The 48,405-nt window shown below is 41.0% G+C and carries 43 protein-coding genes and 1 tRNA gene (1 of these 44 running past the window's edge); 25 read left to right on the forward strand and 19 right to left on the reverse strand.

Annotated elements, in window-relative coordinates:
- Positions 1-380, reverse strand: partial view of a diguanylate cyclase gene (locus L1068_RS08750; protein ID WP_237129947.1) — the start only. The gene continues 853 nt to the left of window position 1, outside the view; the window shows 380 of its 1,233 coding nt (coding positions 1-380); it begins with the start codon at positions 378-380; its stop codon lies beyond the left edge, outside the window.
- Positions 381-501: 121 nt separating this feature from the next.
- Positions 502-1,281 (reverse strand): DUF2189 domain-containing protein, encoded by a 780-nt coding sequence (locus L1068_RS08755; protein WP_010561821.1) that lies wholly within the window; start codon positions 1,279-1,281, stop codon positions 502-504.
- Between the two features lie 321 nt (positions 1,282-1,602).
- Here L1068_RS08755 and L1068_RS08760 point away from each other — a divergent pair, with 321 nt between their 5' ends.
- The 5 genes from L1068_RS08760 (at position 1,603) to serA (ending at position 6,290) form a co-directional block, all read left to right on the forward strand.
- A complete protein-coding gene (locus tag L1068_RS08760; protein ID WP_237129948.1) occupies positions 1,603-3,102 on the forward strand; it encodes a carboxypeptidase in 1,500 nt (499 codons plus the stop codon).
- 96 nt (positions 3,103-3,198) lie between these two features.
- Positions 3,199-3,723 carry a hypothetical protein gene (locus tag L1068_RS08765; RefSeq protein WP_237129949.1) on the forward strand — a complete coding sequence of 175 codons (525 nt, stop codon included), beginning with the start codon at positions 3,199-3,201 and terminating at the stop codon, positions 3,721-3,723.
- Positions 3,724-3,738: 15 nt separating this feature from the next.
- On the forward strand, positions 3,739-4,320 hold the full coding sequence (locus tag L1068_RS08770) for a 5-formyltetrahydrofolate cyclo-ligase (protein WP_237129950.1): 582 nt from the start codon (positions 3,739-3,741) through the stop codon (positions 4,318-4,320).
- 68 nt (positions 4,321-4,388) lie between these two features.
- Positions 4,389-5,045, forward strand: a complete 657-nt coding sequence (gene rpiA, locus L1068_RS08775) for a ribose-5-phosphate isomerase RpiA (RefSeq protein ID WP_237129951.1) — start codon at positions 4,389-4,391, stop codon at positions 5,043-5,045.
- A 15-nt stretch (positions 5,046-5,060) separates the two neighbouring features.
- Positions 5,061-6,290 carry a phosphoglycerate dehydrogenase gene (gene serA, locus L1068_RS08780; RefSeq protein WP_237129952.1) on the forward strand — a complete coding sequence of 410 codons (1,230 nt, stop codon included), beginning with the start codon at positions 5,061-5,063 and terminating at the stop codon, positions 6,288-6,290.
- A 78-nt stretch (positions 6,291-6,368) separates the two neighbouring features.
- Here the strand turns inward: serA and radA are convergent, their stop codons facing one another.
- The gene (gene radA / locus L1068_RS08785; protein ID WP_237129953.1) at positions 6,369-7,742 is read right to left on the reverse strand and encodes a DNA repair protein RadA; all 1,374 of its coding nucleotides are present in this window, start codon (positions 7,740-7,742) and stop codon (positions 6,369-6,371) included.
- Between the two features lie 205 nt (positions 7,743-7,947).
- Between radA and L1068_RS08790 the strand changes: the two genes are divergently transcribed.
- Positions 7,948-10,479, forward strand: coding sequence for a PilZ domain-containing protein (locus L1068_RS08790; protein ID WP_237129954.1), 2,532 nt, complete (start codon positions 7,948-7,950; stop codon positions 10,477-10,479).
- Between the two features lie 381 nt (positions 10,480-10,860).
- Here L1068_RS08790 and serB read toward each other — a convergent pair whose 3' ends face one another.
- Positions 10,861-11,832 carry a phosphoserine phosphatase SerB gene (gene serB, locus L1068_RS08795; RefSeq protein ID WP_237129991.1) on the reverse strand — a complete coding sequence of 324 codons (972 nt, stop codon included), beginning with the start codon at positions 11,830-11,832 and terminating at the stop codon, positions 10,861-10,863.
- Between the two features lie 83 nt (positions 11,833-11,915).
- Here serB and L1068_RS08800 point away from each other — a divergent pair, with 83 nt between their 5' ends.
- On the forward strand, positions 11,916-12,533 hold the full coding sequence (locus tag L1068_RS08800; RefSeq protein ID WP_237129955.1) for an AhpA/YtjB family protein: 618 nt from the start codon (positions 11,916-11,918) through the stop codon (positions 12,531-12,533).
- Here the strand turns inward: L1068_RS08800 and L1068_RS08805 are convergent.
- Both L1068_RS08805 and pdxH read right to left on the reverse strand, forming a co-directional pair.
- Positions 12,500-13,279 (reverse strand): TatD family hydrolase, encoded by a 780-nt coding sequence (locus L1068_RS08805; protein WP_237129956.1) that lies wholly within the window; start codon positions 13,277-13,279, stop codon positions 12,500-12,502. The genes L1068_RS08800 and L1068_RS08805 overlap by 34 nt on opposite strands.
- Position 13,280: 1 nt before the next feature.
- Positions 13,281-13,916: a pyridoxamine 5'-phosphate oxidase gene (gene pdxH / locus L1068_RS08810; RefSeq protein WP_237129957.1), complete on the reverse strand. Its 636-nt coding sequence runs from the start codon at positions 13,914-13,916 to the stop codon at positions 13,281-13,283.
- Between the two features lie 726 nt (positions 13,917-14,642).
- On the opposite strand from pdxH, the gene L1068_RS08815 reads away from it, so the two are divergent.
- Positions 14,643-16,121: a hypothetical protein gene (locus tag L1068_RS08815; protein ID WP_237129958.1), complete on the forward strand. Its 1,479-nt coding sequence runs from the start codon at positions 14,643-14,645 to the stop codon at positions 16,119-16,121.
- A 601-nt stretch (positions 16,122-16,722) separates the two neighbouring features.
- Here the strand turns inward: L1068_RS08815 and L1068_RS08820 are convergent.
- The 3 genes from L1068_RS08820 to prfC form a co-directional block, all read right to left on the reverse strand.
- Positions 16,723-17,160 (reverse strand): energy transducer TonB, encoded by a 438-nt coding sequence (locus L1068_RS08820; protein ID WP_237129959.1) that lies wholly within the window; start codon positions 17,158-17,160, stop codon positions 16,723-16,725.
- 501 nt (positions 17,161-17,661) lie between these two features.
- Positions 17,662-19,404, reverse strand: a complete 1,743-nt coding sequence (argS, locus tag L1068_RS08825; protein ID WP_237129960.1) for an arginine--tRNA ligase — start codon at positions 19,402-19,404, stop codon at positions 17,662-17,664.
- Positions 19,405-19,906: 502 nt separating this feature from the next.
- A complete protein-coding gene (gene prfC, locus L1068_RS08830) occupies positions 19,907-21,490 on the reverse strand; it encodes a peptide chain release factor 3 (protein WP_237129961.1) in 1,584 nt (527 codons plus the stop codon).
- 257 nt (positions 21,491-21,747) lie between these two features.
- Here prfC and L1068_RS08835 point away from each other — a divergent pair, with 257 nt between their 5' ends.
- Genes L1068_RS08835 through L1068_RS08855 form a run of 5 tightly spaced genes read left to right on the forward strand, consistent with a single transcriptional unit; the run spans position 21,748 to position 25,732 of the window.
- The gene (locus L1068_RS08835) at positions 21,748-22,653 is read left to right on the forward strand and encodes an ATP-binding cassette domain-containing protein (protein ID WP_237129962.1); all 906 of its coding nucleotides are present in this window, start codon (positions 21,748-21,750) and stop codon (positions 22,651-22,653) included.
- A complete protein-coding gene (locus L1068_RS08840) occupies positions 22,650-23,801 on the forward strand; it encodes an ABC transporter permease (RefSeq protein ID WP_237129963.1) in 1,152 nt (383 codons plus the stop codon). The genes L1068_RS08835 and L1068_RS08840 overlap by 4 nt, the downstream gene beginning before the upstream one ends.
- Positions 23,792-24,073: a phosphopantetheine-binding protein gene (locus L1068_RS08845; RefSeq protein WP_237129964.1), complete on the forward strand. Its 282-nt coding sequence runs from the start codon at positions 23,792-23,794 to the stop codon at positions 24,071-24,073. The genes L1068_RS08840 and L1068_RS08845 overlap by 10 nt, the downstream gene beginning before the upstream one ends.
- Complete coding sequence (locus L1068_RS08850; protein WP_237129965.1) at positions 24,066-25,151, forward strand: beta-ketoacyl synthase N-terminal-like domain-containing protein; 1,086 nt, start codon at positions 24,066-24,068, stop codon at positions 25,149-25,151. The genes L1068_RS08845 and L1068_RS08850 overlap by 8 nt, the downstream gene beginning before the upstream one ends.
- A complete protein-coding gene (locus L1068_RS08855) occupies positions 25,151-25,732 on the forward strand; it encodes a hypothetical protein (protein WP_237129966.1) in 582 nt (193 codons plus the stop codon). The genes L1068_RS08850 and L1068_RS08855 overlap by 1 nt, the downstream gene beginning before the upstream one ends.
- 25 nt (positions 25,733-25,757) lie before the next feature.
- Here L1068_RS08855 and L1068_RS08860 read toward each other — a convergent pair whose 3' ends face one another.
- Positions 25,758-26,204, reverse strand: coding sequence for a DUF2141 domain-containing protein (locus L1068_RS08860; protein ID WP_237129967.1), 447 nt, complete (start codon positions 26,202-26,204; stop codon positions 25,758-25,760).
- Between the two features lie 92 nt (positions 26,205-26,296).
- On the opposite strand from L1068_RS08860, the gene L1068_RS08865 reads away from it, so the two are divergent.
- The 5 genes from L1068_RS08865 (at position 26,297) to L1068_RS08885 (ending at position 32,499) form a co-directional block, all read left to right on the forward strand.
- Complete coding sequence (locus L1068_RS08865; protein WP_237129968.1) at positions 26,297-27,211, forward strand: dialkylrecorsinol condensing enzyme; 915 nt, start codon at positions 26,297-26,299, stop codon at positions 27,209-27,211.
- A 5-nt stretch (positions 27,212-27,216) separates the two neighbouring features.
- Positions 27,217-28,365, forward strand: a complete 1,149-nt coding sequence (locus L1068_RS08870; RefSeq protein WP_237129969.1) for a beta-ketoacyl-ACP synthase III — start codon at positions 27,217-27,219, stop codon at positions 28,363-28,365.
- Positions 28,366-28,367: 2 nt separating this feature from the next.
- Entirely contained in the window at positions 28,368-28,799 is a 432-nt protein-coding gene (locus L1068_RS08875) for a hypothetical protein (RefSeq protein WP_237129970.1), read from the forward strand.
- A complete protein-coding gene (locus tag L1068_RS08880; protein WP_237129971.1) occupies positions 28,768-29,778 on the forward strand; it encodes a BtrH N-terminal domain-containing protein in 1,011 nt (336 codons plus the stop codon). The genes L1068_RS08875 and L1068_RS08880 overlap by 32 nt, the downstream gene beginning before the upstream one ends.
- 432 nt (positions 29,779-30,210) lie before the next feature.
- On the forward strand, positions 30,211-32,499 hold the full coding sequence (locus tag L1068_RS08885) for a TonB-dependent receptor (protein ID WP_237129972.1): 2,289 nt from the start codon (positions 30,211-30,213) through the stop codon (positions 32,497-32,499).
- 89 nt (positions 32,500-32,588) lie between these two features.
- Here the strand turns inward: L1068_RS08885 and L1068_RS08890 are convergent, their stop codons facing one another.
- Entirely contained in the window at positions 32,589-33,134 is a 546-nt protein-coding gene (locus L1068_RS08890) for a YfiR/HmsC family protein (protein WP_054980355.1), read from the reverse strand.
- 163 nt (positions 33,135-33,297) lie between these two features.
- On the opposite strand from L1068_RS08890, the gene L1068_RS08895 reads away from it, so the two are divergent.
- Positions 33,298-35,970 carry a hybrid sensor histidine kinase/response regulator gene (locus L1068_RS08895; protein ID WP_237129973.1) on the forward strand — a complete coding sequence of 891 codons (2,673 nt, stop codon included), beginning with the start codon at positions 33,298-33,300 and terminating at the stop codon, positions 35,968-35,970.
- Between the two features lie 105 nt (positions 35,971-36,075).
- Here L1068_RS08895 and rimI read toward each other — a convergent pair whose 3' ends face one another.
- The 3 genes from rimI to L1068_RS08910 form a co-directional block, all read right to left on the reverse strand.
- Positions 36,076-36,522 carry a ribosomal protein S18-alanine N-acetyltransferase gene (rimI, locus tag L1068_RS08900; protein ID WP_237129974.1) on the reverse strand — a complete coding sequence of 149 codons (447 nt, stop codon included), beginning with the start codon at positions 36,520-36,522 and terminating at the stop codon, positions 36,076-36,078.
- Complete coding sequence (locus tag L1068_RS08905) at positions 36,507-36,725, reverse strand: hypothetical protein (RefSeq protein ID WP_161805692.1); 219 nt, start codon at positions 36,723-36,725, stop codon at positions 36,507-36,509. The genes rimI and L1068_RS08905 overlap by 16 nt, the downstream gene beginning before the upstream one ends.
- A gap of 88 nt (positions 36,726-36,813) precedes the next feature.
- Positions 36,814-36,890 (reverse strand) — tRNA-Trp (locus L1068_RS08910).
- A gap of 182 nt (positions 36,891-37,072) precedes the next feature.
- Here L1068_RS08910 and L1068_RS08915 point away from each other — a divergent pair.
- Positions 37,073-38,092, forward strand: coding sequence for a GGDEF domain-containing protein (locus L1068_RS08915; protein ID WP_054980359.1), 1,020 nt, complete (start codon positions 37,073-37,075; stop codon positions 38,090-38,092).
- 55 nt (positions 38,093-38,147) lie between these two features.
- Here the strand turns inward: L1068_RS08915 and guaA are convergent, their stop codons facing one another.
- Positions 38,148-39,722 carry a glutamine-hydrolyzing GMP synthase gene (gene guaA / locus L1068_RS08920; protein ID WP_237129975.1) on the reverse strand — a complete coding sequence of 525 codons (1,575 nt, stop codon included), beginning with the start codon at positions 39,720-39,722 and terminating at the stop codon, positions 38,148-38,150.
- A gap of 113 nt (positions 39,723-39,835) precedes the next feature.
- Complete coding sequence (guaB, locus tag L1068_RS08925) at positions 39,836-41,305, reverse strand: IMP dehydrogenase (RefSeq protein ID WP_237129976.1); 1,470 nt, start codon at positions 41,303-41,305, stop codon at positions 39,836-39,838.
- A gap of 131 nt (positions 41,306-41,436) precedes the next feature.
- On the opposite strand from guaB, the gene xseA reads away from it, so the two are divergent.
- The 3 genes from xseA to L1068_RS08940 are packed head-to-tail and all read left to right on the forward strand — an operon-like array spanning position 41,437 to position 44,166.
- On the forward strand, positions 41,437-42,789 hold the full coding sequence (xseA, locus tag L1068_RS08930; RefSeq protein ID WP_237129977.1) for an exodeoxyribonuclease VII large subunit: 1,353 nt from the start codon (positions 41,437-41,439) through the stop codon (positions 42,787-42,789).
- Positions 42,779-43,255, forward strand: a complete 477-nt coding sequence (locus tag L1068_RS08935; RefSeq protein ID WP_237129978.1) for a transcription elongation factor GreAB — start codon at positions 42,779-42,781, stop codon at positions 43,253-43,255. The genes xseA and L1068_RS08935 overlap by 11 nt, the downstream gene beginning before the upstream one ends.
- A 59-nt stretch (positions 43,256-43,314) precedes the next feature.
- Positions 43,315-44,166, forward strand: coding sequence for a transporter substrate-binding domain-containing protein (locus L1068_RS08940; protein WP_237129979.1), 852 nt, complete (start codon positions 43,315-43,317; stop codon positions 44,164-44,166).
- On the opposite strand, the gene cysE is transcribed toward L1068_RS08940, so the two are convergent.
- Positions 44,103-44,924, reverse strand: coding sequence for a serine O-acetyltransferase (cysE, locus tag L1068_RS08945; RefSeq protein ID WP_237129980.1), 822 nt, complete (start codon positions 44,922-44,924; stop codon positions 44,103-44,105). The genes L1068_RS08940 and cysE overlap by 64 nt on opposite strands.
- Positions 44,925-45,099: 175 nt before the next feature.
- On the opposite strand from cysE, the gene L1068_RS08950 reads away from it, so the two are divergent.
- A complete protein-coding gene (locus L1068_RS08950; protein ID WP_237129981.1) occupies positions 45,100-46,281 on the forward strand; it encodes an MFS transporter in 1,182 nt (393 codons plus the stop codon).
- 8 nt (positions 46,282-46,289) lie between these two features.
- Here the strand turns inward: L1068_RS08950 and L1068_RS08955 are convergent, their stop codons facing one another.
- Positions 46,290-47,156, reverse strand: a complete 867-nt coding sequence (locus L1068_RS08955; RefSeq protein WP_237129982.1) for a LysR family transcriptional regulator — start codon at positions 47,154-47,156, stop codon at positions 46,290-46,292.
- A 104-nt stretch (positions 47,157-47,260) separates the two neighbouring features.
- Here L1068_RS08955 and L1068_RS08960 point away from each other — a divergent pair, with 104 nt between their 5' ends.
- Complete coding sequence (locus tag L1068_RS08960; RefSeq protein WP_237129983.1) at positions 47,261-47,725, forward strand: OsmC family protein; 465 nt, start codon at positions 47,261-47,263, stop codon at positions 47,723-47,725.
- Between the two features lie 45 nt (positions 47,726-47,770).
- Here the strand turns inward: L1068_RS08960 and L1068_RS08965 are convergent, their stop codons facing one another.
- On the reverse strand, positions 47,771-48,145 hold the full coding sequence (locus L1068_RS08965; RefSeq protein ID WP_237129984.1) for a hypothetical protein: 375 nt from the start codon (positions 48,143-48,145) through the stop codon (positions 47,771-47,773).
- Positions 48,146-48,405 lie beyond the last annotated feature (260 nt).

Consider the following 48,405-nt stretch of genomic DNA (forward strand, 5'->3'; position numbering starts at 1 on the left):
ACCAATACTTTAGTTCCTTGATTGCCTAATAACTGTGCCAACTGCTTTACAGCATAAATATAAGAATCACGGTTTTCTTTTAATACGTAATCCACCACGCCCATTTCAAGCATTTGCTGACGCTTAAACTCATCAATACTGCCAGTTAAAACAAGCGTTGGAATACCACAACGCAAGGTCAGCGTTGCTACTTCACCATTGCTCGCATCAGGTAAATTTAAATCCACCAGCGCTAAGGTATACTTGTTATTTTTCATGAGCCCAGCCGACTCTCTCAGCGATGCGGCAAAATCAACGGGAACAGATAAATACTGCGCGACTAGATGGCGCAATACTTGTTGCACCATTTTGCTATCTTCAACGATCAGAATTCGTTGCATTGTTACACTCCAACTAAGCTTTTCTTACCTGCACGCAGGCTTATTATTGTGGTCCTGTTATACCACATAACCATTAAAAAAAGGGAAACAAACGTTCCCCTTTTTAAATAACCAACCCTATTTACTCGTAACCGCGAGGGCCTTTGTGTTTTATGATGGCAATATATCCATGCCAGCTTGCATAGCTAAGCAGCGGCATTATTACAATAAACCCTGTTGCGCCAGTTAAAAAACCTAATGCCACCAAAGCAACAATACAAAACGCCCAAACAATCATTGCACCGATATTTTCTTTTACTGCATGTATCGACGACACCACAGCTGTCATAATATCGACTCGGCGTTCCATCATTATTTGCGGTGTAAACGCTGAAATAGCAAATACACTGCCGAGCATAACTGCACCAATTAACGACCCTAAGGTTAAAAAGGCCGAGAGCTCGTCAAATGTAGGGTTAACACTATTTGGATACAAAGCATGTACTAGAGCTGCTAAACGCATCCAAATAATCATAATCACCATTAACAGCACCGCAAAACCCCACTCGCCAACTGGGTTTCGAAACATTGACCTTAAACTATGGCTTAGTGTTGGTTTGTGCTGTTTTTCCAGTTCCCACGCAATATCGTATAAGCCAACAGCAAAAGCCGGCCCAATTAGGGCAAATGCCACGGTGGCGGGTAAAATTACAAGATGGGTACCTGATTGATAGACAAAATATAAAATCGCGACAGGAATAATACTAAACACAACACCATAAAATAGGCTCAAAATTGGCGCACTGGCCATATCTTTAAAACCAAGGGCAAGCCAATGCAGAGGGGCAAATAGTCCAACCTTATTGCACTCTAAACATCTGGCAAAAGTCGCATGCTTATCTGCTACTGGAGTTTGAGGCATAACTTTCTCCTTAATTGAATCAGTTAGCGGTTACAATATCGCTCATAGTTACTGTACGTATCGATACAAACAATGGGTTTGTTTTTTTGCTTTAACTATTTAGTAGCGTTTTAAATACCAAGCTTATTGCGCTGTAAAAACTGCTTATAAGTAAAAAGTCAAAGTGCATCATTGTTTTATATCCGTCATTAATCAGTATAGGGTAGATTTAGTAATTCAACGAAAAAATGCCTATATTGGTCTCACTCTCTTTGACCGCACAAGTAAAAATTAAGTAGTCTGCTTGCTAACCAAATCCACATGTTTAACAACAAGGCCAACATGAAAATGCTTATTCAGTTAGTCGTTTTTTCAGCGTTTGTGATATCAAACCAATCACAAGCCACTGATAGAAAAATAACAATCGATAGTAAACAAACCTCTAATCACCAAGTAAAAATCTTAGGTAATAAGGTTAAGTACAGTGCAACAATTGGCACGCAACCGGTGTGGGATGAGCAAGGTAACGCGATTGCCAGTTTGCATTACACGTATTATCAAAAGTCAGGTGTGAAAGACTATGGCAAACGCCCATTACTGATTTCGTTTAATGGTGGGCCAGGTTCAGCTTCTGTTTGGATGCACCTTGCTTACACAGGCCCTAAAATCTTAAATATTGATGACGAAGGCTACCCAGTTCAACCTTATGGCGTTAAAAGTAACCCTTACTCTGTGCTTGATGTCGCTGATATTGTCTACGTTAACCCAGTAAACACAGGTTACTCGCGCGTTCTTGAAAATGACAAAGGTGAACTGCCAAGTAAAGATAAACAAAAAGCGTTATTTTTTGGTGTTAATGCCGATATTAAATACCTAGCGGATTGGATTAATACCTTTGTAACACGTAACAATCGCTGGTTATCACCAAAGTTTCTAATTGGTGAAAGTTACGGTACAACACGTGTTTCTGGTCTTGCGCTTGAATTGCAAAATCGCCAATGGATGTACCTAAATGGCGTAATATTAGTATCACCTACTGAAATTGGCATTAAACGCGAAGGCCCAGTTGAAGCCGCTAATCGCATTCCTTACTTTGCCGCAACGGCTTGGTATCACAACAAGTTAGATGCGAAATACCAAAACATGCCACTAACAACGTTTTTAGCCGAAGTTGAAGACTTTACAATCAATAAAACAATTCCTGCAATCAGCAAAGGTGGCTTTATTAATATTGAAGAAAAACAAAAAATTGCCGCAACCATTGCTAAATACACAGCACTGAGCGAAACCTTCGTATTACGCAATAATCTTGATATTCCTAATGCCGCGTTTTGGAAAGAATTACTACGCGAAGACGGTTTTACTGTGGGTCGTTTAGATTCACGCTATAAAGGCATCGATAAGCGTGATGCAGGCAGTCGCCCTGATTATTGGGCTGAATTAACCTCATGGTTGCACTCATTCACACCGGCAATTAATTACTACCTACAACAAGAGCTCGGCTATAAAACAGATCTAAAATACAACATGTTTGGCTCAGTTCATCCGTGGGATCGCAGCAATAATAAAACTGGCGAGAATTTGCGCTTAGCAATGGCGCAAAACCCATATTTAAATGTAATGGTGCAATCGGGTTACTTTGATGGCGCAACAAATTACTTTGATGCCAAGTACACAATGTGGCAACTTGACCCAAGTGGTAAAATGCGTGAACGCTTGAGCTTTAAAGGCTACGAAAGCGGGCACATGATGTACCTTCGTCGCGCTGATTTAGAAACATCAAACCAAGATGTACGCGAGTTTATTTTAAACTCCCTGCCATCAGGTCCAGCTAAGTACTAATCACATTAAAAAGCAGCAATTCTTGCTGCTTTTTAACTTTGCAAAAAAGCTTTTAACAACTATATACTTAGCAAAACAAATAATTTTGCTAAGTATATGAGCTATCGCATTCAATTCGCCCAACTAAGTAACAATGTCACCACTGAACAGGCGAAAACAATCTTAACAACAAAATTAAAACTGTCTGATGCAAAAGCTACACAGTTTCTTGCGGGCAAGCTCATTTTTAGTCCTATCTCGCAAGACAAAGCAATAAAACAGCAAAAAACTTTCTCTGCGCTCGGCATTAAAATCAAAATAGTTAATGCAAACAAAGCGCAAACACAAGAACCTGAGCACGATGTCGACCAGCGCATTTTGGCTGCGCTTGACTATATAACCACATCAATTATTCGCCTTGAAGAAAAAGTCGATGATTTAGCTCGCCTGCAACAAGAGCAAAATGGCGAAACCGACTTAGAGCTCGAAAACAATAGTTGGGGCGAAGAGCTTGAGTTTGATGAAACCGTTGAATCAAGTAACAAACCAAAAAATATCAACTGGCTGTTCTTTGCTTTAATTGCCATTTTGCTGTCTTTACTCGGTGTTATTGTCGCATTTCCTAATCTACTGCCCTTTTAATATTTAAATATTGCTATGGAACGTCAAAATATTCGCAAGTTAATGCGAGAACGTCGCGCTCAACTTTCAGAAATTGAACAACTTGAAGCCGCGAAAAAAATTAACGTGAACATTTTTCAACACTTTAAAAACGCCAGCATACGTCGAGTTGGGATCTACTTATCAAACGACTGCGAAATTGATACTTCATTGATAATTGAGGAATTATGGCGTAAAAGCATCGAAGTTTACCTGCCTGTGCTACACCCCTTTTGCCACGGTTACTTACTCTTTCAAAGGTATGAGAAAAATTCACCCATGACGCCAAATCGCTATGGTATCTTGGAACCCAAGTTAAATTGTAGTCAGGTTTGTTTGGTTGAAGACTTAGATGTGCTTTGCACACCACTTGTCGCTTTTGACCAACAAGGTAACCGCCTTGGTATGGGTGGCGGCTATTATGATCGTACGCTCGCTAAATATTATCGCGAACAACGTACTAAGCCCGAAATTGTCGGCCTTGCTCATGATTGCCAACACATTGACCAATTACCGATTGAAAGTTGGGATGTACCACTTAAAACCATAGTAACGCCAAAAAAGTGTTATTTATGGTAAGCATGTAAGGTGCAACTAGGTATAATACTTACAACTCTAAAATCCGTTCAAAAATTAGGCCTTTACCTATGACTCAAGATGAAATGAAAAAAGCAGCTGCATGGGCTGCACTCGAATACGTTGAAAAAGACAGCATTGTTGGTGTTGGAACAGGTTCAACGGTAAACCATTTTATTGATGCACTCGCGACGATGAAAGATGATATCCGCGGTGCCGTTTCGAGTTCTGAAGCCTCAACAGAAAAGCTAAAAGCGCTTGGTATTGAGATTTTCGAACTCAATGACGTTGATAGCTTAAGTGTGTATGTTGATGGCGCAGATGAAATCAACAAGCTTAATGAAATGATCAAAGGTGGTGGTGCAGCGCTGACTCGTGAAAAAATCGTGGCAGCAGTCGCTAAACAATTTGTTTGTATTGTTGATGAGACAAAGCTTGTCGATGTTCTTGGCAACTTCCCATTACCAGTTGAAGTGATTCCAATGGCGCGCAGTTATGTGGCTCGCGAATTAGTAGAACTTGGCGGTGACCCAGTTTACCGTGAGGGAGTTGTAACGGATAACGGCAACGTCATTTTAGATGTGCACAATATGCATATCGACAATGCAAAACAGCTTGAAGAAAAAATAAATCAAATTGTTGGTGTAGTAACCAACGGTTTATTTGCCCATCGCGGCGCAAACACAGTGATTGTAGGCACTCCACAAGGTCCTAAAACGCTGAAGTAATATTTAGGAAAGGTTATGAGCAAGGTATCGTTAGCAAAAGACAAAATTAAAATTTTACTGCTTGAAGGCGTGCATCAAAGTGCCGTTGAAACACTTAAGCGTAATGGTTACACCAACATTGATTATGTTAAAACGTCCTTGCCTGAACCAGAACTCATTGAGCGTTTGCGCGATGCCCATTTTGTTGGCATTCGCTCTCGCACACACCTTACAGAAGCTGTACTTGAACAAGCGGATAAGCTTGTTGCCATCGGCTGCTTTTGTATTGGTACAAACCAAGTTTCACTTGATGCGGCACAAAAATTTGGTATTCCAGTTTTCAATGCCCCGTTCTCAAATACACGTTCAGTAGCAGAACTAGTATTAGGTGAAATCCTATTGCTATTACGCGGTATTCCTGAGAAGAACGCAAAAGCACATCGCGGTGAATGGCAAAAATCGGCTGCAGGTTCATTTGAAGCGCGTGGTAAAACTTTAGGTATTATCGGTTACGGCCACATTGGTACACAGCTAAGCATTATGGCTGAAAACATCGGCATGAAAGTACAGTTCTTCGATATTGAAGATAAGTTGGTACTTGGTAATGCGACGCAAGTACAAAATTTAACACAGTTATTACAAACATCCGATGTAATCAGCTTACACGTACCAGAAACGGCACAAACCAAAAACCTAATTGGTGCTGCAGAACTAGAAGTTATGAAACAGGGCGCCATTTTAATCAACGCATCGCGCGGTACCGTTGTCGATATCGACGCACTAGCAAGTAGCTTACAAGAAAAGAAAATTTCAGGTGCTGCTATTGATGTTTTCCCTGTTGAGCCAAAAGGCAATAACGAAGAATTTGTATCGCCACTGCGTGAATTCGACAATGTAATTTTAACACCGCATATTGGTGGCTCAACCCAAGAAGCACAAGAAAATATTGGGGTAGAAGTTGCCGGAAAACTCGCTAAATATTCAGATAACGGGTCGACTGTTTCTGCAGTCAACTTCCCAGAAGTATCGCTACCTGAACTAGCAAAACGTAGCCGCTTATTGCACATACACCACAATCGCCCGGGTGTGCTTACGCAAATTAACCAAGCGTTTACCCAACACGGTATTAATATCGCAGCGCAATACCTGCAAACAAACGAAACCATTGGTTACGTGGTAATTGATGTAGAAACAGACCATTCAGAAGTGGCATTAAAAGAGCTACGTGCCATCGACGGTACAATTCGCGCACGTATCCTTCACTAATAGTCACTTTAAAACAGCACAAAAAAAAGCAGCGTTACGCTGCTTTTTTATATCTATAAATACACACATCAAAGTGAATTAAAACAGTGCTTCTAACGCTTGTGCTAGCGAACTCACACCTATCACTTCCATGCCTTCAATTTGCTCTTTAGGTTTATTGGCTATCGGTACAATAGCGCGTTTAAAGCCATGCTTTGCCGCTTCTTTTAATCGCTCAACACCACTTGGTACAGGGCGAATTTCACCGCCTAAGCCTACTTCACCAAACACCACTAATTCGCGCGCCAATGAAGCATTTTTAAAGCTTGAAACAAGCGCAGTAATAAGGGCTAAGTCGGCGCTGGTTTCAGTAACTTTTACACCACCCACCACGTTAACAAATACATCTTGATCAGATACTTGCAGGCCACCATGGCGGTGCAATACAGCCAATAACATCGCCAAGCGATTCTGTTCAAGACCAACGGTAACGCGCCTTGGGTTACCAAGCTGCGAATAATCTACCAATGCTTGCACCTCAACCAAAAGTGGTCGCGTGCCTTCCCAAATTACCATTACCAGTGAGCCTGGTGTTTGCTCGTCTGAACGGTTTAAGAAAATAGCCGATGGGTTACTAACTTCTTTTAAACCCTGCCCTGTCATGGCAAATACGCCTAATTCATTTACCGCACCAAAACGGTTTTTGTTGCCACGCAGCGTTCTAAAGCGGCTATCGCTGCTACCTTCAAGTAAAATAGAACAGTCAATACAATGCTCTAGTACTTTCGGACCAGCCAAAGAGCCATCTTTAGTAACATGACCAACCATAATAATCGCCACTTGGTTTTGCTTAGCAAAACGCGTTAAATAAGCAGCGCCTTCTCGTACTTGCGATACACTGCCCGGCGCCGACTGAATATCGGCCATATGCATTACCTGAATTGAGTCAATAACCATAATTTGCGGCTTTTCTCTAAGCGCTAATTGGCAAATAGTTTCAACGTTGGTTTCAGCGAGGGTTTTCAGTTTATCGGTGGGTAAACCAAGGCGTTTTGCGCGCATTGCTACCTGTTGCAGCGATTCTTCACCGGTTACATACAAGGTATTCATGTTTTGTGCGAGCAAACACATGGTTTGCAGTAGCAAGGTACTTTTACCGGCACCTGGAGAACCACCGATCAAAATTGCGCTACCCGGCACCACACCGCCACCCAGTACGCGGTCAAATTCAGTAAAACCTGTTGTAAAACGTGGCAACTGTTCAAGGTTAACCTCATCTAAGGTTTGCACCTTAGCTTCAATCGCGCCTGCATAACCGGCTGTTGCGCCGCCACTTCTTGGCGTTTGCTTAATGGATGGCACACGAAATTCAGTCACCGTATTCCACGCTTTACACTCACCACATTGACCTTGCCAACGGGCGAATTCTGCGCCACACTCACTGCAAACAAATGCAGTTTTATTTTTAGCCATAAAAACCGACTCTTATAAATTTGTACGCAATATGCACCTAACACTCGTTAAATCAATGTTTCTTGCTAGGATACTGGTATAGTAATTGCTTCAGTTAATAAATCACGCTTCACCGCTAAATGCGACAAGCTAAAATCAAAATTGTTTGATATCTTAACCTATTCAAGCAAGTAGAATAATAAAAATTAAGGAACAATCCGTTTTTATGGCTGAAGATGTATTGATAAAGTATCAATCGCTTATTGAAGATCTCAAGCGCGACTTGGGACGCCCTAATTTTGACGCGATTTTTACTAAAAAAACCAAAACATTAAGCAGTTCGGAACGGTTCCTTATAAAAATGGAAATGAACCGTTTGCTTCAGCCAATTAATCGCTTTATTGATTTACGCGGTCAAGTAACCGGTGATGTGCGCGCCTACAGCTATAACGGTAAGCAGCACTTTATGGATGAAATTGCCATCAATGTATTTGAGGCAGGAATTCGCCGCTATAAACGTTACACTCTTGCCGTTTATGAAGCGGTAATGAACACCGAAAACAACCACAAAGTAATGCAGCGCAAAGCGCAAGAGCGTGGCGAACTTGCCCCTCAACCGGTTGGCAGTAGCGAGCAAAAAGAAGAAACGCCCGGCGTCAATTGGGTATCTTTTGCCTCATACGAGTCGCGTTCAGAAGAACGCATGAATTACTCAATTAAAGTAAAACTGTTTTTACCCTCAGGCAGCGAAATTGAAGCATCTACGTCGGATATTTCCGTCAGTGGTTGTAAAGTAAAACTCTATTCGCGCTACCAAGTACGTAAAGGCGAAGCCATTCGTATGCGCCTAATGGGTTTAGAGCAAGATTTTGAGTTAGGGCTCAAAAACGGTTTGGAATACGAAGTGGTTGCCGTAGAGTCGGTTAATGCAGAGCTGAATCATGTACGCATGAAACGCACCTTCAGCGATGACAATAAAACCATAGATGACTTTTTAAAAAGCTTTATTCACGGCAATAAGCGCCGTTATAAAGTGAATCTAGATAACACCCTTGATGCTGTTGTTGTAAAAGGTTATGAGCAATATTACTTGCCACGTGTTGCATCATTGTTTGTATTTTTAAGCGTAAAAGATGCCCGCGTTATTCCGAATATAGTGCTGTCTAACGAAAACAATTTAAATGTTGCACGCTATTTTAATGATGAAAACCGCAACTCAGTACTGCCACAAATATTAAACTCAGCCCGTATTAACCAATTACAAAACACGCCAGGTGATGTTAAGCAAATCAATTTATACTGCTTTACACATACTAATAACGGTAAGATTTTCTATTATTCAGCAAGCGAAACTGAGCTAAACAACACTCCGAATTTACGTGATTTATTTTGGGGCTTTGCCAGCCAAAAGCCGAGCTTTAGAGTGTTCAATGTACAGCTTATGCCGTGCTCAAGCGAAGATAGTTATATTCCTTTATCCTTGCCAGACAGCGCTAGCAGCGAAGTTGCTAAACTCAACAAGCCACCTTCTCCGCGTGTGCAAGGCATTGTAAAAGATACCAAGTATTTATTGTTGTTAACTGACATCACCAGTGCATCATCAAGTGATACGTTAAAGAAAATCACATTTGATAAAAGCCATGTTAATCACTTAAAACAATATGGTCATCAAAAACTGCGCAGCTACCCAGATGTTGAGTTTGTAGCACTTGATTATATTAACTTGCGCAACGAAACACGTTATTTATACAAAACCCCTATTCAATTAGAACAAGAAGAAAAAGGCGAGCTAACAGGTCACACATTGGATTTCTCGGTGAATGGCTTGCAGCTTGAACTTGCCGCCCCTACCAATTATGAAAAAGGCGATTTACTGCTGGTCGCGTTACCTGAATTGCAAAAGCTAACCAAGAAATACCAGCTGAGTAAATTACCCTATGAAGTAATGGCGGTTAGTAAAACCAAAACAGTTGTAAACTTACGCACCTATAAACCAACTACCGATATGGAGCATCAAGGCTCACGCTTTTTTAATCAGTTAATTGAAAACAATAAATCAAAGCTTGTTGCTTCAGAAGAGTCACCCAAAACGCCGGGGCTTTCGACCGCTCTGCGTAATATGGTGACGAAAAATGTCTGCCAGTTTCCGTTTTATTTGCACAAGCGTGGCTCTCAAATCAAAGTTGGCGCCATTGCAAAAGGCCTTTACCCAAGCAGCTGTCACTTATTGCTAAGTCATATGGCCAGCTTAACTAAGAACTTTGAGTTTAAGCATTTAATTAAGCATAACGCGTTTGATAATTTAATTGGCGCACCGCTTAAAGATATGGCGCGTCATGATGCGCCGCTGCAATTTGATTTATTTGTTCGCTTACAGCCAAAAGAGCGCGATCCTGATAAAGCACTGGTGACTGAATTACTTGACTGCAAACAAGTTAATAACCGTAAAACCTTTGTTGCGGCAAGTGTTAGAGAAGATCTGTTCTTTGCCTTTCGTTTATATATTTCGCGTACTGGCCGACCAGATACCGATTATATTGCCAAGGAGTTAGGTTATATCAGCCAATATGCGCAGCACAAAGCAAAAGATTTAGAAGAAGAATTGTGGTCGGTTATTGGTGTAGGTGATGCGCTTGATATCACACAGGAAGTATTAACCCGTTATGCCATTGCGCCAGACGTGCAAAGCAACCTTAATAAACGCAAAATGCTTTGGTCTAAAACAGCGCAATACCAATTAAGCAATTTATTTGAGTAATTAGGGTCTGTTGATCTTTGCTGTTCTATTTTTGTTCTGTTTGAGCGTGCTTTTATCGCGGCGCTCGATGTGTGGCCTAGTAATCTAAGCGAATATCGAGCAAAGCTTCCGCGTCCTGCTCACGCCCCTTACCTACATCCATGTAGGCAACAATGAGAAAAGTGCGCTCAAAAGAACCGTTCGGCAGCGCTTGATTGGCTTTTCTACTGTGTTATCGGCTGGCTCACATAGAATAACTATGCCACGCAGCCTCTGCCTTGTATAAAACCCAATCAAACTGCTGCAAAAACAAACTTGAAAGGTCAACAGACCCTAATAAAGCACTGCCTTTTTATCTTTAGCCTGAATTAGTAACACTAAATCAGGCCGTGTTTCGCTTACCTATTCAGGCAAACTAATAAAATATAGCACCTGCAACAAACTGCCAAAATTAACGGCCACATCTGCCGTCTCAGCAACAAGAGGCTTACCATGAACCGCAACCCCAAGGCCACTTGCCGCCATCATCACCAAGTCATTTGCACCATCGCCCATTGCCATCGTTTGTGACTTATCAATATTAAGCTCTTTAGCATATTGCGTTAAAAAACGTGCTTTTTCGTCGGCATCAACAATAGTGCCCAACACCTTACCGGTAAGCGCTTTGCCATTATCTTCTAAGGTATTAGCGTGAATCGCATCAAGTTCAAGTAATGTTTGCACGCGCTCAGCAAATGGAATAAAACCGCCTGATGCAATGGCAAGCGTCCATCCGTTCGCTTTTAAATGCTGACACAGTGCTTTTACGCCCGGCATTAACGGTAAATTATCTTTAAGCTCTGCCATTAACTCGAGCGACACACCTTCTAATTTTGCAACGCGTTTTCGCAGGCTTTCAGAGAAGGGTAATGCCCCTTGCATTGCTTGGCGAGTAACACTGGCAACTTCTTCATACACATTGGCTAAACGGGCAATTTCATCGATGCACTCAATTTGAATAGCGGTTGAGTCCATGTCCATGACTAACAAACCAGGTTGGTTTATTGTTGGTGCATTGGCAAATACATTAACTTCTAACGCTTGATTTGGCGCCAAAAAGTCATTCAGCTCCTTTTTTACAGCCGCGACATCTGCATTAACCTTTAAAGCCAACGCACTGGTTAAGTCTGGATGAGGTGCAATTTTTGTAACCGCTGCCACAGGCAACGCTGAAATCGAGGTTAATAACGCGTTGCTTGGTTCAAGCTGTGGCTGTAATGTAGAAAGCAAAACAAAACATGTTTCACTTGGCTCATACGGCTCTGCAACTGAATGCCATTTATTATTCTCTAAGTTTGAGAAAAACTGCTCAAACTCCGCCATACTTTCAAACATATGTGACACGCTCACTACTCGACTTATGTGTTGTTGCAATTTAACCAAGAAAAAAGCACACTGTCCAAAAGGCATTGAGCAAAATGAAAAAAAACCAAGACCGCAATCCGGCTTTCGCCTCAACATACCAAAGAATATCGCGCTTAATGATTGCTGCGGTATGCTTTATTGCGCTTACCCATATTGGTTTTAATACTAGCTTTAAAGGCCACCAAATCCTTAACAATCAAAGCCAAAAAACAGCGCAAGGGCTAGCCAAACAATTGGCATTAAGTTCACGATTTGCCATTAAAGATCAAGATACCCAAGCGTTAACGCGCCTAGTTAACAACTTTGCACAAGATGAATTTATTCAAACTGCCGCAGTGTTTGATAAGTTTGGTAATTTACTGTCGCAAAGCGATTTTGCCGCGTCTTATCAAGATTTATTAAAAACTCCAAATGCGCTACCTGGTTTATCTAAACTAGCGACACCGATTATTGATGATGTGTTTGTTGAGGGTGAGCGTGTCGGTTTTGTTAGACTTACCTATACTTTCCCAGCCGCTATTCGCGACGGTCATGATTATCTGCATGAAGTAAGCAAGCAAATTGCCCTTATGTTGATTTTAAGTGTGGTGTTAACTTGGGTTTTAGCGCGTAAAATAAAGCGCTGGCAGGTTAAACGCTATATTCGCAATACTGAGCAAGACGAAGAGTAAAGTTGCTCGGCAAGCATTATTCGGGCGCTTTGCGTCTCGATACCTTTTAATTCACACAACTCATCAAATACGCGCGTTACCTGCGACGGCGTATTGCGCTCACCTTGAAAGCCATATAGCGGCATTGAAGGTGCGTCGGTTTCTAGCACTAAGTTTTCAATCGGCATACTGGCAATCACATCGCGTGTTTTTTGTGCTCGAGCGTACGTAATTGTGCCGCCTACGCCTAACTTAAAGCCTTGTTCAACATAGTAATTAGCCACCTGCGTAGAACCACTAAATGCATGAATAATACCGCCACATTTTGGTTTTAGTGTTTTAAACGCTTCGGCAATTAAATCATGACTTTTACGATGATGCACCACCAGCGGTAATGACAACTGATTAGCAAGCTCAATATGCTGCAGAAAAAGTTGCTGTTGGTAATCGAGCTTGTCGATACTGCGGTCGATACCGCACTCGCCGATTGCCACCAATGAGTCGCGATGACTTTTAGCAAGCGTTGCAAGGCGCTCGAAATCGCCCTGTTGATGCTCACTTAAAAAATATGGGTGTAACCCAAGAGCTTTGTAAAACGTAATGCCTTGGGTATTTTCAAGGGAAAGTAGTTTAGCGCTTTGTGCAAGCGTTACCCCCGGCACCAACATGTGCGACACATTAAAGTGCGCCGCATTTGCTAATACCTTGTCACGGTCATTTCCAAACTCATCAAAATCGATATGACAGTGTGTATCAAAAAACGCCATATTATGGATTTAAGCGCTGCTTAGTCCACACGCCATCTTCAAGTTTATACATAAAGCGGTCATGCAAACGATTTGCACCGCCTTGCCAAAACTCAATTTGATGCGGTTCAATGCAGTAGCCCCCCCAAAATGACGGCAATGGCACTTCGCCTTCACTAAACTTGTTTTTAATTTGCTGGAATTTTTCCATCAGCACTTTGCGTGATGATACTGGTCGACTTTGCGCCGATGCCCACGCCGCAAGTTGGCTCTCTTTTGGACGCGATAAAAAGTACTTAGTCACAGCCAAATTTGATAATGGCTTTGCCGTGCCATACACAATCACTTGGCGCTCCAAGCTGTGCCAAGGAAAATGCAAACTCACCTTGTTATTGCCCGCAATTTCCTGCGCCTTGCGCGATTCAGTATTGGTAAAAAAGACAAAACCTTTGGCGCTTACATCTTTGAGCAAAACAATACGCTGAGATGGCTGACCATGCTCATCAACTGTTGCTACCACCATCGCAGTGGGATCCTCTAATTTAGCATCTACCGCTAGCTGCAACCAAGACTCAAACTGCTCAATTGGGTTGTCTAATAGCTTCTCTTCAGACAAACCATCCTTTAAATACTCACGGCGAATATCATCAATTTTCATCATCTTTTCCAAAAGATATTGTATAAGCTTATGGTAAACAGATACGTGTGAAATACCAATAAAGATTGGTTATATAATTGATTTAAAATAAAGGGTTGGAATGAGATTTTAGTTTTGAATGTTTTGATTGGATTTAGTCTTAGCAGCGGTTGAGTCTGATAGATGGTTTGCAGCAATGTAAAATAACAACTTCCATGTAAGTATCTTGCGCCATCCATGGCGCCCTCGTTCATTCTTTTTAAACGGTCAAAAAGAACGAACCAAGAAAAAAACCGCCCCAAAATCAAACTGATTCTTCAAACACACTTTAAATGTGAACATAAACGCCATGAATCGGCATCCATGCCTCAGCATGGCTTGCTCGACCGCTCCGCTCCCTGTCTCGCATTATTCATTTAAATTGTATTTTCAGGTTTGATTTAATGGGTGAAGGAGTGAACCTAAATACCTGACTCAATGGCAGGTTAGTGCCAGAAGCTGCCGTTGGGAAAGGGTCAAGTCAACGACTCAGACCTCATTGATTTTGTAATTGTTAGATTATGATTCGCGGCATCCAATTCTTTTTTTATAGCAGTACGCTAGCAGAAAATATCAGTTTTATTGTTGAACATATCCATGTTTAGGCATTGTCTTAGCCAAAAAAGCTTATATAAAACATTCAACAAATTAGGTTACACACCTTTTTATAGTGATTAGAATAACAGTCATTAAAAAAGGAATGACTTAATGACCTCCAAAGATAATAAAAAAACTATATTGAAAGGCGAAGAAGCCATCGCCTTATGGGAATCCGGTCACGTAAAGTGGAATGAATGGGTGGAAGAAAACCCTGAGGCAAACATTGATTTTTCAAAGTGTGATTTCTCAAAATATGAGAAGGTAAGCTTCTCTGATTTCGTTTTTCCAAAAGGTAACGTGAACTTTAACTACACTAAATTTGGTAATGCTATTGTTGTATTTTGCAGAACCAAATTTGGTTATGGTGATGTGAGTTTCCATGACACTGATTTTGGTGAAGAAGGAGTGAATTTCTCTGAGGCCATATTTGGTAATGGAAATGTATATTTTGATTACGCACATTTTAGGAATGGGTACGTAGATTTTTCTTATACCAAGTTTGGTAAAGGGAAGGTAATGTTTAACTACGCCGTATTTAGTTTTGGGAGCGTTAGCTTTCACAAAGCTCAATTTGATGAGGCAGATTTTACAAGTACCCAATTTGGCTTTGGGGATGTCAGTTTTTTAAGTGCTGTCTTTAAAGGGGACGCTTTATTTATTAGAACTATGTTCGGTGAAGGTGGTGTGACGTTTACAGGAGTTAAGTCTAAAGGAAATATGTTTTTCAATGAAACCGATTTCGGTATATGCAAAGTTTCATTTCGAGCTGCTAAATTAGCCGGTTACTTAACTTTTCAATCTCTTAAAAATACAGAGGAAACTGGCGGATTTGATTTCTCATTTTCCAATTTTGAGGGGGCGATCAAACTCAAAGATATTAAATTCTATTGTGTACCTGATTTTACAAATACGAATCTTTCACACCAGTTTACCCTCGACCATTTTGAAATAACACCAGTCAAAAAAATTGGTAGTAACTTGCTTACTAATCTATTCATTTTGTTCTTTTTGCTTCTAGAGGGGGATCGCAGAAAAGAGATTGCTATTAATAAATCCAAAAAAATAGCAAGTAAGTTCACTTGGTTTAATATCTATTATATCGCTGACAAGGACGATATACCCCGTATTAGGCGTTTAAAGGAATTGGCCGAGAGTAACAAACACCACAAACTAGCGCTTGATTTACATGCCGAGGAAATCAAATGTAGTCGTTGGGTTGAAACCAAATCTAAACGCACGATTTTTGCTGAATACCTTTTTCAATTATGTAGTGATTTTGGTCGAAGCTTACAACGCCCTATCGTTGGTTTAATTTCTTCATGGTTACTTTTCACACTCGTTTATTATCAGGCAAGCAATAGAGATTATGAATGGCTTGATAAAATATCTGACTCAGCAGCGTTTTCATTTGCTCAGATGTTGCCTGTGTTCTCAATATCTAGAGAAGCTAAAAAACGCACATTAGAGTCTTTATTTAATATTGATATGCCTAACTGGATAATTGGTGTTGCTGGAGTTCAGTCTTTCATTTCAATCGCGTTGGTGTTTTTAGTTGGTTTAGCACTACGTAACCGATTTAGAATTTAATGTTTTATCGAAGTATATTTTTGATAAACATGTACTTTGTAACATTAACTAAGATACGCTAATTTTTCGTTACTCTATGAAGCTGAACCGAGCTCATCACCACATAGCAAATGGGGTTAGAACTTGCACTCCCTATGCTGATTAAAGTTTTATTAATGACGGCTTTTCGCTCAATTGTGACCTTGAAGGCTGTTGCTGAGATTACCATCCGCTTATATCAAACCCGAAATCAAGTTTGAATTGATAATGCGAGACAGGGAGCGAAGCGGTCGAGCAAGTCATGCTGAGGCATGGATGCCGATTCATGGCGTTTATCTAAAAATTCAAAGTTGCTTTGAGGATTAAGTTTGATAGTGCGGTCGCCTTTCTTTTGGTTACTTTATCTTTGGCGAAGCAAAGAAAAGTAACATGAAGCCCATGGATGGGCTTTATGATAAAAAGGGAGGTCAATGTTTAATTGAGTTATCAAAGATACAAAATCGCTCATTACTGTCGCATACATAATGAAATTCAGCGGGTTACTTAAGCTTTGTGCTGTAGGTTCAATTAATCAGTGAAAAACTTTATATAAAATTTTTCACTTACGGTGAGGTCAAAATCTTTAAATACTGCATCGATATTGTGACTGTTTAAGGCAAATTGCTTCAGCCTCTTCAACTGAGTTACCGCCTAAGCAAAAGTCGAGGCGAATTAATTTCTCTTCAGCGACAGGGTTACCATTTTGAGCTTGCACCCAATTCCACTTTCTAATAATTTTCTTACTTGGTCTGTAAATCACTTTTTCGGGAACGCTTTGGATAAGTTCAACAGAGTCTGTTTTGCCTTTGTCATTTACAACCACCTTAAAAATCCCACAACCCGCAATGCCTTTTTTCGCTAATGATATTGGGTATTTTGGTGTTACTTGTTTTTTCCTAAGCCAGTTAGCTTTTTCTTCAGTCGGCTGTAAATGAGTCAACTTAACGTCGCCAAAGAGTGTTTGAGCACTTACGGTAAAACATTGCAAAGACAATACGATTAATAAAACTACTTTTGCCATAATTCTTTCCTTAGTTATTTATCTTCCTTATATATCAGCTTTTAAGTTATCTACTTTTGTTAGTTTTTTCAATAAATTAAGTAATACTTGTTATTAAATTGAAAGTTTGAAGTAGAATTAATGAGATATAAGAAGCAACTCCCTAAAAATAAGCGGAAGATTGAAACAAAGAGTAAGCTTTTTAGCCGCTGAGCATGCTTTAGTATGTGAGTGAGAAATTATTGAAGAAGAAAATTGATACTATTTGCAAACTAGTTTGCATTTAGACAAGGAAGCATCTTGTAAATAAGAGCTAATCTAGCCCCATGAGCATAGCCTGCTATGTGATTGGGGTAGATTAAAAACCTGACGCAGTATTAATGCGAAATAGGCAGCAAAGTCCTACAAATAGTCGAGAAATTGACAAGGCACATAAAGCTTTTTAGCCGCTGAGCATACTTTAGTATGTGATTCGGTAAAAAGCTTTATGTAACGCTGTCAAAGCGAAGCATATGAAGTAGGTTACATTTGCTCCATTACTTCGATGCCTAGTAGATCTAGACCTTTAGCCAATGTCTTCGCCACTAAATTACACAGCATTAAGCGGCTTTCTTTAGTTGCTGCCTCTACACCCTCTTTTAGTACCGGACATGCTTCGTAGAAGCTCATATATAGGCTTGCAAGCTCATATAAATAGCTACATAAAACGTGCGGCGTTGCCTCAGCAATCATTTGATCTAGCACTTCTTCAAACTGGATTAGTTTGATTGCTAACGCTTTTTCTTGCGCTTCAACAATTGAGATTGGCGCGTTTAAGCTTGCAGCGTCAATACCTGCTTTACGGAAGATACTACGCACACGTGTGTAGGCATACTGTAAGTAAGGCGCTGTTGCACCTTCAAAGCTCAACATGGTATCCCAGTTGAAGATATAATCGCTGGTACGGTTTTTAGAAAGATCCGCGTATTTCACAGCGCCAATACCCACTTTACGAGCGATTTCGGCGCGTTCTTCAACGCTTAGGTCTGACTCGCGCTCTGCTAGCTTGTCAGTTGCGCGGCTTACTGCTTCTTCTAATAGTTCAGCTAGTTTAACTGTGCCTCCAGTACGGGTTTTAAATGGTTTACCATCTTCACCCATCATGGTGCCGAATGGGCAGAACTCATACGTTGTTTCGTCACGTAACAGGCCAGCTTTACGCGCTGTTAACTCAACTTGGCTGAAGTGAAGACTTTGACGCGCATCTACAAAGATTAAGATACGGTCTGCGCCTAGTTTGTTAGAACGGTAATCACACGCTGCTAAGTCGGTAGTTGCATATAAGAAGCCGCCACCTGATTTTTGCACGATAAAGACTGATGGTTCACCGTCTTTATTTGCAAGCTCATCAAGGAATACAACTTGTGCACCTTGGTCTTCAACGGCAATGCCTTTTTCTTTGAGCAGTGTAATAACACCTTGCAGCGCATCGTTATAAGCACTTTCAGCTTTAATATCTTCAGGCTTAAGGGTAACGTTTAGCTTTGCGTACACTTCTTCAGAGTGTTTTACTGAGGTATCGATAAATAGTTTCCACAGTTTTTCACAGTGTGCATCGCCACCTTGTAGTTTAACTACGTAGTCACGTGCTTTATCAGCAAAGCCGTCTTCATCGTCAAAACGTTTTTTCGCATCGCGGTAGAAGGTTTCTAAATCAGCTAAGGCAACAGATTCAAGATCAACACCTTGATAAAGTAAGTCTTCTAAGTGCGCAATCAACATACCAAATTGCGTCCCCCAGTCACCTACGTGGTTTTGACGGGTAACCGAGTCGCCACGGAACTCAAGTGCGCGTACAACGGCATCACCAATAATGGTTGAGCGTAAATGACCAACGTGCATTTCTTTTGCGAGGTTTGGTGATGAGTAATCTACTACCACGTTTTGTGCGCTAGCATGCTCAGCCACACCCAGTTTTTCATCTTGGTTTGCAGATGAAAGCGTGTCAGCTAAAAACTCTGGCTTTAAGTGAATATTAATAAAGCCTGGGCCTGCAATTTCAGTTTGCGAAGCAATATCACTAACATCTAGATTGTCGATAATTTTTTGTGCAAGTTCACGCGGATTCGTTTTTAACTTTTTCGCAGCGCCCATTGCACCATTAATTTGGTAATCACCAAACTGCGGGCGCGTACTTTGCGTTACCGCTGGGTTGGTATCTTCTGGTAAGCCTGCTGCAACCATAGCTGCAACGGCTTTTTCTACTAATATCTGACGAATATTCATTCTCTATTTCCTGTTACACACCGCTTGGGAGTAATCTCAACCAAGCCATGTCATTTTTATTCGTTTTAAAACTGATAACACTACACATCAGCTTATCAATGTAACTTAACTTTTTTACTAAATAAATGCTGCGAGAGCGAAGCCGCAGAGTATTTTTCGCTAGGAGTTTAGTCCGCTAAATGACTAACGAAAAATGCGATAGCAATGACGCTATCACTAATCTTTTCATCGGCAATTTATCAATCACCCATAATATTTTCACTTTTTACTAAATAAATGCCGCGAGAGCGAAGCCGCGGAGTATTTTTTGCTAGGAGTTTAGTCCGCTAAATGACTAACGAAAAATACGATAGCAATGACGCTATTACTCGACTTTTCATCGGCAATTTATCAATTGTTGTAACGCAGCCGCCGAGGTTTTGGGCGTTAGGAGTTTAGTCCGCTAAATGACTAATGCCAAAACCGACGGCAATAAAGTTACAACACTTTGATAATAAGCCGATTAGTGTTCACGCGTCTGATGGAACTCAACTTCCGGATAACGCTCTTGCGACAAGTTTAAGTTAACACGGGTTGGCGCGATATAAGTTAGGTTATCACCACCATCGAGCGCTAGGTTTACTTCGCATTTACGGCGGAATTCTTCTAGCTTTTTCGCATCATCACAGGTTACCCAGCGCGCTGTTGCAACACTTACGCTTTCGTACATGGCATCTACGTTGTATTCGGCTTTTAAGCGCGCTACAACAACATCAAACTGAAGCACACCTACCGCACCTACGATAAGGTCGTTATTTTGTAGCGGTCTAAATACCTGTACTGCACCTTCTTCCGAAAGCTGGATAAGGCCTTTAAGTAACTGCTTTTGCTTAAGCGGGTCGCGTAAGCGAATACGACGGAATAATTCTGGTGCAAAGTTTGGAATACCGCTGAACTTAATTTTTTCACCTTGCGTGAAGGTATCACCAATTTGAATCGTACCGTGGTTGTGAAGACCAATAATGTCACCAGCGTACGCTTCTGCTGCACGCTCACGATCACCGGCCATAAAGGTTACCGCATCTGAAATGCTTACCTTTTTACCAATGCGTACATGGTCCATTTTCATACCTTGCTCATACTTGCCTGATACAATACGCATAAAGGCAATACGGTCACGGTGTTTCGGGTCCATGTTTGCTTGGATTTTAAATACAAAGCCTGAGAACTTTTCTTCGTCAGCAGTAACGAGGCGGTCATCTGTTTTACGCGGCTGTGGTGCTGGTGCCCACTTAGTTAAACCGTCAAGCATATGGTCAACACCAAAGTTACCAAGAGCGGTACCAAAGAATACCGGTGTTAATTCACCTGCAAGAAAAAGCTCTTGGTCAAATTCGTGCGATGCACCAACTACTAGCTCAAGTTCTTCGCGCAATAACTCAGCCAGCTCTTCACCTACTGCTGCGTCAAGCTCTGGGTTATCTAACCCTTTAACAATACGCACGTCTTGAATTGTGTGACCTTGACCTGTTTGGTACAAAATCGTTTCATCGCGATGAATATGGTAAACACCTTTAAACTCTTTACCACAGCCAATTGGCCACGTAACCGGGGCACACGCGATGTTTAATTCGCTTTCAACTTCGTCCATTACTTCCATTGGGTCACGGATATCACGGTCAAGTTTGTTCATAAAGGTAACAATTGGCGTATCACGTAGACGCGTTACTTCCATTAGCTTACGGGTACGGTCTTCTACACCTTTCGCAGTGTCAATTACCATTAGGCACGAGTCAACCGCAGTAAGTGTACGGTACGTATCTTCCGAGAAGTCTTCGTGTCCTGGGGTATCAAGTAGGTTTACCAAACAGTCGTTGTACGGGAATTGCATTACAGAGGTAGTAACCGAGATACCACGCTCTTTTTCCATTTCCATCCAGTCTGATTTAGCATGTTGATTCGAACCACGACCTTTTACTGTACCTGCTTTTTGTAGAGCTTGTCCGAAAAGAAGTACCTTTTCAGTAATGGTTGTTTTACCCGCATCCGGGTGGGAGATAATCGCAAAGGTGCGACGTTTGCCAACTTCAGTTGAAATACTGGACATGAATACCCGCCAATCGCTTAAAATTCAAGGTTAAAAATGGGGCGAAATTATACCTGTTTCACCACTTTAATAGCAATTAAAGCAGCGTGAATAAGTAGGATTTTTTCGTTTGCGTGCATCACTGTGCCATTAAAAAATTACTGTCTTCGCAAGAAATCCTCATGTTAGAATGATTAACTATGTCTAATATGTTGGTTTTCTTTAAATTTAACCACGCATATTGAATTGATATCCATATATGGCAAGGGAGAACGTAAGTGCCAGATCACGACTTCATTATTAAACTGCAGCAACTCAGTTTTCGATACAAAAGTAATGATGTCGATACGCTTAATAATCTTTCTCTTGCGATAAAGCCAGGTGAATGCGTTGGTTTAATTGGGCCAAATGGTGCGGGTAAATCGACCTTAATCTCGATTATTACTGGCTTACTCAGTGCTCAAACAGGCTCTGTTTGCTATGGCGATAGCGCCACACCACGACAATTTATCAAACAACAGCTGGCACTTGTGCCGCAAGAATACGCTTTTTATGAGCGCCTTACGGTTCAGCAAAACCTAGCGTATTTTGCCAGTTTACTCAAAACGAATAACTGCGATGAGTTAGTTACAAACACCTTAGCCCAATGCCAACTGAGTCACGTAAGCAGCAAAAAAGCCGATAATTTATCAGGTGGCTATAAACGCCGTTTAAACTTGGCAATTGCGCTGTTAAAACAGCCTAGCGTATTGATTTTAGATGAGCCAACGGTAGGAATTGATCCGGTTTCTCGTGAGCTGATTATGCAGCTACTTGCCACATTAAAACAGCAAGGCACAACCATTATTTACACCTCGCATTTACTTACCGAAGTAGAGCAAATTTGCGATACGATTTATGGTTTAAAGCGTGGTGAACTTATTCATATAACAGCTCACAGTGAAAATGCACCACTGCAAATTAGCTTTGAAAGTGCATTGTGCGACGATGCCATCGCAGGCATTACTGCGTTATTACCAAATACACAATTAAACTCACCAAGCCAAATTGAAATAAGCTCGTGCAAAGAGCCACTTGCTTTGCTCGCACAGCTTAACCAAGTTTCATTGCCGCCTATTAGTGAAATCAATTATTCAACACTGCACCTCGAAAACTACTATAAAAAGCTGTTTACAGAACTATGATTAAAGCGAGTATCATTAAAGAATTCCGGCTTATTTTTAGCGACTTACATAGCCTAGCTGTGCTCTTTTTAATGCCGATTAGCTTTATGTTGATTATGACATTTGCACTGAGTAATAAAGCGGAAGATTTAACTAAATCAATTAATTTAAACATTACCCAGCAGGATAGCAATTTGGCAGAATCGCTGCTCAAAGCCTATTTAAGTGATGTGGGGTTTAGCCAAGATATAAACCAACAAGCCGATGTTACGCTTGAGCTTGCCACAGGCTTTGAAAGCGCCCTATTTGCTGATCAGGCAAATTCTGTGATCACTTTTAGCCATGCAACTAGTTTATCGCCTCAGATGACCAGCTTAGCAAAGCAACATTTGCAAATTGCTTTGGCGAAAGTAAAACTCCATATTTACTTACTTGATGCTGGGCAATTATCTGAGTCCATGCCGCTTGCAGAGCAAATGTCACGAGTGAGCGAGCAAACCAACCAATTAAGGTTGGTGTCGTTTAAGCGCGAAGAAAACTACCAAGCCGTACAGCACAGTATTCCATCTTGGTTAGTATTTGGTGTGTTTTTTATTGTTTTGCCGATTTCAATTACGCTTATTAGTGAAAGCCAAAACGGTACGTTATTGCGTGTTACCACCTTTCCAATTTCAAATACCGCATATTTTTCGGCCAAACTATTGGCGTTTTATTTAGTCAGTTTCACGCAAGCGATTGTGCTGATGATAATTGGCTTTACGGTTATACCTAAATTGGTCGATACACCTAGCCTTAACGTATTGCAGCTTGTGCCCGCCCTTCCTTTATTAGCCGTAACCTGTGCCACGGCCGTGACCTTTGGCGCGGTTATCGCAAGCCAAATAAAAAGCCATGAACAAGCGATTGTAATAGGCGGCGGCACTAACATTTTACTTGCGGCGATTAGTGGCTTAATGGTGCCTCTAGACATCATGCCAAAGGCGATGCAAACTATAGCGCAGCTTTCGCCTATGCACTGGGCGCAATCAGGACTTAAAAATTTATTTATCTCAGACTCGGACGCACTCAGCTTAACCACTGCCCTACCTTTAATAATCTTTTCAGTGATTTGTGGTGTATTGGCACTGTGGCTATTCGAGTTAAAAGTTAGGAAATTACAATGGAAATAGAAGAATTAAAAAACAAACTTAAACAACTTATTGTTGAAGAGTGTGACAAGGAAGATGAGATAGAATGGCACGAAATCGAAGACGATGCCCCACTGTTTGGCAATGATTCTAACGTCGGTTTAGATTCACTTGATGCCCTACAACTTGCTTTAATTATCAAACAAAACTTTGGTATTCGTGTTGAAAGTTCAAAAGAAAGTCGTAAAGACCTTTACTCAATAAACACCATAGTTGCACTTATTGAACGCGAAAAAAGTAAAGACCTTGCCTAGTTATATTATTGCTTCTGATTCGTGGTCGGCCTGTGGCCGCGGCAATGGATTACACTTTTCTACAACGCAGTTTCAAACAGTAAAAACGGCAGAGCAAATTGACGTGCCGTTTTTTGCAATGCAAGATTTACCTGTTGATACCAGCGAAAAGCGCATTCTTTCGTCGCTCTCAAGTGTTGTAGGCAATGCTGTAAAAAAAGCAGGACTAACTGCTGAACAACTTGCAAATACAGCGATTGTTCTCGGTTCAACCAGCTTAGATGTCAGTGCGGTAGAAGCCAAACCTGAGCAAACTATTTGGCTTACAAATACCGACCGTTTAAGTGGTTATTTAAAGCAGCAATTTGCTACCTCTGACTTACACCTAACCATTAACACAGCATGCACTGCGGGCACTAACGCGGTTATTTTAGCCGACCAGTTACTAAACCAAAATAAAGCGCAGTATGTCATTGTTGTTGGTTGTGAGTTTTACAACCCGCTAACGGTAGAAGGCTTTTATTCACTCGATTTACAAAGTAGCCAAGGGTTGCGTACCTTTAGTGAATCTCGCTCTGGGTTAGTACTTGGTGAAGGCGTTGCTGCGTTAGTTATGGCAAAACACACAACCTCACCATCGCAGTTAAAATTGATCGGTTATGGTTCAGGCTGTGATCACTATAGTTTAACCATGACACAAGAATCTGGCGTACATATTCAAGCAATTATTGAAATGGCACTTAAAAAAGCCAATCTTGATGCTAAGCAAATTGATTTGATAAAAGTACACGGCACGGCGACTTTAAATAACGATCAGGCTGAGTTAAACGCATTTAGTCAATGGCTTGAACATGCACCTATTTTTGCCTTTAAGCCTTTTACTGGTCACACCTTAGGGGCATGCGGCGTATTAGAATTAGCATTAATGGACTACTTGCATCAGCAACAGCTGATTATACCAAGGCCTGAATACCTAAACACAGATGCGATTTTAAGGCCATTTAGTGACGCGAAGCCACTATCAAGTTACCAACATATATTGCTTAATCACTGTGGTTTTGGTGGTAATAATGCGGCATTAATTGTTGAGGTGGCTTGATGACATTGAACGTACTTAACTACGCGATTGTTGACGAACCACGCGACAAAACCAATAAGCAACTGCGCCAAGAATTAAAACACGATTTTGCGATTAATGGACGTAGACTCGATAATTTTACGTTAACCGCAATGAAAGCGGTTGCGCAAATTGCACCGAGCTTAAATAGCGAAAACCGTTACGCACTGTTTAGTGCTGCGCAGTATTTTTCACTAGAATTATTGCAAAGTTTACTGCTCGATTTAGCACAAAATACACCGCTTAAACCGCTCGATTTTGTTGCAACCGTAGGCAATGCAGCAAATTACTATTTGGCAAAACAATTCAACCTAGCTGCAACCAATTTGTTCTTGGGATGCACCGACAACAAACTAAGTAAAACGTTGTTAGTGGCAGAACTGGATTTATCTGAGCAAAACTCCGACGCCGCAATTATTGTAATTTGGCAAGAAAGTGAAAAAACGCGCCGCTGTTACGCGCTTTTAGTTGAATTAGCAGCGCAGCAAGCAACAGGCGTAAATGCGAACGAACTAATCGCTCAATTAGATGCCGCTGCAAAAACACCATTTGCGGTGAACTAAGTCACGCTATTTGAAAGATAAACGATTATTTTCGTTTATCTTTCATTAATTTGATTTGGCTTTTACTGTTTTCAGATAGTTTAAAGCTGGTTTTTGCAATTTTAGGTTTGCCGCCAAATAACATAGGGTTATTGGAAAAACCTACCGCCTCTTTAGGAATACCTGCGCGAGATAAATCGAGCTTTTTATTGGCGTTTTCGTCCACATATAAACGAACTGCGTACCAAGCCGTTGGCAAATCGTTAAAATCAACCGAGACATTTTGACCATTAATCGCAATATGCTGCTCTTGATAAGGCGTAAGCGACTGCCAATCTTTTGAATCTTGCGAAAAACCAAGCTCTGACTGAAAAAGCTGAACATGCAAAGTACCTAAAGCAGCCACATCATTTTCAACCTCGAGTGATAAGCTATTAGCGTTGGAGACAGCGCTAAATAAGGCAACCGACAAAATAATACTTCGCTTAAACATTAACATACAAAACATTGTCCAATTAAGATTCACTTAAATATTAATGTTTTATATAATAACTTCTTTTTAATGGAATAAATACTGTCTTAATAATGCGCAAAGTTCTAACTGTTAACTATTCACAAACTGGGCAACTATCAAGCATTTTGGACTCAGTTGTTGGTCCTCTCAAGGAAAATAAAGAGATTACAGTTGATCACTTAGTGATCAAACCTAAGGTAGATTTCCCCTTTCCTTGGCCGTTCGGTCAGTTCTTTCGTGTATTTCCTGAAACCGTCGCAATGGATCCAATTGAGCTAGAGCCGTTTGAAACTCAATTTGAAAAATACGACTTAATTATCCTTAGTTATCAAGTGTGGTTTTTAACCCCTTCATTACCTATTTCATCTTTCTTGCAATTACCGCAAACAAAACAGCTTTTTAAAGACACCCCTGTTGTTACATTGATCGGTTGTCGCGGCATGTGGTTATCAGCGCAAGAAAAAATGAAAAAGCTATTGGCCGCTGCCGATGCGAACTTGGTCGATAACGTCGTGCTTAGCGATGACTGCGGGGCTGCATTTAGCTTTTTAGCAACACCACTCTGGATGATGACAGGAAAGAAAAAGCCACTTAGTTGGGTGCCTGCGGCAGGTGTATCACAAACAGATATCGCTGATGCAAAACGCTTTGGTTATGCTATCAGACAGCGCTTGTTATTGAATGATACCCCGATTACCCGCCCAATGTTTTTTGGCATGAAGGCTGTTAAGATAAATGAAAAATTGATTGCGAGTGAACGCGTTGGCAACCATAGCTTCTCTATTTGGTCGAAAATTCTTAAAAAATTTGGCTCACAGCAAAGCTTTGGCCGTGCCGTTGGATTAAGTGTGTATGTTGTATTTTTAGTTACTTTAATCCTCACTGTTGTGCCGATTACCGCAATTATTAAAAAGCTAATAGCGCCGTTAACACGCAAAAAGATTGCAAAACAAAAAGCCTATTACGCTGAACCATCTGGAGAGTAGTACATATGGGAAGTCCTGTTTATATTACAGCGATGGCTGACGCTTTACCGAACCAGCCTGTATCAAACAAAGAAATGGAAAATCTGCTCGGAATGGCCGGCAATAAACCATCACGAGCGCGCGCTGTAATTTTGCGAAGCAATAAAATTAAGCAACGTTATTACGCAATCGATCCAGAAACCAAAGAAATGACGCACACAAATGCGTCGCTTGCAGCACAAGCAATAAAAGGCCTTTTTACTGATCCAACTGAACTTAATCAGATTCAAAGTTTAATTGCCAGTACCAGCCAAGCAGACCAAACATTGCCTAACCATGGCGTAATGGTGCATGGTGAATTAAACAATCCGCCCTGTGAAGTGGTTTCAACATCAGGCATTTGCTTATGTGGTGTTACCGCACTTAAGTATGCCTACCTAAATATTAAAGCTGAAGAAGTTGAAAACAGCGTGGTGGTTGCAAGCGAAATAGCTTCTAGCATGATGACTGCTAAAAATTTCGATAAAGAATGCCAGCACAAAGTTGAAACACTTGAACAAAATCCTGAAGTAGCCTTTGAAAAAGACTTCTTACGTTGGATGCTGTCTGACGGTGCCGGTGCCGCATTTTTACAAAATAAACCCGTGGCGGGACAACTCAACCTGAGAATTGATTGGATTGATATTATTTCGTATGCCAATGAATTAGAAACTTGTATGTACGCTGGTGCAGTAAAACAAGATGACGGCCAACTTAAAAGCTGGACCCGTTTTTCTGCAGAAGAAGTGACGCAACAATCGATTATGACGGTCAAGCAAGACGTGCGTTTACTGAACGAAAACATTGTAAAATATACCGTAGAAGACGCACTAAGCCGCATCATTGAAAAACGTAAACTCGTTGCCAGTGATTACGCCTTATTTGTGCCTCACTACTCATCAGGTTATTTCAGAGAACGTTTATATGCAGGACTTGAAAACATCGATTTTACGATTCCATACGAAAAGTGGTACACCAACTTAACTGAGCGCGGCAACACAGGGTCGGCCTCTATTTTCATTATGTTATCGGAGCTACTGCGCTCAAATACCCTTGAAAAAGGTCAGCAGTTACTTTGTTACATTCCTGAAAGTGGTCGTTTTTCAAGTGGCTTTATGCAGTTAACGGTTGAATAACGGTGAAAAAAGATCAAGTCCCGCAGGACAATTCAAAAATTTACCAAGGGCAATCAAAGCTGGTATATGCAGTTGATGAAACGGGTCATTATGCCGGTGTAAAGTCGTCTGGCTGGGATGTCGAATCATTTGCCACCCAATATGCTGTTGACGATCTTAATCACCAAGCTGAAGACACTTTAGCCGAGGTACAGCAAGGCAAAGTCTCAGCACTTAAATACCATATGCTGTGTGCACGTCATGACGTGCTATCGCTATCTCAAGTGACGGGCTTTTTTCAGTGGCAAATAAAACGCCATTTTAAGCCGCGTGTATTTAACACACTTTCAGCAAAAGCCCTCGCCCGTTACTGCGAGGCACTTGCCATTACCGAACAACAATTGAAGGAAATACCAGAGCAACATGACGCCAGTTTTAAACAACCTAGTGCATAACCAATCTTCACATTGCGAAAGTGGCGTTGTATCAAATATGCTATCAACCAATGGCTTTAATATTTCTGAGCCAATGGCGTTTGGTATTTCATCGGCAATGAGCTTTGCCTATTTGCCATTCATTAAAGTAGCCGGTATGCCATTAATTGCTTATCGCATGCCGCCAAAAACCATAATTAACACCGTGACTAAAAAGCTTGGCATTACCCTACACCGAGAAAAATTCTCAAGTGCTGAAAAAGGTATGGCCAAACTAGATGAGGTTTTAGCTGAAGGAAAAGTAGTTGGTTTACAAACCTCGGTTTATTGGTTGCCCTACTTCCCTGATGAAATGCGCTTTCACTTTAATGCACACAATTTAATGGTTTACGGAGTCGATGCTAACGATCACTACCAAATTAGTGACCCTGTATTTGAACATACTGTAACCTGCCCTAAACGTGATTTAGAAAAAGCACGCTTTAGTAAAGGTGCACTTGCACCAAAAGGCTTAATGTATTGGGTTGATAATGTGCCAAAAGAAGTGGATTTAACACCACATATTTATTCTGGCATAAAGAAAACAGCAAAAATGATGGCAGGTTTACCAGTTCCGGGCATTAACTTGTTTGGCACCCAAGGTATGGATAAGTTAGCGAAAGATATTGAAAGGCTCGATCGCAAACCAAAGAAGTACCGTCATTTATTCTTGGCGCATATTGTGCGAATGCAAGAAGAAATCGGCACAGGTGGCGCAGGTTTTCGCTTTATGTTTGCCAGCTTTTTAGATGAAGCTGCAAACTATACAAACAATCAAGCAATGTTTGAAGCATCGCAAATGGCAACTGAAATCGGTGATAACTGGCGTAATCTTGCGTCGCTTGCTGTTAATCACTGCCGCAGTAAAACTCCTGTACCACTTAGCGATATCACGGCGCAGTTACGTGATTGCGCTAAGCAAGAAACAGAACTTAGAGCCCGCCTGTTGGCAATTAAATAATCCATATATTAGAGCGTGTTGATCTTTGTGATCTAAATTCTGTTCAAATCCAAAGCTTTTTGATCGCGACGTTGCTTTGTAGGCCTAGCGGGCTAAGTCAAGAAGCAACAACAAAGAACAAAACGCTTTGGGTTGAACCTGTTAGGCAGCGCTTGTTTGGCATTTATACTGTGTTATCGCTCATTTATGTAAATTAACTACACCACAATCGCTCTGCCTCGTCTAAATTCCAAACAAGCTGCTGCAGAAATAGACAGCAAAGGTCAACACGCTCTAGTAAGTAATTTCTTTATTACTGCCAACCTTAAGCCTATGTGTCGAGTTGTTTACAACCGCTGCCATAGGCTTTTAGCATAAATACCTATTGCAACTAAACTGTGCTATCGTTGACCTATAAATCTAATAATATTCGATATTGAATGTGTAACAGCTATGGCTAGCCGAATTAATTTTCTCAGTGTTGCGATACTTTTAGCTATTTCAGCTCAAGCAAATCATGCTGACGCTATTGATTACGATTTAGAATCTCTACAAGCACTTAGCTTAAAAGACTTGCTCAATGTACAAGTGCAAACTGCTAGCCGCAAAAAGCGCTCACTTCTTGATGCCCCTGCAAATATAAAAATAGTCACTGCAGAGCAAATAAAGCAACGAGGGTATCAAAACCTGATTGATATCTTACGTGATGTACCCGGTTTTGATTTTAGCAATCACTATGATGGTGCTGGGGAATACACTAGCCACAGTATCAATCGTGGCATCGGTGGCACCCCAGGTAATGTGCAATTGCTCATTATGATTGACGGCATTGTACAAAACCATATCGCATTTAATTGGTCGCAGCCTTGGGGCAATCAGCAAATTCTCGCTGATATTGAACGCATTGAAATAGTACAAGGCCCAGGCTCTGCAAGTTATGGTGCCAATGCGTATTCGGGCGTTGTTCACTTTATTACAAAAAGTGCCGCAAACACTTCAGGGCAGCGCATGAGCTTACTTGCTGGAGAGCATGGCACGCAGTCTGCGCAGTTTATGCTTAACCATCAACTTTCAGAATTGCGCTTGCAACTTGCTGGTCGTTATTTTAAACGCGATGGAGATTCAGGGCTCGAAAGCTACGACCCTGCAGGCTACTTTGCCAATCATTTATTTCCGAATTATCAACTACAGAGTTATAACGCCAACGGCTACACCACCAATACGCCACACCCATTTGCTGACCAATACCAAGGTGCGGGATTTAATAACCAAAGCGATGATTCAGCATTAAGAGGCAAACTAGTTTGGCAAAATCCACTTCAGTATAAGCGTGGTATTCAACTCATTAAGGTGGGCTTTAATACTTGGCAACAGGAGCAAGGGCTCGGCAGCTATGTAACAGGGTTTGAATACCAAACACGCGATGCATCGTATAAAAAACACCAAAGCGCACAGCACTATTACTTGGATTTTGACTATCAATATTCGCCCGAGCTGATATTGCAAACGCGGATATGGCAAAGAGAAAACGAACAAAAACCCGATACCGGCTTCAAGTACAGCTATCGCTTTGTAGATTTAATAAAAAGTTATCATAGCGTGAGTGAACAGCGCGCATTTGAACAACAACTCAATATATCAAAGCTATACGATATAGACTGGCAAATTGGTTATCGCTTAATGCGCTCAAAGAAAATGGGCCAAGTGGTTTCGCTAGGCGATTATCAAATAGGTCAACAAGCTTCAACATCATCCGATTGGTTAGCGGCAGAGGCTGGATTAGGACTCAACGTATACAGCGAATCCCCTCTTGAACATGTTGATGAACAAGCTGTGTATGTAGAAGCCCAAGGCTACCTTAACGATCGCCTAAATTACACCTTAGGAATGCGCTATGATCACAGTGATGCCTACGGCGGAACAACCAACCCAAGAGCTGCAATTAACTATAACGCCAGCCAGAGCTTAGTGTTTAAACTGCTCTATGGACAAGCCTTCCGCGAGCCTAGTATTTTTGAGCTCAATGATGAGTTTCGTGGTAATCCAAACCTAAAACCTGAACAAGTCAGAACCACTGAGCTTGTTAGCCATTATTTTTACGAACAGCAAAAACACCAGTTAGATATCAAGACCGCACTTTACTACAGCCAAGAAGATAACCGTATTAGGCTAGATATTAGTGATGAGAATAATAACTTCCGCTACGACACTAGCAGCACAGTAAGCTATGAAAACGCAAAACATAGCGACTACTGGGGCGTCACGTTAGATACGAGTTATACCTATAATCAAAGTATATCGGCGTACTTTAATTATCATTACTCCGATGGCGACCAAGATTTAGCTACGAATGCGCTTAATCACACCACAGATCACAAAATTAATTGGGGCATTAATTACCGCGTTATGCCAAACCTCACCATTGACTTACGCGCCAATCACCTAATCAATCGCAATGCACCAACCAGTAACGCTTATTTTGATAAGCATGCACCTAGTTTATCGCTATATAACTTAGTGGTATCAGCACCAAATTTAACAATTTCGGGCATAAACCTTACACCACAACTCATTGTTAAAAACCTATTTGATAAACAATACACCTTGGTTGGTAGGCAAGATGGTGCCAGCGACATTAATGAGTACGATATTGAGCGAAATGCCGATCCTCAGGGTTTCACACCAGCCTATCACCCGCAAATGGGACGCACCTTAGCGTTACAAGTATTGGTAAGCTTTTAATCGACTATTAAAATGAAAGCGTAGTTAGGTACGTTAGTGCCTATTAGGCGTGTTGGTGTAAAAGGGTGAATTGTTTAACCTAATAGAAGCTAGTTATAAAGCGTTGCAATATCGAGCACAGTCTTATCCCAGCTAAGTCCTGTTGCATCACTGCTCTTTTTATTAAGAAAGAACATTGGGCGGCCATTTTTAACACTTAACCCCAATGTAATGCCCTGCTTTACCAAATCAATTTCATTAGTCACCAGTAAGCTATTAAACTTCAAACTATAAATAAGTGCATCGCTTAAATTTACTTGGCTATCAAGATAAATAATATCGTACGCTTTGTTTGGCAGTGTGTTACCAAACTTAATATCACCTAGCTGCTCGTTGCGCTGTTTGGCTTTTAGTAAATTAAACGCCTGGTACACGGCTTGGTCATTAATAACAAAAATAGAAAGCTTAGGCTTAACTGACAATGCCTTTTCATATGGCATTAACTTGGAAAGTAATACAACCTGCAAATTTGCCGGCAATTCGCTGGCCATGCTGAATGTTGATAAGCTGAAAAGCACTAACGATAGTACGAATAGCCGTTTTAACTTTTTAACTGAGTTTAGCAACACTGTTCGACTATCATCTTGCAGTAACACTTACACATAATGCTTATTTGATACTCCTTTTCGATAAGCTATCGTATTCCAAAACGACAATGCAACATACATGCAAATTATTGTACTGATTGTAATTATATTCTTATACTAGTACAAAAATATGCTAGATTATAGAAGAACTTTTGCTGAAAAATGGAAAACGATGAATAACAACAAGTTGAGTGTAAGACTGCTGTGGTATATTACTCCCCTTGTGATTATTCCTATGGCAATTCAAGGGGTATTCTCCCTTTCCAACGTTACCAGTTCTTCTGAAAAACAAGCCGAAGCAATTGTTACACGCTTTGTCGAACAGCAAGTATCAAAAAGCCAAAATTACACACAACTGTACAGTTCTATTATTGAATTACTCTCCGCTTCGCCTGATCTCAGCCAGTACTTAATTTACAGTTACGATGAGAACAATCGCCCATCAAAACAGCGAACACAATTAGTATCGGCACTGGTGGATGAATTTGGTAACTACGTCGATTCATTTTCTCACATTCTCAGCATTGGTGTAATTAACCCGCAAGGTGAAGTACTAAGTTACTATCCCAAAGCGGTGCTTGAAACCCGGGAAAGTTACTCGTTTAGCGAACAGCTAGCAAATAGTCGCAAGCAACAAAATTTATTTTTCGTAACAGAGAACGATAACACCTCGATTTACCTAACCTATCGCTTATTTGATTCGCGATTTACGCTCGACTCACCCAAAGTCTTGGGATATTTAATTTTTCATATCAATAACAGTGAAATCGCGAAAAGTGTTGCTAATAACTACTTTTCTGACACGGTTAATTTCATCATGGATAGCTCAGGTAAAATCCTGTTCTGCAATCAAGTTGATATTAATAACCGCTATGTATCTGAATTTGAGCTGCAATTACTGAAAAAAACAGCCAATACTGGCCTTTTTAGTCAAGTGGCACTGCGTACGTTAGCTGATGAAAAACGTATGATCTTAGCGCACTCAATGGGCAACGATTTATACTTTGTTACCGCGCTAAATAAAGATTCGCTCTATAAAGCAGGTAAAACCATAACCATGTACACCGCATTGTTAATTCTTGCGACTGCGGTGTTTTTACCTGGCATTATTTTCTTAGTTGTACGTCGCATGCTGTTAAAGCCGATTGAGTCACTTGCCGAAGCCAGTCATAAAGTGGGAGACGGTAATCTCAACGTAAAACTACCAATCGACCGCAGTGACGAATTAGGTATGCTATTTCAAGATTTTAACCATATGGTTAATCAAATTAAGCAATACCAAAATGAATTACTCGACTACCGTGAGCACTTAGAAGAAAAAGTTGTTACGCGTACTCAAGCCATCGCGAAAATCAACAAAAAGCTCGAAAAAGCAATTATTGAAGCTGAGCAAGCTAACCATTTGAAAAGCCGTTTCCTTGCCAATATGAGCCATGAAATTCGCACGCCACTTACGGCAATTATGGGCTTTACCGAAACCATCTTAACGCAAGAATCAAATAACAAAAAAGCCAAGTATTTAAGTACCGTATTGCGCAACTCAAAGCACTTACTTGAGCTTATTAATAACATTCTCGATCTCTCTAAAATTGAAGCCGATAAACTCGAAGTTGAAACACGCGCATTGGAGCTTATTCCGTTTATTAACGATATTAAAAGCGTGATTGAGCCGATGGCAACGGATAAGAAGCTTACTTTAAGCCTAAATATCGAATACCCGTTACCAAGCATTATTCATAGCGATGAAACGCGTCTAAAACAAATACTGCTCAATATTTGTAGCAACGCCGTTAAGTTTACCGAAAAAGGCGAAGTGGCATTAAACGTTCGTTATTCACCTTCAACTGAGAAACTAATCTTTACCGTGATTGATAGTGGTATCGGTATGTCGCAACAAGAGCAAGAGCGCGCCTTTAAACCATTTGAGCAAGCCGACATCAGTACTACTCGTAAGTTTGGTGGTACAGGGTTAGGTTTATGTATTGCTAAAAACCTAGCACAGATATTAGGTGGCGATATCACTGTAAACAGCAAGCTAAGTGAAGGCAGTACCTTTGAAATAATTGTGGCAACAAACAATCAAAATCAACAAATCACCATGATTAACAGCGCCGATTCAGCTCAAGCAATGTTGAAAGAAGAACACACAACCCATGCTCAGCAGTTTGAAGGCAACATTTTGGTCGCGGAAGATAATAAAGACAACCAAGACCTGATCCGCTTATTGCTCAGCCAATGGGGCATCTCACCTGACTTTGCCAATAATGGTGCAGAAGCGGTAGAGCAAGCATTAACCAATGATTACGACCTCATCCTAATGGATATGCAAATGCCGGTAATGGGTGGCTTAGAAGCGACAGAAATGCTGCGCAATGCTGCCTTTGACGGGCCAATTGTTGCGCTAACGGCAAACGTAATGAAAAACGATGTTGACGCCTACCTCGAGGCTGGGTGTAACAAGGCGCTTGCAAAGCCAATTGATAAATCACAACTTGAACAAACATTGCAGCAATTTTTAGCGCTTGGCCGCAGCAGTCAGCAAAACTGGGAAGAGTTATTCCAAGGCGAGCGTTTTAAACAAATCAGTAGCAATTACAAAGCTAAGCTACCTAATTTATTAGAACAAATCGCTCATTTAAATGAGCAACAAGATCTCAATGAATTACTCGCATTAGCCCACAGTATCAAAGGCAGCGCGGGTTGTTTTGGCTTTAACCATATTAGTGATGCCGCCGCCGAATTAGAATCATGTATTCGCGACCATAATGAAGATGGCCTTGATTATCATATTCTCAAACTTGAGCAAGCTATTATATTTATTCTTAATCTAAAAGAGGAAGATTAGGACAAGTCAAATATGTGGTTAGGTATAGCGCTGTAAGCATAATGCTCAGCCCAAAATAATGATTCGTTATCTAGGTGAATTAATGAAGCAGCGACTTCTTTTGAATTAAAAACTAAGCGCCATTAATATCGCGTCTTCACGACCAGATTCGCTCGGATAGTAATTTTTACGTACGCCTGTTTCAACAAAATCAAATGTTGTGTAAAGATGAATCGCAGCTTGATTCGACTGTCGCACTTCTAAAAATACATTCTCGCCATTTGCAGCTTTTACAACACCCAACAAATGGGTAAGCATCGCTTTAGCAAGCCCTTTACCTTGATTTTCAGGGTTAACACAGATATCCATCAAGGTATAATCAGGGCCTACTTGCTCTAAAATATAAAAGCCTTGTAGAGCATTGCTCTGCAAACATCCATACGCACTGTAACGCCCCGACAAACACGATGCCATTAGTTTTTCAGACATAGGAAAAGCATGGCACTGCTGTTCAATAGCCATTAAATTATGCAAATAGGTTTGGTCTAATTTTACGATTAAATCTGTTGCCATAACGTGTGCCACAATGCTTTCTTTTGTTCGCCGGTTAATCCAAAATTGTTCACTTTTACTAATCCTGCGCTTATTTCAAAAGGCACATTTAGATCAGTAAAAACTAGCTTAAAGCCGGCTGATTCTAGCATCAAATTCAGGTCAATTTGTAACTGCGCATTGTATTGCTGGGTTAAATCGTCGCTTTGTTTGAGCTGAAGCAATTCTATATCGAAAAGTGTAGCTAACCAGTTTGTAACCATAATGACAAAAAGATTAAAAATTGAAGTAGTTAGAAAGCGATAAAAGAAGTGGCAGGGGCGACAGGACTCGAACCCGTAACCGTCGGTTTTGGAGACCGCTGTTCTACCAATTGGAACTACGCCCCTGCAATGACGTCGCATTATAAGGACTCTTTGCTAAAGGTAAAGAAAAAAATAACATAATTCAGTTCAGATGCTCAAAATAACAACAAAATCAAATTTTACAATTGACCAATAATTATATTTGTTCGAAAATTAAGAATTAATTATGAAAAATATACAGAACGGAGTCTGGAGCTGAGGTAATTTTGCAAAAAGATCTCTTAAACTCGGTGGTAAAAATTACACGACACCGCGATGTAGATTCACTTGAATTAAGCTTGTTGTCTACAATTAGTGAGTTTCTGCAACCAACGGAAGCGGCGCTTTACAAAGACCTTTCGCGTTTTAATGGCATAGGTATAGAGTCGAGTGCTTCTTTATTAAGCGACGAACAGGGAAAAATTCACTGGCGTTCACGCGAGATTATTAAAGAGCCGACGAAGGAGCTACAATGCTGCCTTGAGTCTGCCTGCACAATCAGTTTACAAGACAAATCGGGTAATGAAACACGTTGGATCCCTGTCATGATTGATGACCAAGTATCGGGCGCTGTGTATATTGTCGCTAAACACCTTAATTCCAGTGAGCAAGTTACACTGAATGCACTCTGTCGTATTTATGAAAACTACTTAACCATTCTTAACGAGAGTGAACGTGATAAATTAACCGGCTTACTCAACAGACAAACGTTTGAACGCAAGATAAAACAACTGCTGGAAGACCAGTTACACTCGCATAATACGCCACAATTACAGGGCAACCGTAACAAACGTTATGACGAGTCATCTTGGCTAGCCATTCTTGATATTGACCACTTTAAACACGTTAATGATACCTACGGACATGTATGCGGTGATGAAGTACTGTTGACGCTTGCGCAAAAAATGCAGCTCTTTTTCCGCTCCAGCGATTTAATTTTCCGTTTTGGTGGCGAAGAGTTTGTCGTCGTATTTGAACCGACAACACTTGAGCACATCACGTCAAAACTGGCTGAATTCCAGCAATATGTGCGAGACAACAAATTTCCATTTGTCGAACAGTTAACATTAAGTATTGGCTTTTCGAGAATGAGCCCTTACGACTTCCCTATTTCGGTGATTGAGAACGCCGACAAAGCGCTTTATGTAGCAAAAAATAGCGGGCGAAACCAATGTGTTTATTACGGCGATATTCTTGATGAAGATAGCCAAGAACACCCTTCCGCCGATGACGTCGAATTATTCTAAAACATAAAAAATGCCAGCTACTAGCTGGCATTTTTACATCTCAAACTAAGTAGGATTATTCCCACTCAATCGTCGCTGGCGGCTTACCAGAAATATCGTAAACCACGCGCGAAATACCATCGATTTCGTTGATAATACGGTTTGATACTAAACCTAAGAAATCATACGGTAAGTGTGACCAACGCGCTGTCATAAAGTCGATTGTTTCAACACAACGAAGTGATACAACCCAATCATATTTACGCGCATCACCCATTACACCTACAGACTTAACTGGTAGGAAAACGGTGAATGCTTGTGACACTTTATGATAAAGATCTGCTTTGTGTAGTTCTTCAATAAAAATGGCATCGGCACGACGTAGTAAGTCACAGTATTCTTTCTTAATTTCACCAAGAACACGAACACCTAGGCCTGGACCTGGGAATGGGTGACGGTAAAGCATGTCGTATGGCAGACCTAGCTCAAGACCAATTTTACGTACTTCGTCTTTAAATAGCTCACGCAATGGCTCAACAAGGCCCATTTCCATATCTTCAGGTAAACCACCTACGTTATGGTGAGATTTGATCACGTGCGCTTTACCAGTAGCTGACGCCGCAGATTCAATTACGTCTGGGTAAATTGTACCTTGCGCTAACCATTTAGCATTTTGACGTTTGCCCGCTTCTTCATCGAATACTTCAATGAAAGTGTGACCAATTGATTTACGCTTAGCTTCTGGCTCATCAATACCTGCAAGGTTCGCCAAGAAACGGTCTTCTGCGTCTACTTTAATGATGTTTAAGCCAAATTTATCGCCAAACATATCCATTACTTGCTGACCTTCGTTTAAACGAAGTAAACCATTATCAACAAATACACAGGTTAGCTTGTCACCGATCGCACGGTTAATTAGCATCGCAACGACTGATGAGTCAACACCACCCGATAGGCCAAGAATAACTTCATCATCGCCTACTTTTTCTTTAATACGCGCAACGGCATCTTCAATAATTGATGCTGGTGTCCATAATTTTTCACAACCACAAATATCAATTACGAAACGCTCTAATAAACGTAACCCTTGGTGCGTGTGTGTTACTTCTGGGTGGAATTGTACACCGTAAAACTTTTTCTCTTCCCAAGACATTGCTGCATGTGGGCAAGTATCTGTTTTAGCTGATGTTACAAACGTTTCTGGAATTTCAATAACTTTGTCGCCGTGGCTCATCCAAACATCAAGTTTGCCAATGCCATCTTCGATGTGATCTTCAATTGCATCAAATAGCGCACAGTTACCTACTTTTTCAACTTTCGCGTAACCAAACTCTTTTTTATCTGAGCTGTGTACTTGACCACCAAGTTGCGTTGCCATTGTTTGCATACCGTAACAAATACCAAGTACAGGTACGCCAGCATTAAATACATACTCTGGAGCGCGCGGGCTATTTTCTTCGGTCGTTGACTCAGGGCCACCCGATAAAATAATACCTTGCGGGTTAAATTCGCGAATTTGCTCTTCGGTTACATCCCATGCCCATAGTTCACAGTAAACACCGATTTCACGGATGCGGCGGGCGATAAGCTGAGTGTATTGCGAACCAAAATCTAAAATCAGTACGCGAGAATCATGAATATTTTTGCTCATTAGTTGTCTCTTTCTAAAAATCCAACAACTCGATTGAAAACGGCAATTTCAATCGGGATACAATTAACTAAGGCTAGCAAAAAGCTAGCCTTATCGATAAATAAAAGCGCGAATTAACCTAAACGGTAGTTAGGAGCTTCTTTTGTGATTTGTACATCGTGAACGTGCGATTCACCCATACCTGCTGCGGTAACACGTACAAATTGCGGCTTAGTATTAAGCTCTTTAATTGTTGCACAGCCCGTAAGACCCATTGCACTGCGAATACCACCAACCTGTTGGTGAATAATGTTAGCAATTGGACCTTTGTACGCTACGCGACCTTCAATACCTTCTGGCACCAGCTTCTCTTCCGATTTCGAATCTTGAAAGTAACGGTCAGATGAACCTTCTTTTTGGTTCATTGCACCTAAGCTACCCATACCACGGTAAGATTTGTAGTAACGGCCTTGATAAAGCTCAACTTCACCTGGTGCTTCTTCGGTACCAGCTAGCATTGAACCAACCATCACTAGCGATGCGCCCGCAACAAGTGCTTTTGCAATATCACCAGAGAAACGAATACCACCGTCAGCAATAACCGGAATATCACGACCTTTTAAGCCTTCAACGGCATCTGAAATCGCTGTAATTTGCGGAACACCACAACCTGTTACGATACGTGTAGTACAAATTGAACCTGGGCCAATACCTACTTTAACAGCATTAACACCGGCATCAGCAAGTGCTACTGCACCTTCAGCTGTTGCAACGTTACCTGCAACGATTTGTAAATCAGGGAATGCTTCACGCGTTGCTTTTACGCGGTCGATAACACCTTGTGAGTGACCATGCGAAGTATCGATAAGCAGAATATCAACACCCGCTTCAACTAACGCTGCGATGCGCTCATCTGTGCCTGCGCCAACACCAACAGCCGCACCTACACGCAAACGACCTTGTTCGTCTTTACATGCATTTGGTTTATCTTGTGCTTTTTGGTAATCCTTAACAGTAATCATGCCTTTAAGTTTAAAGTCATCATTAACAACTAAGATTTTTTCGATACGGTGCTCGTGCATTAGGCCTAAAATCGTTTCACGATCTGCGCCTTCTTTTACTGTTACCAGCTGCTCTTTCTTAGTCATTACTGTTGAAACAGATTGGTCTAGCTTTGTTTCAAAACGCATATCGCGGCTTGTTACAATACCAACTAGGTTGTTTTCAGCATCAACAACTGGGAAACCTGAGAAACCTTTATCGTGTGCTAATTGAAGTGCACCGGCAATTGTCAGGTCTGCAGTAACAGTAACTGGGTGAGAAACAATGCCCGCCTCATACGTTTTAACTTTACGTACATTGGCAGCTTGCTCTGCAATTGTCATGTTCTTGTGAATGAAACCAAGACCACCTTCTTGCGCTAACGCAATCGCTAAACGTGCTTCAGTAACTGTATCCATAGATGCAGAAACGATTGGCAAATTTAGTTCAATTGTTTTCGTTAGACGAGTTTTAAGGTTAGCTGTATGTGGTAATACAGTTGAGTGGCCTGGTACTAATAGTACGTCATCAAAGGTTAAAGCTTCTTTAGCGATCCTAAGCATTTGCAACTTCTCATGATATCTGTGGGTGTAGGGAGTTGCGGGTGGATTTTATCAGCGAATTTCATTCTAGTAAAATAAAATTTAATGTTTTGTGGTAGAATATTTTCCATTCAGCGCTAAATCATACTGTTATGTTGCAAAATCAGATACAAAAAGTTTATACCGTTTCCTTGCTCAATAAAGAGATACGCTACTTACTCGAACAAAATTTCTTTTCATTGCAACTCACAGGAGAAATATCTAATTTTATTTCGCCGAGTTCTGGCCATTGGTATTTCAGTTTAAAAGACGATAACGCACAAATTCGCGCAGCCATGTGGCGCGGTAATAATAGAAGTGCCACTTTTAAACCAAAAAATGGCGACCAAGTACTGGTGCGTGCTCGCGTATCACTTTATGAACCTCGCGGTGATTATCAACTTATTGTGGAGCACATCGAGCCTGCAGGTGAAGGTCAGTTAAAACAACAGTTTGACGCGCTTAAAATGCAACTTGCTGGCGAAGGTTTATTTGCCAGTGAATTTAAAAGGCCCCTGCCTAATAATATTCGCCGTTTAGGGGTTATTACCTCACCTACTGGCGCTGCAATTAAAGATATTCTCAGCGTACTGGAAAAGCGCGCGCCACAACTTGAGGTGGTAATTTACCCTGCACTGGTGCAAGGAAATGAAGCGCATTTACAGCTTATTGAACAATTACAGCGTGCTAATCAGCGCAATGAAGTGGATGTCATTATTCTGGGCCGCGGCGGCGGCTCAATGGAAGATTTATGGTGCTTTAACCACGAAATGCTCGCACGTGCTATTTTCGCGTCTGAGCTTCCTGTAGTAAGCGCTGTTGGTCATGAAATTGATACGACTATTTCAGATTATGTTGCGGACTTACGTGCAGCAACACCATCGCAAGCGGCCGAAATTGTTAGTCCAGATAAAAATCACTTAGCTCAAAACATCGATGTGCTACAAAATCGATTGCACCACTTTATGGCAAAACGACTGCAAAGTGCAGCACACAGCTACCAAGTACTTGAACAACGTTTGCTGCGTTACCACCCTAGTAACCAATTAAATCAGCAATCTCAGTTACGAGATGAGCTTGAAATGCGCTTGCTCAACAGTATTCAACGAAAATTAGAGCAAGCAAAGTATGCACAACATACATTACAAAATAGACTCGAAAAAGCCACGCCCGAAAAGCGTTTAAGCCATGCGCAGCAACAGTTGCACAATCTGGTTAGCAGGCTTCAAACCAGTCAAGCAAAGCAATTAGAGTGTGCAGAAAAACAACTTGCGGTATTGGCGGCAAAACTCAATGCTACCAGCCCACTTGCGGTATTAGCGCGCGGCTACTCAATGACGCAAAAAAATTCTAGCGTGGTCACCTCTGTCTCTCAAATTACTGAAGGCGACAACATTGTCACGCAATTTGCCGATGGTACTGTTACCAGTAAAGTCTCACATGTGAGTGCTAACAATGATCAATAAACCACTCATCAAACAGGCCCTTATTGAGCAGCTAGAAGCGAGCTTGGCAGTTGCAGTGCAATCTGCAAAACACGCACATCAAGATGCCACTCACGAGCAAAGTAAGGCCGAAACCCAATACGACAGCCTCGGCATCGAGATGGCTTACTTAGCTGAAGGGCAAAGTAAACGCATTGAAGCGCTTAGACAAGAAATTCAGGTACTTAAAGAATCGATAGAGCCAATTAGCAACCAGAAAATACAACTAGGCAATTTAGTTAAGCTCGAAAACTGTGACGATGAAAGTGTATTATGGGTTTATATTTTAGCCGTTGCAGGTGGTAACAAAGTCACTTTAAATAATGTTGATATTCAAATTGTTACACCAAGTGCCCCCATAGCTAAAAAGCTGCTAAAGCAATCCATTGACGATATTGTTAGCTTTGACTGGCAAGCAACTGAATATGAAATTATCGAAGTTGTTTGAGTCTTATTAGTAAGTGTGTTTTTATTTAAATTATAAGTGTTATCGATTGGTGTAACTTGATGTATCGCATATCCTTTTTCATCGTGTTGATGACTATTTGCCTACCGGCGTTTAGCTGTGAGATAACGATGGGCTACCGTACCAGTGCACGGTTACCACTTATCGCTGCAATGCCATCGAATCAAGGGCTATACAAAGCTATATTTGAGCGTGCTGCGCAAAATATTAACTGCAAGTTAGTCATAAAGCGTGCGCCAAAAAAACGCATAATCAAACTGCTTAATGAAGGTGCCATCGACTTTTATCCCGGTTATGGCTTTAATCAGATCCGCAGCGAATTTACGCACTTTTTCGAAAATGGCCTCACTAGTCATAGCGTGGTGATCACACACCGAGATGTTGCCAAAATAGATAATTTAGAACAACTGGAAAACAAAATTCTGCTAAAACCCTATGGTGGCAGAAAATCGGCCATTGAAGAACGAAATATATTGGTGCGGTACGGGCAAGATTTAGGCATTGCTGATGCAATCAAAGTAATTGAAAAAAAGCAGGCTGACTTTTTTATTTACAATAAAGCGTCGATTGATTACTACCTAGCACAGCAGTCTAATGCACAGATTAAAATTCACGATTGCTGTTATTTAGCAAAACCAATGCATTTTGGCTTTTCTAGAAAGTCGAAGCACTATGAATCGTCGCTCAACCCAAACTACTTGCCAGAGCAAGCTGTGTCGGTCAACAACGTACCTTATTTGGTAAATGAAGGAACTGTTGCCAGCGCATTCGCTAGCGCGGTGAAAGCACTGGCCAAAAATGGAGTAATCAAACAGTTAGAGCAGCAATATTACAGTGCAGCGCTCGACAGTGAACAACCTGCTTCTTCGGACATATCAGCAACAAAACATTGATCCATAGTTTCCGCAGGGCAACCTGTTGTGGTTTTGCCAACCACTTTAGCTGGCACACCGACGACAGTTGTATGCGCATCAACATCGGCAATGACGACTGAACCTGCGCCAATTTTCGCATCTTCACCCACATCAATGTTGCCCAGTACTTTTGCCCCCGCACCTATTAATACGCCGTGGCGAATTTTCGGGTGACGATCGCCTTGTTCATTACCTGTACCACCTAACGTAACCCCTTGCAGAATAGATACGTTATCTTCAATAATGGCGGTTTCGCCCACAACAATCCCAGTTGCGTGGTCAAACATAATGCCTTTACCCACTTTGCATGCAGGGTGAATATCGACACCAAACACTTCTGAGTTGCGACTTTGAATAAATTGCGCGAGCTCTTTTCGGTCTTGGCGCCATAGGCAATGTGCTAAGCGATGTACTTGAATTGACTGAAAGCCTTTTAGATTCAATAGCACGGTTAGGTAGTTATCAACCGCAGGGTCGCGATCACGTACCGCTTTAATATCGTGCGCAACGTTATCAAGCATGGTGTCGCAATTAACAAATGCTTGGTCAAATAACTCACGGAAAGTGAAAGCTGAGACTACCGCATCAGATAATTTATTAGCGACAATAAAGCTTAATGCAGACCCTAGGCACTCATGGTTAAGTACACACGAATAAACGTGACTTGCCAATAACGGCTCTTTTCTTACTAAGGCTTCTGCTTCTTTACGTAATTCTTGCCAAATTGTATGACGCATAACAACACCAATCACTTTAACTACTTTTAGCTGTATAGCTTAATTTTAAACGAGTTTAACGCTTTTTGATAACTTGAGTAAGTAATTAAAGATAAGTTGTTAGACTGATTTATTTGCCTTTAGATAAATGTGTGCTAGAAATAGTCCCCTTCATAACCAAACGCAGTCTCTAAATATGAACAAAAATGTTGTACTTTTAGCCTTTTGCCAAGGACTTATCACAACCGGTAATATTTTGCTTGTGACCATCTCAGCCCTTGTTGGAAAAGCGCTAAGCCCGAGTACCTCATTTATTACCTTTCCCGTAGCCATGCAAATGTTGGGACTACTAGTTACTACAATTCCTGCGTCGCTGATTATGGCTAAAACGGGTCGCAAGCTGGGCTTTAGTTTAGGCAATAGCATTGGCATTAGCGGCGCCGTGCTTGGCTTTTTTAGTTTATTAGCAAGCCAGTTTTGGTTATTTAGCTTTGCAACTTTTTTAATTGGGATTGGTATTGGCTTTGCTACGCTTTACCGTTTTGCAGCAATTGAAGCGAGCGATAAACCTGCTGTGGCAATATCTACAGTGATGGCAAGTGGTGTTGTAGCCGCGATACTCGGCCCTAATTTAGCAGTATGGGTAAACCATCACTACCCAACATTAAACTACGCCAATGCGTTTATTGCCCTTGCGTTTTTATACTCAATTGCACTGCTGCTATTACAGCTCGTTAAATTTAATGAGGTTTCACATAACCAAAATAATGGTGAAAGCAGACCATTAAAAACCATTATTAGCGCGCCTAAATTTATGACTGCAGTGTTTATTGCCATGGTAAGTTACACAGTGATGAACTTATTGATGACAGCAACACCACTGGCTATGAATCGCCATGGCTTTGACTTAGCACAGTCGGCACTGGTGATTGAATGGCATGTACTAGGCATGTTTTTACCGTCATTTTTTAGTGGCAAATTAATAGAGCGATTTGGTCAGGTCACCATGATGTATGCGGGAATTGTTTTAATCGCCCTTTGCTGCTTTGTTAATCTACTTGGCTTAAGTCATTGGCACTTTTTAGCTGCGCTCTTTTTACTGGGGGTAGGTTGGAATTTTATGTTTATTAGCGCGACGCAAATGGTGAGCCAAACTTACCTACCGCAAGAGCGCGCTAAAGCCCAAGCCACCAATGAATTTTTAGTGTTTAGCATGGTAACCCTCTCTGCATTAAGTGCAGGTTGGTTAGAAGCCACCGTAGGTTGGCAAACATTAAACCTAGTTACTTTGCCGATTTTATTATTAACAATCGCGTGGTTAACAGTTTATAAACTAAAGCAAAAAGAACAGCTAAAGGTTAAATTAAGGACGAGCTAATACCTTTTTTAGCTAGTAAATTGTGTTTGCAACCATTGATACAAAATCGAGAGTTCTGCTCGCTGGGTATGGCATTTAGGTGTGACAAAGTAATAACTAAATGGCAATGTAATTTGAGCTTCACCAACGCGTTTTAGTTGCTTATCTTTAATTAAAGGTTTTACAAGTTGATGCCAAGCGAGTGCTTTACCTACACCATTTTTAGCTGCATTTAATGTAAGGCCGACTTCATCAAACACAAATTGGGCTGGCATTGAGGGTAGTTGAAAATGCTTTTGCCAATGTTGCCAGCTTATGCCTCCAGGCTTGTCTTCCATGCCGGCAGCATAATAAATCAAAGGCAACTGATGCCGCTTTTCATACACGTTAGGCGCACATACCGGATAAACCACTTCATTTGCCAGTTTTTCAGCAACCGCATTAGCATATTTGCCATTACCAAAATGAATATGACAGTCGATATTTTGCTGCTCAAAATTAGCTATTTGATGCTGGCTAATAAAATGTATTTGATAGTTAGGTAGCAAAGCTTGCAGCTCGGCTAATTTATTCACCAATACACAAGAAACAACACTCGGGATCGCCGCTATAACCAGCTTTTTTACTTTCGGTGCTTGCGCTTTTTCAATACCAAATTCTATTTCTGAAAAGGCTTTTTTAACTGAGCCATAAAGCTGTTTAGCTTCACTGGTAAGTGCCACACCTTTTGATTTGCGAATAAACAACTTCACATCTAAATGCATTTCTAGCTGCTTCATTTGATGGCTTACGGCGCTTGGCGTAAGGTGTAATAAATCACTGGCACGACTAAAATTAAGCTGCTCAGCGACGACTACGAAGGTGTGTAAATTGGGTAATTGGCTGCTAATCGACATTAATGATTCAAATTAAAATCATATTACTTAAAATTATTATCACTTTATTTAACAACACATAACAAGCAAAATTCACCTAAACAGGTTATTAATAAGGAAATAAGATGTCACAGCACAGCGCCATAATTGAATGGCAAAAAGCACCAGGTGAGATGTTTATTGATGGTAAATATAATCGTGCACACCAATGGCATTTTGATGGTGGCTTTTCAATGCCTGCATCGCCCTCTCCTTTGATAGTACCGAAGCCTTTTTCAAACCCTGAATTTGTTGACCCTGAAGAAGCCTTTATTGCATCACTGGCAAGTTGTCATATGTTGTTTTTCTTACATTTTTCTGCCGATAAAGGCATTGTGATTGAGCGTTACACCGATAACGCAATTGGCGAACTTGCTAAAAACGATGATGGCAAACTATGTATTACGGGTGTGACGTTAAAACCTGAGGTGATATTGGCAGAGCAATCAATTGCACATAAAAAAAGCTTGGCAGAGTTACACCACCAAGCTCATGAAGCGTGCTTTTTAGCGCGTTCGGTAAATTTTGAGATTACCGTAGAGTGCGCGTAATTTGACAATCGCTAGTATGCTAGTTGATGGACTAGCATACGCTAATTACATTGTGAACATCTGTGAATCAATTGTACGAATAAGGTTGTTTACCCACTTACCGTATTTTTTGTGAATGCTATCACCATCATATTTCAAGTTAAGTGAATCGCGGTACTTAATCGTGTACGTCTTTGCGTCGTAATGAATACCTACTTTAATCTGTTTACCACGCCAATTAAGTAAACCAGCAATTACGCCATCGCTTTCAACTTTACATAACCATTGACGTTGTTGGCAGCCACTTAAAATTGCCTTTTCAACTGACTCTTTAGTCATGTTTGACGCATTTACTTGCTGATTGTAGTCAGTTACAGGAATGGTTTTACATGCAGCGAGTGAAAGGGTTACTACTGCGATTAGCGCTATTTTTTTTAACATTGTTTAGTCCTTTATGTTTTGTGTTCATTTTAGCAACGTGATTATTTCATTGAAGTGCTTAATTATCCAGCATATTTTTGTAATTGCGCTTACGTTAAACAGATGAGCTCTGCATTTTTTATTGCTTGATTATGTTTATAAAATTTCAAATTAAGCATAAAAAAGCCCACCAATTGGCTAGCGCCACTCGCTTAAGAGCGAGTGGCGCTTTTTCTTTTATACCTCGCAGGATATTTTTGCCTTTTAGCGAGTACGGAACG

Origin of the sequence: Pseudoalteromonas sp. MMG024 (assembly GCF_021654175.1) — a bacterium.
Classification (GTDB): domain Bacteria; phylum Pseudomonadota; class Gammaproteobacteria; order Enterobacterales; family Alteromonadaceae; genus Pseudoalteromonas.

Bases quoted from the DNA above. Each gene is read 5' to 3' on its own strand.
- L1068_RS08755 (WP_010561821.1), bottom strand. From the start codon at position 1,281: ATGCCTCAAACTCCAGTAGCAGATAAGCATGCGACTTTTGCCAGATGT.
- L1068_RS08760 (WP_237129948.1), top strand. From the start codon at position 1,603: ATGAAAATGCTTATTCAGTTAGTCGTTTTTTCAGCGTTTGTGATATCA.
- L1068_RS08765 (WP_237129949.1), top strand. From the start codon at position 3,199: ATGAGCTATCGCATTCAATTCGCCCAACTAAGTAACAATGTCACCACT.
- L1068_RS08770 (WP_237129950.1), top strand. From the start codon at position 3,739: ATGGAACGTCAAAATATTCGCAAGTTAATGCGAGAACGTCGCGCTCAA.
- rpiA (WP_237129951.1), top strand. From the start codon at position 4,389: ATGACTCAAGATGAAATGAAAAAAGCAGCTGCATGGGCTGCACTCGAA.
- serA (WP_237129952.1), top strand. From the start codon at position 5,061: ATGAGCAAGGTATCGTTAGCAAAAGACAAAATTAAAATTTTACTGCTT.
- radA (WP_237129953.1), bottom strand. From the start codon at position 7,742: ATGGCTAAAAATAAAACTGCATTTGTTTGCAGTGAGTGTGGCGCAGAA.
- L1068_RS08790 (WP_237129954.1), top strand. From the start codon at position 7,948: ATGGCTGAAGATGTATTGATAAAGTATCAATCGCTTATTGAAGATCTC.
- serB (WP_237129991.1), bottom strand. From the start codon at position 11,832: ATGTTTGAAAGTATGGCGGAGTTTGAGCAGTTTTTCTCAAACTTAGAG.
- L1068_RS08800 (WP_237129955.1), top strand. From the start codon at position 11,916: ATGAAAAAAAACCAAGACCGCAATCCGGCTTTCGCCTCAACATACCAA.
- L1068_RS08805 (WP_237129956.1), bottom strand. From the start codon at position 13,279: ATGGCGTTTTTTGATACACACTGTCATATCGATTTTGATGAGTTTGGA.
- pdxH (WP_237129957.1), bottom strand. From the start codon at position 13,916: ATGAAAATTGATGATATTCGCCGTGAGTATTTAAAGGATGGTTTGTCT.
- L1068_RS08815 (WP_237129958.1), top strand. From the start codon at position 14,643: ATGACCTCCAAAGATAATAAAAAAACTATATTGAAAGGCGAAGAAGCC.
- L1068_RS08820 (WP_237129959.1), bottom strand. From the start codon at position 17,160: ATGGCAAAAGTAGTTTTATTAATCGTATTGTCTTTGCAATGTTTTACC.
- argS (WP_237129960.1), bottom strand. From the start codon at position 19,404: ATGAATATTCGTCAGATATTAGTAGAAAAAGCCGTTGCAGCTATGGTT.
- prfC (WP_237129961.1), bottom strand. From the start codon at position 21,490: ATGTCCAGTATTTCAACTGAAGTTGGCAAACGTCGCACCTTTGCGATT.
- L1068_RS08840 (WP_237129963.1), top strand. From the start codon at position 22,650: ATGATTAAAGCGAGTATCATTAAAGAATTCCGGCTTATTTTTAGCGAC.
- L1068_RS08845 (WP_237129964.1), top strand. From the start codon at position 23,792: ATGGAAATAGAAGAATTAAAAAACAAACTTAAACAACTTATTGTTGAA.
- L1068_RS08855 (WP_237129966.1), top strand. From the start codon at position 25,151: ATGACATTGAACGTACTTAACTACGCGATTGTTGACGAACCACGCGAC.
- L1068_RS08860 (WP_237129967.1), bottom strand. From the start codon at position 26,204: ATGTTTAAGCGAAGTATTATTTTGTCGGTTGCCTTATTTAGCGCTGTC.
- L1068_RS08865 (WP_237129968.1), top strand. From the start codon at position 26,297: ATGCGCAAAGTTCTAACTGTTAACTATTCACAAACTGGGCAACTATCA.
- L1068_RS08870 (WP_237129969.1), top strand. From the start codon at position 27,217: ATGGGAAGTCCTGTTTATATTACAGCGATGGCTGACGCTTTACCGAAC.
- L1068_RS08880 (WP_237129971.1), top strand. From the start codon at position 28,768: ATGACGCCAGTTTTAAACAACCTAGTGCATAACCAATCTTCACATTGC.
- L1068_RS08885 (WP_237129972.1), top strand. From the start codon at position 30,211: ATGGCTAGCCGAATTAATTTTCTCAGTGTTGCGATACTTTTAGCTATT.
- L1068_RS08895 (WP_237129973.1), top strand. From the start codon at position 33,298: ATGAATAACAACAAGTTGAGTGTAAGACTGCTGTGGTATATTACTCCC.
- rimI (WP_237129974.1), bottom strand. From the start codon at position 36,522: ATGGCAACAGATTTAATCGTAAAATTAGACCAAACCTATTTGCATAAT.
- guaA (WP_237129975.1), bottom strand. From the start codon at position 39,722: ATGAGCAAAAATATTCATGATTCTCGCGTACTGATTTTAGATTTTGGT.
- guaB (WP_237129976.1), bottom strand. From the start codon at position 41,305: ATGCTTAGGATCGCTAAAGAAGCTTTAACCTTTGATGACGTACTATTA.
- xseA (WP_237129977.1), top strand. From the start codon at position 41,437: ATGTTGCAAAATCAGATACAAAAAGTTTATACCGTTTCCTTGCTCAAT.
- L1068_RS08935 (WP_237129978.1), top strand. From the start codon at position 42,779: ATGATCAATAAACCACTCATCAAACAGGCCCTTATTGAGCAGCTAGAA.
- L1068_RS08940 (WP_237129979.1), top strand. From the start codon at position 43,315: ATGTATCGCATATCCTTTTTCATCGTGTTGATGACTATTTGCCTACCG.
- cysE (WP_237129980.1), bottom strand. From the start codon at position 44,924: ATGCGTCATACAATTTGGCAAGAATTACGTAAAGAAGCAGAAGCCTTA.
- L1068_RS08950 (WP_237129981.1), top strand. From the start codon at position 45,100: ATGAACAAAAATGTTGTACTTTTAGCCTTTTGCCAAGGACTTATCACA.
- L1068_RS08955 (WP_237129982.1), bottom strand. From the start codon at position 47,156: ATGTCGATTAGCAGCCAATTACCCAATTTACACACCTTCGTAGTCGTC.
- L1068_RS08960 (WP_237129983.1), top strand. From the start codon at position 47,261: ATGTCACAGCACAGCGCCATAATTGAATGGCAAAAAGCACCAGGTGAG.
- L1068_RS08965 (WP_237129984.1), bottom strand. From the start codon at position 48,145: ATGTTAAAAAAAATAGCGCTAATCGCAGTAGTAACCCTTTCACTCGCT.